General features: G+C 68.9%; 62 protein-coding genes (2 of these 62 running past the window's edge). 12 read left to right on the plus strand and 50 right to left on the minus strand.

Annotated features, from left to right (window positions below):
- The 18 genes from rpsE to G6N30_RS15530 form a co-directional block, all read right to left on the minus strand.
- Window positions 1–200, minus strand: partial view of a 30S ribosomal protein S5 gene (gene rpsE, locus G6N30_RS15445; protein WP_134054227.1) — the 5' portion only. 472 nt of this gene lie to the left of the window's left edge; only the first 200 of its 672 coding nucleotides appear in the window; it begins with the start codon at window positions 198–200; its stop codon lies off the left edge, out of view.
- Between the two features lie 31 nt (window positions 201–231).
- The gene (rplR, locus tag G6N30_RS15450; protein WP_134054229.1) at window positions 232–645 is read right to left on the minus strand and encodes a 50S ribosomal protein L18; all 414 of its coding nucleotides are present in this window, start codon (window positions 643–645) and stop codon (window positions 232–234) included.
- 2 nt (window positions 646–647) lie between these two features.
- The gene (rplF, locus tag G6N30_RS15455) at window positions 648–1,187 is read right to left on the minus strand and encodes a 50S ribosomal protein L6 (RefSeq protein WP_134054231.1); all 540 of its coding nucleotides are present in this window, start codon (window positions 1,185–1,187) and stop codon (window positions 648–650) included.
- A gap of 13 nt (window positions 1,188–1,200) precedes the next feature.
- The gene (rpsH, locus tag G6N30_RS15460; RefSeq protein WP_011558445.1) at window positions 1,201–1,599 is read right to left on the minus strand and encodes a 30S ribosomal protein S8; all 399 of its coding nucleotides are present in this window, start codon (window positions 1,597–1,599) and stop codon (window positions 1,201–1,203) included.
- A gap of 92 nt (window positions 1,600–1,691) precedes the next feature.
- Window positions 1,692–1,877 (minus strand): type Z 30S ribosomal protein S14, encoded by a 186-nt coding sequence (locus tag G6N30_RS15465; RefSeq protein ID WP_066836739.1) that lies wholly within the window; start codon window positions 1,875–1,877, stop codon window positions 1,692–1,694.
- A 4-nt stretch (window positions 1,878–1,881) separates the two neighbouring features.
- On the minus strand, window positions 1,882–2,445 hold the full coding sequence (rplE, locus tag G6N30_RS15470) for a 50S ribosomal protein L5 (RefSeq protein WP_134054233.1): 564 nt from the start codon (window positions 2,443–2,445) through the stop codon (window positions 1,882–1,884).
- A gap of 1 nt (window position 2,446) precedes the next feature.
- Window positions 2,447–2,764: a 50S ribosomal protein L24 gene (gene rplX / locus G6N30_RS15475; protein WP_134054234.1), complete on the minus strand. Its 318-nt coding sequence runs from the start codon at window positions 2,762–2,764 to the stop codon at window positions 2,447–2,449.
- Window positions 2,765–3,133, minus strand: coding sequence for a 50S ribosomal protein L14 (gene rplN / locus G6N30_RS15480; RefSeq protein ID WP_011558441.1), 369 nt, complete (start codon window positions 3,131–3,133; stop codon window positions 2,765–2,767). It abuts the gene before it with no gap.
- Between the two features lie 201 nt (window positions 3,134–3,334).
- Window positions 3,335–4,717 (minus strand): amidase, encoded by a 1,383-nt coding sequence (locus G6N30_RS15485; protein ID WP_134054236.1) that lies wholly within the window; start codon window positions 4,715–4,717, stop codon window positions 3,335–3,337.
- A complete protein-coding gene (locus G6N30_RS15490; RefSeq protein ID WP_134054238.1) occupies window positions 4,714–6,195 on the minus strand; it encodes a permease in 1,482 nt (493 codons plus the stop codon). Before G6N30_RS15490 ends, G6N30_RS15485 begins: the two co-directional genes overlap by 4 nt.
- A gap of 179 nt (window positions 6,196–6,374) precedes the next feature.
- Window positions 6,375–6,803: a RidA family protein gene (locus G6N30_RS15495; protein WP_134054240.1), complete on the minus strand. Its 429-nt coding sequence runs from the start codon at window positions 6,801–6,803 to the stop codon at window positions 6,375–6,377.
- Window positions 6,793–8,349 carry a gamma-glutamyltransferase family protein gene (locus G6N30_RS15500; protein ID WP_179965639.1) on the minus strand — a complete coding sequence of 519 codons (1,557 nt, stop codon included), beginning with the start codon at window positions 8,347–8,349 and terminating at the stop codon, window positions 6,793–6,795. Before G6N30_RS15500 ends, G6N30_RS15495 begins: the two co-directional genes overlap by 11 nt.
- Window positions 8,350–8,390: 41 nt before the next feature.
- Entirely contained in the window at window positions 8,391–8,747 is a 357-nt protein-coding gene (locus G6N30_RS15505) for a Rieske (2Fe-2S) protein (RefSeq protein WP_134054244.1), read from the minus strand.
- 28 nt (window positions 8,748–8,775) lie between these two features.
- The gene (locus tag G6N30_RS15510) at window positions 8,776–10,215 is read right to left on the minus strand and encodes an aldehyde dehydrogenase family protein (protein WP_166674588.1); all 1,440 of its coding nucleotides are present in this window, start codon (window positions 10,213–10,215) and stop codon (window positions 8,776–8,778) included.
- Window positions 10,215–11,444: an NAD(P)/FAD-dependent oxidoreductase gene (locus tag G6N30_RS15515; RefSeq protein WP_134054246.1), complete on the minus strand. Its 1,230-nt coding sequence runs from the start codon at window positions 11,442–11,444 to the stop codon at window positions 10,215–10,217. Before G6N30_RS15515 ends, G6N30_RS15510 begins: the two co-directional genes overlap by 1 nt.
- A complete protein-coding gene (locus tag G6N30_RS15520; RefSeq protein WP_134054248.1) occupies window positions 11,441–11,779 on the minus strand; it encodes a Rieske (2Fe-2S) protein in 339 nt (112 codons plus the stop codon). The genes G6N30_RS15515 and G6N30_RS15520 overlap by 4 nt, the downstream gene beginning before the upstream one ends.
- 66 nt (window positions 11,780–11,845) lie before the next feature.
- A complete protein-coding gene (locus tag G6N30_RS15525) occupies window positions 11,846–12,565 on the minus strand; it encodes an iron-containing redox enzyme family protein (RefSeq protein ID WP_134054250.1) in 720 nt (239 codons plus the stop codon).
- A gap of 241 nt (window positions 12,566–12,806) precedes the next feature.
- A complete protein-coding gene (locus G6N30_RS15530) occupies window positions 12,807–13,256 on the minus strand; it encodes a GlcG/HbpS family heme-binding protein (RefSeq protein ID WP_134054252.1) in 450 nt (149 codons plus the stop codon).
- Between the two features lie 184 nt (window positions 13,257–13,440).
- On the opposite strand from G6N30_RS15530, the gene G6N30_RS15535 reads away from it, so the two are divergent.
- Window positions 13,441–15,126: a PucR family transcriptional regulator gene (locus tag G6N30_RS15535; protein WP_134054254.1), complete on the plus strand. Its 1,686-nt coding sequence runs from the start codon at window positions 13,441–13,443 to the stop codon at window positions 15,124–15,126.
- 2 nt (window positions 15,127–15,128) lie between these two features.
- On the opposite strand, the gene G6N30_RS15540 is transcribed toward G6N30_RS15535, so the two are convergent.
- A complete protein-coding gene (locus tag G6N30_RS15540; protein WP_134054256.1) occupies window positions 15,129–16,538 on the minus strand; it encodes an MFS transporter in 1,410 nt (469 codons plus the stop codon).
- Window positions 16,539–16,825: 287 nt separating this feature from the next.
- Between G6N30_RS15540 and G6N30_RS15545 the strand changes: the two genes are divergently transcribed.
- Together G6N30_RS15545 and G6N30_RS15550 are read left to right on the plus strand one after the other, a co-directional pair.
- Window positions 16,826–18,406, plus strand: a complete 1,581-nt coding sequence (locus tag G6N30_RS15545; protein WP_134054258.1) for a hypothetical protein — start codon at window positions 16,826–16,828, stop codon at window positions 18,404–18,406.
- A gap of 5 nt (window positions 18,407–18,411) precedes the next feature.
- On the plus strand, window positions 18,412–19,128 hold the full coding sequence (locus G6N30_RS15550) for a YoaK family protein (protein WP_134054260.1): 717 nt from the start codon (window positions 18,412–18,414) through the stop codon (window positions 19,126–19,128).
- On the opposite strand, the gene G6N30_RS15555 is transcribed toward G6N30_RS15550, so the two are convergent.
- Genes G6N30_RS15555 through G6N30_RS15565 form a run of 3 tightly spaced genes read right to left on the minus strand, consistent with a single transcriptional unit; the run spans window position 19,078 to window position 23,006 of the window.
- On the minus strand, window positions 19,078–19,953 hold the full coding sequence (locus G6N30_RS15555) for a formylglycine-generating enzyme family protein (protein WP_134054262.1): 876 nt from the start codon (window positions 19,951–19,953) through the stop codon (window positions 19,078–19,080). The genes G6N30_RS15550 and G6N30_RS15555 overlap by 51 nt on opposite strands.
- Before the next feature lie 19 nt (window positions 19,954–19,972).
- A complete protein-coding gene (locus tag G6N30_RS15560; RefSeq protein WP_134054264.1) occupies window positions 19,973–22,327 on the minus strand; it encodes an arylsulfatase in 2,355 nt (784 codons plus the stop codon).
- A gap of 10 nt (window positions 22,328–22,337) precedes the next feature.
- Window positions 22,338–23,006, minus strand: a complete 669-nt coding sequence (locus G6N30_RS15565; protein WP_134054266.1) for a DUF2306 domain-containing protein — start codon at window positions 23,004–23,006, stop codon at window positions 22,338–22,340.
- A gap of 56 nt (window positions 23,007–23,062) precedes the next feature.
- Here G6N30_RS15565 and G6N30_RS15570 point away from each other — a divergent pair, with 56 nt between their 5' ends.
- The gene (locus tag G6N30_RS15570) at window positions 23,063–23,785 is read left to right on the plus strand and encodes a TetR/AcrR family transcriptional regulator (protein WP_134054268.1); all 723 of its coding nucleotides are present in this window, start codon (window positions 23,063–23,065) and stop codon (window positions 23,783–23,785) included.
- 47 nt (window positions 23,786–23,832) lie between these two features.
- Here the strand turns inward: G6N30_RS15570 and rpsQ are convergent, their stop codons facing one another.
- The 12 genes from rpsQ to G6N30_RS15630 form a co-directional block, all read right to left on the minus strand.
- Window positions 23,833–24,150, minus strand: coding sequence for a 30S ribosomal protein S17 (rpsQ, locus tag G6N30_RS15575; RefSeq protein ID WP_134054270.1), 318 nt, complete (start codon window positions 24,148–24,150; stop codon window positions 23,833–23,835).
- A complete protein-coding gene (rpmC, locus tag G6N30_RS15580; RefSeq protein ID WP_134054272.1) occupies window positions 24,150–24,383 on the minus strand; it encodes a 50S ribosomal protein L29 in 234 nt (77 codons plus the stop codon). The genes rpsQ and rpmC overlap by 1 nt, the downstream gene beginning before the upstream one ends.
- Entirely contained in the window at window positions 24,383–24,799 is a 417-nt protein-coding gene (gene rplP / locus G6N30_RS15585) for a 50S ribosomal protein L16 (protein ID WP_134054274.1), read from the minus strand. Before rplP ends, rpmC begins: the two co-directional genes overlap by 1 nt.
- 2 nt (window positions 24,800–24,801) lie before the next feature.
- Window positions 24,802–25,668 carry a 30S ribosomal protein S3 gene (rpsC, locus tag G6N30_RS15590; protein ID WP_134054276.1) on the minus strand — a complete coding sequence of 289 codons (867 nt, stop codon included), beginning with the start codon at window positions 25,666–25,668 and terminating at the stop codon, window positions 24,802–24,804.
- Window positions 25,668–26,168 (minus strand): 50S ribosomal protein L22, encoded by a 501-nt coding sequence (gene rplV, locus G6N30_RS15595; protein WP_134054278.1) that lies wholly within the window; start codon window positions 26,166–26,168, stop codon window positions 25,668–25,670. Before rplV ends, rpsC begins: the two co-directional genes overlap by 1 nt.
- Window positions 26,165–26,446: a 30S ribosomal protein S19 gene (gene rpsS, locus G6N30_RS15600; RefSeq protein ID WP_003892827.1), complete on the minus strand. Its 282-nt coding sequence runs from the start codon at window positions 26,444–26,446 to the stop codon at window positions 26,165–26,167. The genes rplV and rpsS overlap by 4 nt, the downstream gene beginning before the upstream one ends.
- Window positions 26,447–26,467: 21 nt before the next feature.
- Window positions 26,468–27,304: a 50S ribosomal protein L2 gene (gene rplB, locus G6N30_RS15605; protein WP_134054280.1), complete on the minus strand. Its 837-nt coding sequence runs from the start codon at window positions 27,302–27,304 to the stop codon at window positions 26,468–26,470.
- A gap of 32 nt (window positions 27,305–27,336) precedes the next feature.
- A complete protein-coding gene (gene rplW / locus G6N30_RS15610; protein WP_059089884.1) occupies window positions 27,337–27,639 on the minus strand; it encodes a 50S ribosomal protein L23 in 303 nt (100 codons plus the stop codon).
- Window positions 27,639–28,313, minus strand: coding sequence for a 50S ribosomal protein L4 (gene rplD, locus G6N30_RS15615; RefSeq protein ID WP_134054282.1), 675 nt, complete (start codon window positions 28,311–28,313; stop codon window positions 27,639–27,641). The genes rplW and rplD overlap by 1 nt, the downstream gene beginning before the upstream one ends.
- Window positions 28,314–28,967 (minus strand): 50S ribosomal protein L3, encoded by a 654-nt coding sequence (gene rplC / locus G6N30_RS15620; protein ID WP_134054284.1) that lies wholly within the window; start codon window positions 28,965–28,967, stop codon window positions 28,314–28,316.
- 12 nt (window positions 28,968–28,979) lie between these two features.
- On the minus strand, window positions 28,980–29,285 hold the full coding sequence (gene rpsJ, locus G6N30_RS15625; protein WP_003883485.1) for a 30S ribosomal protein S10: 306 nt from the start codon (window positions 29,283–29,285) through the stop codon (window positions 28,980–28,982).
- Between the two features lie 317 nt (window positions 29,286–29,602).
- The gene (locus G6N30_RS15630; RefSeq protein ID WP_134055324.1) at window positions 29,603–31,174 is read right to left on the minus strand and encodes a carboxylesterase/lipase family protein; all 1,572 of its coding nucleotides are present in this window, start codon (window positions 31,172–31,174) and stop codon (window positions 29,603–29,605) included.
- A gap of 160 nt (window positions 31,175–31,334) precedes the next feature.
- Here G6N30_RS15630 and G6N30_RS15635 point away from each other — a divergent pair, with 160 nt between their 5' ends.
- Window positions 31,335–32,585 (plus strand): cytochrome P450, encoded by a 1,251-nt coding sequence (locus G6N30_RS15635; protein WP_134054286.1) that lies wholly within the window; start codon window positions 31,335–31,337, stop codon window positions 32,583–32,585.
- Here the strand turns inward: G6N30_RS15635 and G6N30_RS15640 are convergent.
- Window positions 32,551–33,207 carry a TetR/AcrR family transcriptional regulator gene (locus G6N30_RS15640; RefSeq protein WP_134054288.1) on the minus strand — a complete coding sequence of 219 codons (657 nt, stop codon included), beginning with the start codon at window positions 33,205–33,207 and terminating at the stop codon, window positions 32,551–32,553. The genes G6N30_RS15635 and G6N30_RS15640 overlap by 35 nt on opposite strands.
- Before the next feature lie 90 nt (window positions 33,208–33,297).
- Between G6N30_RS15640 and G6N30_RS15645 the strand changes: the two genes are divergently transcribed.
- The gene (locus tag G6N30_RS15645) at window positions 33,298–34,872 is read left to right on the plus strand and encodes an MFS transporter (RefSeq protein ID WP_134054290.1); all 1,575 of its coding nucleotides are present in this window, start codon (window positions 33,298–33,300) and stop codon (window positions 34,870–34,872) included.
- Here G6N30_RS15645 and mftG read toward each other — a convergent pair.
- The 7 genes from mftG to mftA form a co-directional block, all read right to left on the minus strand.
- Window positions 34,859–36,289 carry a mycofactocin dehydrogenase MftG gene (gene mftG, locus G6N30_RS15650; protein ID WP_134055326.1) on the minus strand — a complete coding sequence of 477 codons (1,431 nt, stop codon included), beginning with the start codon at window positions 36,287–36,289 and terminating at the stop codon, window positions 34,859–34,861. The genes G6N30_RS15645 and mftG overlap by 14 nt on opposite strands.
- Before the next feature lie 20 nt (window positions 36,290–36,309).
- The gene (mftF, locus tag G6N30_RS15655; protein ID WP_134054292.1) at window positions 36,310–37,722 is read right to left on the minus strand and encodes a mycofactocin biosynthesis glycosyltransferase MftF; all 1,413 of its coding nucleotides are present in this window, start codon (window positions 37,720–37,722) and stop codon (window positions 36,310–36,312) included.
- Window positions 37,719–38,450: a mycofactocin biosynthesis peptidyl-dipeptidase MftE gene (gene mftE / locus G6N30_RS15660; protein ID WP_179965462.1), complete on the minus strand. Its 732-nt coding sequence runs from the start codon at window positions 38,448–38,450 to the stop codon at window positions 37,719–37,721. The genes mftF and mftE overlap by 4 nt, the downstream gene beginning before the upstream one ends.
- Window positions 38,451–38,571: 121 nt before the next feature.
- A complete protein-coding gene (mftD, locus tag G6N30_RS15665) occupies window positions 38,572–39,759 on the minus strand; it encodes a pre-mycofactocin synthase MftD (RefSeq protein WP_134054296.1) in 1,188 nt (395 codons plus the stop codon).
- Between the two features lie 2 nt (window positions 39,760–39,761).
- On the minus strand, window positions 39,762–40,967 hold the full coding sequence (gene mftC / locus G6N30_RS15670; RefSeq protein WP_134054298.1) for a mycofactocin radical SAM maturase: 1,206 nt from the start codon (window positions 40,965–40,967) through the stop codon (window positions 39,762–39,764).
- Window positions 40,964–41,257: a mycofactocin biosynthesis chaperone MftB gene (gene mftB / locus G6N30_RS15675; protein ID WP_134054300.1), complete on the minus strand. Its 294-nt coding sequence runs from the start codon at window positions 41,255–41,257 to the stop codon at window positions 40,964–40,966. The genes mftC and mftB overlap by 4 nt, the downstream gene beginning before the upstream one ends.
- 2 nt (window positions 41,258–41,259) lie before the next feature.
- Window positions 41,260–41,355, minus strand: coding sequence for a mycofactocin precursor MftA (gene mftA / locus G6N30_RS15680; RefSeq protein ID WP_082703128.1), 96 nt, complete (start codon window positions 41,353–41,355; stop codon window positions 41,260–41,262).
- Window positions 41,356–41,448: 93 nt separating this feature from the next.
- Between mftA and mftR the strand changes: the two genes are divergently transcribed.
- From mftR to G6N30_RS15695, 3 genes are read left to right on the plus strand one after another with little or no spacing between them, the layout of a single operon-like run.
- On the plus strand, window positions 41,449–42,048 hold the full coding sequence (mftR, locus tag G6N30_RS15685; protein WP_134054302.1) for a mycofactocin system transcriptional regulator MftR: 600 nt from the start codon (window positions 41,449–41,451) through the stop codon (window positions 42,046–42,048).
- 45 nt (window positions 42,049–42,093) lie between these two features.
- Entirely contained in the window at window positions 42,094–42,612 is a 519-nt protein-coding gene (locus G6N30_RS15690; protein ID WP_179965463.1) for an RNA polymerase sigma factor, read from the plus strand.
- Entirely contained in the window at window positions 42,609–43,862 is a 1,254-nt protein-coding gene (locus tag G6N30_RS15695; RefSeq protein ID WP_134054307.1) for a VOC family protein, read from the plus strand. The genes G6N30_RS15690 and G6N30_RS15695 overlap by 4 nt, the downstream gene beginning before the upstream one ends.
- 12 nt (window positions 43,863–43,874) lie before the next feature.
- On the opposite strand, the gene G6N30_RS15700 is transcribed toward G6N30_RS15695, so the two are convergent.
- The gene (locus G6N30_RS15700; RefSeq protein WP_234880147.1) at window positions 43,875–45,050 is read right to left on the minus strand and encodes an NAD(P)/FAD-dependent oxidoreductase; all 1,176 of its coding nucleotides are present in this window, start codon (window positions 45,048–45,050) and stop codon (window positions 43,875–43,877) included.
- A gap of 58 nt (window positions 45,051–45,108) precedes the next feature.
- A complete protein-coding gene (locus G6N30_RS15705) occupies window positions 45,109–45,555 on the minus strand; it encodes an Rv2324 family transcriptional regulator (protein WP_134054312.1) in 447 nt (148 codons plus the stop codon).
- 112 nt (window positions 45,556–45,667) lie between these two features.
- Here G6N30_RS15705 and ddaH point away from each other — a divergent pair, with 112 nt between their 5' ends.
- Window positions 45,668–46,486: a dimethylargininase gene (ddaH, locus tag G6N30_RS15710; protein WP_134054314.1), complete on the plus strand. Its 819-nt coding sequence runs from the start codon at window positions 45,668–45,670 to the stop codon at window positions 46,484–46,486.
- Window positions 46,483–47,709 carry an ornithine--oxo-acid transaminase gene (rocD, locus tag G6N30_RS15715; RefSeq protein WP_134054316.1) on the plus strand — a complete coding sequence of 409 codons (1,227 nt, stop codon included), beginning with the start codon at window positions 46,483–46,485 and terminating at the stop codon, window positions 47,707–47,709. Before ddaH ends, rocD begins: the two co-directional genes overlap by 4 nt.
- 1 nt (window position 47,710) lies before the next feature.
- Here the strand turns inward: rocD and G6N30_RS15720 are convergent, their stop codons facing one another.
- Window positions 47,711–48,565: a mycofactocin-coupled SDR family oxidoreductase gene (locus G6N30_RS15720; RefSeq protein ID WP_134054318.1), complete on the minus strand. Its 855-nt coding sequence runs from the start codon at window positions 48,563–48,565 to the stop codon at window positions 47,711–47,713.
- A 123-nt stretch (window positions 48,566–48,688) separates the two neighbouring features.
- Between G6N30_RS15720 and G6N30_RS15725 the strand changes: the two genes are divergently transcribed.
- Window positions 48,689–49,522: a universal stress protein gene (locus G6N30_RS15725; RefSeq protein ID WP_134054320.1), complete on the plus strand. Its 834-nt coding sequence runs from the start codon at window positions 48,689–48,691 to the stop codon at window positions 49,520–49,522.
- Here the strand turns inward: G6N30_RS15725 and G6N30_RS15730 are convergent, their stop codons facing one another.
- The 5 genes from G6N30_RS15730 to rpsG all read right to left on the minus strand — a co-directional run.
- Window positions 49,523–50,347, minus strand: a complete 825-nt coding sequence (locus G6N30_RS15730; protein WP_134054322.1) for an SHOCT domain-containing protein — start codon at window positions 50,345–50,347, stop codon at window positions 49,523–49,525. It lies immediately after the preceding gene.
- A gap of 80 nt (window positions 50,348–50,427) precedes the next feature.
- Complete coding sequence (locus G6N30_RS15735; RefSeq protein WP_134055328.1) at window positions 50,428–51,282, minus strand: cutinase family protein; 855 nt, start codon at window positions 51,280–51,282, stop codon at window positions 50,428–50,430.
- 79 nt (window positions 51,283–51,361) lie between these two features.
- Window positions 51,362–52,552: an elongation factor Tu gene (tuf, locus tag G6N30_RS15740; protein ID WP_134054324.1), complete on the minus strand. Its 1,191-nt coding sequence runs from the start codon at window positions 52,550–52,552 to the stop codon at window positions 51,362–51,364.
- 81 nt (window positions 52,553–52,633) lie between these two features.
- Window positions 52,634–54,739, minus strand: a complete 2,106-nt coding sequence (fusA, locus tag G6N30_RS15745) for an elongation factor G (protein ID WP_134054326.1) — start codon at window positions 54,737–54,739, stop codon at window positions 52,634–52,636.
- An 86-nt stretch (window positions 54,740–54,825) separates the two neighbouring features.
- Window positions 54,826–55,192, minus strand: partial view of a 30S ribosomal protein S7 gene (gene rpsG, locus G6N30_RS15750; RefSeq protein WP_014209180.1) — the 3' portion only. 104 nt of this gene lie beyond the right edge of the window; only the last 367 of its 471 coding nucleotides appear in the window; the start codon falls outside the window, past its right edge; its stop codon occupies window positions 54,826–54,828.

The following is a 55,192-nucleotide window of genomic DNA, read 5'->3' on the forward strand; positions in this document are numbered from 1 at the left end:
AAGCTGAAACGCCGACCACCCTTGACCACCTTGGAGACGCGGTTGATCGAGACGACGCGCTCCAGGTAGTTGCTCTTGTCGCCACCGTCGCGGCCACGGCCGCCCCGGTCGTCGCGGCGGCCGCGACCATCACGGTCACCCCGTCCGCCCCGGCCGTCGGATGTCGCCGGCCCGGCACCAGTTGCCTGCTCGGCCATCATGCAGTCCTTCCAGTCTTGTACACGTCAGTCATCAGAACTTCAGCCCGCCTTCACGCGCGGCGTCGGCCAGCGCAGCGATCCGACCGCCGTAGGTGTAGCCACCACGGTCGAACACCACCTCTTCGATACCCGCCGCCTTCGCGCGCTCAGCGATCAGCTGACCGACACGCACGCTGTGCGCCTTCTTGTCACCGTCGACCGCCCGCACGTCACCCTCGATCGAGGATGCGGCGGCCAGCGTCGTGCCGGTGAGGTCGTCCACCAACTGTACGTGGATGTGCCGCGAGGAGCGGTTGACGACCAGGCGCGGCCGGTCTGCGGTGCCCGAAACCTTCTTGCGCAGCCGCGCGTGGCGACGGATGCGGTCGCGCCGGCGCGTCTGGGAGATGTTCGCCCCGACCGGCTTGTGCTGCTTGGTTGCATCAGCTTGTTGAGCAGTAGCCATGTCTACTTACCTGTCTTTCCGACCTTGCGGCGGATCTGCTCACCCTCGTAGCGCACACCCTTGCCCTTGTACGGGTCGGGGCGGCGCAGGCGACGGATGATCGCCGAGATCTGGCCGACCTTCTGCTTGTCGATACCCGAGATCGAGAACTTGGTGGGCGTCTCGACCGTGAAGGTGATGCCCTCCGGCGGCTCGATGACCACGGGGTGGCTGTACCCGAGCGCGAACTCGAGGTTGGCACCCTTGAGCGCGACGCGGTAGCCGACGCCGTAGATCTCCATCTTGGTGGTGTAGCCCTGGGTGACGCCCTCGACGAGGTTGGCCACGAGGGTCCGCGACAGCCCGTGCAGCGAGCGGTTGCGCCGCTCGTCGTTCGGCCGGGTCACCACGATGGCGCCCTCGTCGTCACGCGCCACGGCGATCGGCTCGGCGACATCCAGGGTCAAGGTGCCCTTGGGGCCCTTCACCGACACGTTCTGACCATCGATGGTCACGTCGACTCCGGCGGGAACCGGAACCGGCTGCTTTCCAATACGCGACATGTTTCCTACCCCCTCACCACACGTAGGCGAGGACTTCGCCGCCCACGCCGGATCGTGCTGCCTGACGGTCGGTGAGCAGGCCCGAGGACGTGGAGATGATCGCCACACCCAGGCCGCCGAGGACGCGGGGCAGATTGGTCGACTTCGCGTAGACCCGCAGACCGGGCTTGGACACCCGGCGCAGGCCGGCGATGCTGCGCTCACGGCTGGGGCCGTACTTGAGCTGAACCACCAGGGACTTGCCCACGCGGGCGTCCTCGGTGCGGTAATCGGAGATGTAGCCCTCGGACTTGAGGATCTCGGCGATGTTCGCCTTGATCTTCGAGTGCGGCAGAGTCACCTCATCGTGGTACGCCGAATTGGCGTTGCGCAGACGTGTCAAGAAGTCTGCGATCGGATCCGTCATGGTCATGACAGCCGGTTCACCTTTCTCGCGGCGGTTCCCAGTCCCGAGACTCGGGTTCCAGGGCCTTCCGCAACTGCTCTGTTAGTGGTTGGGCTGGCTTACCAGCTGGACTTCTGCACACCGGGCAGTTCGCCGGCGTGGGCCATCTCGCGCAGGCAGATCCGGCACAGACCGAACTTGCGGAAGACGGCGTGCGGGCGACCGCAGCGCTGGCAGCGGGTGTAGGCCCGCACTGCGAACTTCGGCTTCTTGTTGGCCTTGTTGACCAGTGCTTTCTTTGCCATTAGCTCAGTTCTCCTTGAAGGGGAAGCCCAGCGCCCGCAACAGCGCTCGTCCTTCGTCGTCGTTCGTCGCCGAGGTGACGACGGTGATGTCCATGCCGCGCGGGCGGTCGATGCTGTCCACGTCGATCTCGTGGAACATCGACTGCTCGGTGAGGCCGAAGGTGTAGTTGCCGGTGCCGTCGAACTGCTTGGGGTTCAGGCCGCGGAAGTCGCGGATACGCGGCAGCGCGATCGCGACGAGGCGGTCCAGGAACTCCCACATGCGGTCGCCGCGCAGCGTGACGCGGGCGCCGATGGGCATGCCCTCGCGCAGCTTGAACTGGGCGATGGACTTGCGGGCGCGCCGGATCTCCGGCTTCTGGCCGGTGATCAGCGCGAGATCGTTGACGGCGCCGTTGATCAGCTTCGCGTCGCGGGCGGCGTCACCGACACCCATGTTGACGACGACCTTCACGACGCCCGGGATCTGCATCACGTTGGCGTAGCCGAACTGCTGCTGCAGCGACTCGCGGATCTCCTCGCGGTAGCGCTGCTTCAGGCGCGGGAGGGTCTTCTCTGCGGTAGTCATCTCAGATGTCCTTGCCGTTGCGCTTGGAGACGCGCACCTTCTTGCCGGTCTCTTCGTCGACGCGGTAGCCGATGCGGGTGGGGTTGCCGTCCGAGTCGACGACCATCACGTTCGAGACGCTGATCGGCGCCTCCTGCGTGACGATGCCGCCCGACGACGCGCCGCGCTCGTTGCTCGAGACCGCGGTGTGCTTCTTGATGCGGTTGACGCCTTCGACCAGGACCTTGTTGCGGGTGGGGTAGGCCTGGATGACCTTGCCCTTGGCGCCCTTGTCCTTACCGGAGATCACCAGCACGGTGTCGCCCTTGTGGACCTTCATCTACAACACCTCCGGGGCGAGCGAGACGATCTTCATGAAGCGCTTCTCACGCAGCTCGCGGCCGACCGGACCGAAGATGCGGGTGCCGCGCGGGTCGTTGTCGTTCTTGATGATGACGGCGGCGTTCTCGTCGAACTTGATGTAGCTGCCGTCGGCGCGGCGGCGCTCCTTGACGGTGCGCACCACCACGGCCTTGACGACGTCGCCGCGCTTGACGTTGGCGCCGGGGATGGCTTCCTTGACGGTGGCCACGATGACATCACCGATGCCGGCGTAGCGTCGCGATGAGCCACCGAGAACGCGGATGCACAAGATCTCCTTGGCGCCCGTGTTGTCGGCGACCTTCAACCGCGATTCCTGCTGAATCACTCGATCTCCTGACCTGGTTATGTCTGCACGCCAGATACCGACCTGACGTACGCGGTCCTTGCTGTCACCGAAGAGCACGCAGGGCTGATCTGCGATGAGCGCTTGCGCGAAGAGCGTCAAGCATCGTCGATCGGCCGAGGTCTGCCCAAGGCAACCGTTTGATTCTAGGCGAGCACGCGCAATGCACCAAATCGGCGCTGATCAGCGGATGATCTCCTCGACCACGGCGGCTGCGGTCAGCACCAGCGCGTCGCTGTGGCGGTGTCCGACGATCTGCAGACCGACCGGCACGCCGGCCACGGTACCCGCGGGCACCGAGATCGCCGGTTGACCCGTGAGGTTGAAGGGAAAGGTGACCGCCAGCGCGCCCCAGTGGTCCACGGGCGTTCCCGCGATCTCGGTCGGCATCGGCCCCTCCGCGGGAAACGCGGGCACTTGGGTCGCCGGCAGGAGCAGCAGGGAGAAGCGTTCGAACGCCTCGGCGACGGTGGCGACCAGGCCGGCCCGCATCGCATGGGCGTCGGCGAGCGCATCGGCGTCCACGGCGGTCGCCGCCTCCAGGTATCCGCGCAGCGTCGGGTGGATGTCGGATCCCGCCGGGACGTCGCGCAGCTGGGAGTAGACGTCGGGCGCCGACAGCGTTCGGTACGCGGCGCCGCACCGCGGGTCGACGGTCAATCGTGCGGGCACCGCCTCGGCGCCGGTGGCCGCCAGGAATTTCTCCGCGGCGGTCCGCACCACCTCGGCGACCGCCGGATCGCACGGCGCGTTGCCCAGGTTCTCGGCGAAGGCGACGCGCAGTCGGCCCGGATCGGCGCCCAACCTGTCCTCGAAGCGCGGCGGGGCCGGCAGTGAGGCTCGATCGAACGGGTCCGTTCCGCATACGCAGTCGAGGAACCGGGCGGTGTCGCGGACCGTCCGGGTCAGTGCGCCGTAGTGGTCGTTGTCGGCGGCGCCGGCGTGCCGCGGTCCGCGGGGCACCAATCCGTATGTGGGTTTGAAACCCACCAGACCGCAGTAGGACGCGGGGATGCGCAGTGAGCCCGCGCCGTCGGTCCCCGTGGCGATGGGCACCATGCCCGCGGCCACGGCGGCCGCCGACCCGCCGCTGGAACCACCGGGGGTCAGCGCCGGGTTCCAGGGGTTGCGCGTGACCCCGTGCAGCGTGGACGCAGTGAACGAGGCGCGACCGAATTCCGGTGAGGCGGTCACCCCGATGGGGACGGCCCCGGCGCGGACGGCTCGGGTCACCAGCGTGCACGTGTGATCGGCGGTGCGGCCCGCGTAGAGCGTGCTGCCCATGGCGAACGGCCAGCCTGCCACCGGGTGAAGTTCCTTGACGCCCAACGGGACTCCGGCCATCGGCCCGGGATCGCCGCCGTCGGCGACGAGCCGGTCGACCGCGCTCGCCCGAGCGAGGGCACCCTCGGCGTCGACGTGGACGAAGGCGCCGAGCATGCGATCGCAGCGCTCGATCCGGTCGAGCGCTTCGGTGACCATACCGACCGCGGTCAGCTCACCGGACCGCACGAGCGCGGCCGTCTCGACGACCGTGCGACCTTGCGTCGCCAGGACCTCGGTCACAGCAGCACCACCGTCGCGATACCGGTGGCCACCACCAGTCCGGTGACCACCGGAATGAACAGGCGGCGCGCCAGATCCACGACCGGCACCCCGGTCAGGCCGGCGACCACGATCAGCGACGACCAGATCACCAGCGTGCCGCCGCCGGTCCAACTGGCTCCGTTCTGCGCGATCGCCGCCAGGGTGGCGACCTGGTCGGCGCCGTCTCCCAGCGAGGCCGCCAGCGATCCGGTGAACGGCAGACCCGGCCAGCCGTTGCCGTCCAGGCCGAGCAGCATTCCGACGATCAACATCGCGAACGCGGCGAACACCGGCGTATGCGGGATGTGGCCCTGCACGGCGGCGACGGCATCGAACAGGAACGCGGGCGCGTCGGCGTCGTCGGGCAGGCCGAGGATGCCCGCGGAGTAGTCGCCCAGCCCGATGTAGACGAAACCGGCCACCGGGATCACCATTCCCATGGTGCGGAAGGAGAACGCGATGCCCTCGGTGAAGTGGTTGCCCACGTCCTCGAGCCACCCTCTCCGGTTGGCGATCACCGAGATCGCGACCAGTGCGAGGGCAGCCGTCCCGCCCACCAGTGGCGCGCCCAGCCCTTCGTCGACATCGGGTACGAGCGTGGTGAACCGGCCGAGCAGCATGAACGCGAGCAGGCCGGCGAACAGCACGGGGATCGCGATCGCGACCAGCAGGGCTTTCGACTTCGGCTGCGGCACAGTATTTTCGGTCACTGGCGGGCTCAGCGTCGCCACGGCGGCTTCGGACACCTCCCCCGCCGGGGCGGGCGACCCGAAAGGCCGACGGGGGCCGGTGGCGGCGGCGCCCACCTCCGCGGCCGCATTCGGGTCGGTCGTCTTGGTGCGCACGTCGCGGAAGTAGGCGATCGCCAGCGCCACCGCGCCTGCGATCAACGCGATGAGCGTCGCCCGGTCGGCGATCATCCGCGCTGGCACATCGGCGCCTTCGGCGGAGAGCGCCGGAGCCACGCCCATGATGTAGTCCGAACTGAGGGCCATCCCCTGACCGGCGATGGCGATCGCCAGCGCGGCGCCCAACACCGGCAGACCGGCCCGCACCGCGGCGGGAAGCAGGATCGCGGCGATCAGGGGTAGCACCGGCGTCGGCCAAAAGGCCAGCGACAACAGGAAAGTGACCACCGCGAGCACCAGGTAGGAGATATGGCCGTTGCGGAACAGGCCGCTCAACGGACGGATCATGACGGCGTCGGCGCCGAGTCCGCGCATGGCTCCGAGCATCGCGGTGACCAGCGCGATGATGATGAAGATCGGGAGAAGCTCACGGGTTCCGCTGATGGCGGCGTTGAAGACCGCGCCGAGACCGGTGGTGACACTCCCCTGGTACACCAGACCGGTGACAAAGGTGGCGATGATGGCCGGCGCGATGACGTTCTTCTTGGCCACCACGGTGCCGATCAGAATGACCAGGCCGAGCAGGTAGACCCAATGAGCTGCGGACAAAGGGGTTCACATCCAATCGGACTAGGGCTGTCGCTTATCTGTAGCCCATGTAACCCTATGGCAGTCAGGAGTTTTCGCAATTCGAACCGATTGCTCCGACATCGGTCACCTCAACCTGCACACCATCCGGAGATGCGGTTCGTGCACTGTGTCTGTTGCCTTTTCGACGTGTCACACGCTCACCGCACAGCGGCGATGAGATCGACCTCGAGCGGCGCACCCGACGGCAGCGACTGCACACCGATCGCGGCCCGCGCCGGGAGCCCGCAATCGCCCAGCGCTGCACGCAGGGCTGCCGAGGCGCCGTCGGCAACGGCCGAGAGCTCGTGAAAGGTTGCCGCGCAGGCGATGTACACCGTCATCCGCAGGCAGCGGATGGCTGCCGCACCCGGCGCTACCGACCGCACCGCCGCCAGCGCGTTCTCCGCGGCGATCCCCGCCGCGGTGTAGGCCTCCTGTGCCGACACCGACGCACCGACGACGCCGCGCAGCACCAGTTCGCCGCCGCGACGCGGGGTCATCCCCGCGGTGTAGACGATGCCCTCGTGCAGGACCGCAGGCCGGTACTCGCCCTGCGGGACGGGTTCTGCGACAGGGTCAGTCGACACCGATCGCCACCCCCTCCTGACGGGGATCGGCCGCGCCGCTCAGCACGCCACGGCTGTCGCGACGGATCACCTGTGCGCTGCCGCCGGCGCCGAACTCCGGCTGGACGACGACGCGATGCCCCATCTCCTGCAGCCGCGCTCGGGTCGCGTCGGGGATCGTCGCCTCGACGCGCAGCTCGTCGGGTTGGCCGATGACGTCGGCATCGGATCCGGGGAACACGGTGAACCGCGGCGCCGACACCGACTCGGCCGGGTCGAGCCCGTGGTCGAACAGATGCGAGATGAGCTGCATGTTCCACTGCACCTGGCCGTCGCCTCCGGGAATGCTGCCCAGGGCGAGCAGTTCGCCGCCGGCTCCGGTGGCGATCCAGGCGTTGAGGGTGTGTAACGGCTTGCGGCGCGGGGCGACCTCGTTGGGATGCCCCGGCACGAGGTACGCACCGCGCCCGAGCCGGTTGTTGAGCACCACCCCGGTGCCCGGCACCACGACCTTCGCCCCGAACGTGAAGCCGAGCGAATGGATGAAGCTGACCGCGCGGCCGTCGGCGTCGACGGCGACGGTGCAGGTGGTGTCACCGTCGCGCACGGCGAACGACAGCCGCTCCTCGGCGCGGGCCGTCAAGGCCCTGCGTTGTTGTTCGATCCTGTTGTGCTCGAGCACATTCCGCGCACCGGACCCATCGCTTGCGCAGAGCGCGAAGCGGTCCTGGAATGCCAGCCGGGCAGCCCGCGCCATCCGGTCGATCGCCTCGGCACTCAGCCACGACTCCGCGCCGACCGCACCCTCGCACAGCGCGGCCTGGTGCAGCACCATCCAGCCTGGGGTCGGCAACGGTGTCTGGTGGACGATGGTGCCGGCGTAGCCGCCGGTGATCGCGGGCTCGGGTGTGGCGACGGCCGCGGCAGCCCATTCGTCGCCGCTGAACGGCGCGCCCGCCGCACGCAGCATCGCCACGGCACGTTCTGCGAATTCGCCGGTGTAGAAGTCGGCCGGGTCGTCGGCCAGCCGCCGGATGGTGCGCGCCAGCGCGGGCTGAGGCAGCCTCTCGCCGACGTGCGGCGGGCGGCCACCGGGGGTGTACACCGCGGCCAGCTCGGCGTCGGCGCGGACGGCATCGAACGCTTCGCGTACGTCGGCCGCGGTCTTGGCCGAACACGGCAGGCCGCGTTCGGCGGTGCGCGCGGCGGGTTCCCACAATTCGGGCAGCGGTCGCGTCGCCCCGCCGGCGTGCAGGGCGGCCAGCGCCGCGGGTGCGCCGGGGACCGTGACCCCCAGTGCCCCGTTCAGGGGGATCGTCGAAAGGCCACGGTCACGGTAGAACTCGGCAGTGCCACCGTCGGGGCCGAAACCGGATCCGCCGACGGTCCAGACGCGGCCGTCGGGCTCGTAGACGATGGCGAACGCGTCACCGCCGATGCCGCACTGTCCGGGCAACGTCAGCCAGGTGACCGCCGCCATCGCCAGGGTCGCGTCGATGGCGTTACCGCCGTCGGCGAGCACCCGGGCTCCGGCGAAGCTCGCGGCGGGGTGACTGGAGCTGACCATCGCACCCGCCGACAGCGCGGGCGGCCGCGGCGGGGCGGTCACTACGCGCCCCGGCGGGCCCGGCGCCGCGGCCCCTCGGGGACGTCGTCGGCGGTGACGCCCACGAAGATCTCGCCGTCGCGCTCCTGCACCGGATAGGTCTTGATGGGTTCGGTGGCCGGCGGGCAGATCGGCTCACCGGTCTCGAGGTCGAACGCGCTGCCGTGGCAGGAGCAGCCGATGCCGTCGTCGACGAGCTTGCCCGACGACAGCAGGCAGTCCAGGTGCGTGCAGTAGTTCGACGTCGCGTAGGCCTTGCCGTTCAGGCGGGCCACCGCGAATTCGTGGTCGTCGGCGAAGAACCGCCGCACGATCCCCTCCGGCACCTGGCCGGACCGGGCGACTCGCTTGAATTCCATTTCTGCTCCGTAGTTTCCGGCCGCGTCGCTAGATCGCGGGGTTGAGGTAGACGGTCTTCTCTGCGGTGTAGAACTCCATCAGCGAGGCGCCGGCCTGTTCTTTGAACGTCGTGGTGCTCGACGCCTTGTAGCCGCCGAACGGCGCGTTCATCGCCATTCCGGTGGTCGGCTGGTTGATCTTGACCAGGCCGCTGCGGGAGCGGTGCGCGAACGCGGTGGCCGCGGCGAGGTCGGCGGTGACGATCGCGGCGGCCAGACCGTACTCGGTGTCGTTGGCGAGGTCGATCGCCTCGTCGAGTGACGCTGCCCGCTGGAATCCGATCAGAGGCCCGAACACCTCTTCACGCACGATCCGCATGCCGGGATGGGTGTCGGTGAACACCGCGGGGCGGACGAAGAACCCGTCGCCCTGGGCGCGAACGCCGCCGCAGCGCAGCGTGGCGCCCTCGTCGAGCCCGATCCTCACGTACGCGAGGAACTTCTCGAGCTGGGCGGCGCTGGCGAGCGCGCCCATGTCGACGCCGGGTTCGGCTCCAGGTCCCACCCGCAGGGCCTCCGCGCGCGCCACCACCCGGTCGAGCAGATCGTCGTGGATGCCGTCGAGCGCGATCACCCGGCTGGTTCCGGTGCACGCCTGGCCGCTGAGGCCGAACGCGCCCTTGACGATCAGTGCCGCGGCCCGGTCGAGGTCGGTGTCACCGGCGACGATGACGGGGTTCTTGCCGCCCATCTCCAGCTGCACCCGCCGCTCCGGACCGACCTGCGTGTGGATGCGCCGGCCGACTTCGGTGGACCCGGTGAACGTGACCGCGGCGACGCGAGGGTCGGCGGTCACCGCGGCGCCGGCGACTCCGTCGCCCTGCACGAGCGCGATCGCGCTGGGTGGCAGCCCACCGTCCAGCAGCGCCTCGACCAGGCGCTGGCCCATCAGCGGGGTGAGCTCCGACGGTTTGAACAGCACGGGGTCGCCCGCGGCCAGCGCCGGCCCGATCTTGCGCGACGGGATGTTGAGCGGGAAGTTCCACGGTGTGATGGCGCCGACGATGCCGATCGGCTCACGGAGGGTGAAGACCAGATTGGGCCCGGCCGCGGCCAGTGTCTCGCCCGCGATGCGGGTGGCGGCGCCCGAGTAGAACCGCAGGTTCATCGGCGTCCGACTGACCTCGGTGGCGGCCTCCGCGGCGGTCTTGCCTTCCTCGCGCACGAGCTCGTCGATCAGCTGGGCCGACCGCGACTCCAGTTGTGCGGCAGCGGACTCCAGGATGGCCGCGCGCCGCTCCGGCGACACCGCGGCCCATTCCGGCGCCGCCTTGTCGAGCGCGTCGACGGCCGCGCGTACGTCCTCGGGACCCGATGCCGGGAAGGTGCCGACGAGATCCTCCGGGTCGGCGGGGTTGCGGCGCTCGAACGTGGCGCCCGACGCCGCGGGCACCCACGCGCCGTCGATGAAGTTCGCTCCCTCGACCATCAGTGCACCGCCTCTTCGCTGTCGACGACGTGATCCCACAGATCGGTGTCCTCGTCGGCCAGGACGTCGGCATCGACGGTGCGGCCGAGCAGTTCGCGTGCGACCATCACGTCCTCGCCCCGCTCAGCGGCGAACGCCCCGCAGATCGCGCCGCCGTCGAGGAAGAACGCGGTGAAGTCGAGCGCGTCGAGATCGCCGCGGATCACCAAGTGCGGCGATGCCGCACCGAGGAATTGGAAGTTTCGATCGTACTGGTCCGACCAGCACCAGTTCGCCTCGTCGGACACCGCGTCGCGGCCCAACATGGCGTTGGCCACCGCGATGCCCTGCTTGTTGGCGTTGTCGAAGTGCTCGACACGCACGTGCCGGCCGGCGCGTGGCGAGTACCGGCGCGCGACATCGCCTGCGGCATAGACGTTGCCGACCGGTGTTCGGCCCTGGGCGTCTACGACGACGCCGCCGTCGACCGGCAGTCCGGAGGCGGCCGCCACGTCGTCGTTGGGCAGCAGGCCGATACCCACGACGGCGAGGTCACCGTTGACCACCGCTCCGCTCGCCAACTCCACGACCACCCCGGTGTCGGTGGTGCGCAACGAAGCCACCGCCACACCGGTGCGGACGTCCACACCGTTGTCGCGGTGCAGCAGGGTGAACAACTCACCGAGGCGGGCACCGATCAGCGCGGTCAGCGGCTGTGCCGCACCCTCCACGATGGTCACCTCGACGCCCAACCGACGGGCGGTGGCCGCGATCTCGAGGCCGATGAAGCCGGCGCCGATCAGGATCAGTCGCCGGCCCGGCCGCAGCGCCGTCTGCAGCCGGCGGGCGTCGTCGAGGTGGCGCAGGTAGTGCACCAGGTCCGGACGCGGCCCCGCGGTGGCCATCCGACGCGGGCGGCCACCCGTGGCCAGCAGCACCGCGTCGGCGGCCAGCGTGGTTCCGTCGGCGAATTGCACTGCGCGCGTCGCGGTGTCGATGCGCGTCACATCGACGCCGGACATGATCTCCACGTCGTTGCGGGCCAGCCAGTCCGCGGGCAGGAGCTGAAGCGACTCGGCGGTGTCGTGGCCGGCGAGGAACTCCTTGGACAGCGGCGGACGCTGGTATGGCGCATGCGATTCGTCACCGATCAGCACGATGCGCCCGTCGAACCCGCGCCGGCGCAGCGTACGGGCCGCCACCGCGGCGGTCTGCCCGGCGCCCACCGTCACGAACGTGCGGCGGGTCATGACTGGGCCTCGGTGGTCGCCGGAAGGCGGGCCGGGTCGACGTAGACGGTGTCGCCTTCAACCCGAACGGGATAGGTGGGCTGGCACATGTCCTGCGATTCCTCGTATCCGGTGTCCAGGTCGAACTGCCATTGATGACCGGGGCAGATCACCTTGCCGTGCAGCAGCACGCCCTTGGCGAGCGAACGCTGTTGATGCACACACTCATCGGCCATCGCGTACACCCGCTCACCGGCCGAGAACAGGGCGATGGCCACCCCGCCCACCTCGACCCGCAGTTTGCGGCGCCGGGCGAGGTCCTTGGTGGTGGCCACCGCGATCCACTGCGCGGTCATGACGGATCCTTTCGGGTGTGCACCGCCGCACCGCGGGCGGGTGGCCCGCGGTACGGCGTGGCGGGTCTAGACGGAGGCGGTCGCCAGGTCCGGCGCGACGTAGTAGTCGTAGAGACCCTTGGTGTAGGAGAAGCGCATCTCGGCGCCCCACCGCACCAGCTGCAGGCAGCGCTGCTGCAGCTGCGGGGTGTCCGCGTGGTCGAGCACGATCTGGTAGCCGCGCTCGCCGTGCACCACGTCGGAGGTGATGTGCAGGTCGAAGAACTCGATCTCGTCCTCGGTGAACCCGTAGACCTCGCGCAGCGGCACGATCTGCTTGGTGTAGATGCTCGGCACCTGCGATTCGAGGCCGACCACCAGCGCCGCCGTGGCGACCACGAAGTGCTCGCGCTGTGAGACCGCGTAGCACCAGGCCTGCAGTCCCCGCGTGATCGGGTTCATGTTGTCGGGGTTCTCGATGCGCTCCTTGGTGGTGCCGCACGCCTCACCGAACTTGATGAGCAGGTCGGTGTGGCGGATGTCGGCGAGCTCCTCCTCGTACATGTTCTGCAGCGTGAAGTCCTTGGCGCCGGTGAACTCGTCGGGGGTGTTGGAGTAGATGTTGGCCAGGTAGTCGGCGAAGGGACCCACGTAGTGGTAATGGTTCTCGGCCCACCGCGCGAAGTGGTGCTTCTGCAGCTTGCCCTCGGCCCACGCCTTGGAGAACGACGCGTTCTTGGCCTCACGTCCCTTGATGGCATTCTCGAGTTCGGCGCGGAATTCGTCGCGCCCGAGCAGCTCGGTCATCGCTGTTGACCCCTTCCTAGGATGTCTTCGCTTGGTTGTGTGCACGCGATCGGCGTCGATGGTGAAACCGGCTCGTGCGACGGTGATTCCGCGACAGATTTCGCAACACCGCGGTGATCTGTGGAGCGGTGCGCTACCAGAATCGGTGCGCAACAACAAATTTAGCTAGCTCGAAGCCTGCAGGCCATGGACAGAATCACCGGCGATCGGGTGGCGGTCCGGGCAACCTGCACACCGCGGTTCACCGGGCGACCGACGCGGTGAGCGCGTCGAATTCGGCCAGGATTGCCGCGCCGACAGCCTTGTCCTGTTCGCCGTTGCCGCCGCTGATCCCCACGCCCCCGACGATCTGGCCGTCGAACACCAGTGGGAAACCGCCGACGAAGATCGCGAACTTGCCGGGCAGCATGTGGCTGATCCCGAATGCTTCGTTGCCGGGCAGCGCGGGCCCGCCGGGCGGCTCGTTGAACAGATGGGTGGCCCGCTCGTGCCCGGCCGCGGTGAACGCCTTGGCGATCGCGATGTCGACGCCGGTCAGTCGCGCCCCCGGAAGACGGTGCAGCGCAATGACGTTACCGCCGTCATCGCAGATGCACAGGGTCTGCTTGACGCCGATCTCCTCGGCTTTCGCCCGGCCCGCCGCCAGCAGCGGCAGCGCGTCGTCCAGGTTGATCCGGTGAATCCGGTGCATGTCGCCTCCACTCGTGTGGTCTCGAAACGTTCGCTGCCGGTATGTCTACCAACGCCGACGAGACCGAGGAACGGTCAAGTTGACCTCGATTCCCCGCGCGCTCGGGTCAAGTTGCACATAGTGTGAGTGCACCGAGGTGCGGTAGAGAACGTTCATCGGAATTTCAGCGAGCCCAGGTTGCGACATGACATCAACACCCAGCGACTCCGATCGGTTGACGGTACGCGGATTGCTCGACGAGACACTGCTGGCCGGTGCCTGCGTCATCGCCGGCACCGACCGGCTCGACGCGGCGCTCAACTGGGTGCTGCCGCTCGGTGAGGTCCTCTCCCAACCGGACCCGCTCAACGGGGTGGCGGTCTACCTGCGCCCCGAAGCGCTGATCGGCACCGGGGCAACCCTGTCGGTGCTCGGTGCGCGCGGTGCCGCCGCACTGCTGATCGACGGCACCGTTCCGCCCGATTACGTCCGGAGTGCGCTGCCCCCGGGCCTGGCCGTCGTCGAGCTCGGGATCCCCGTGGGGTTCGCGGCGCTCAACCGGTTGCTCGCGGAACGCACGCTGAGCCAGGAAGTGCACGTCATGAGGTATTCCACCCACGTGCACGCCTCGCTGGCCGGCCTGTTCCACCGTGGTGCCGGCCTCCAGATCCTCATCCGCGAGGTGAGCAACCTGGCGAGCAACCCCGCGCTGGCGCTCGACGCGCGCGGCAACGTGGTGGCCCAGCACGGCCTGTTGCCCGAGACGCTCGGCCCGCTGGCCGAGGCGGTGTGCCAGATGGTCTCGGCCGACATGCCGGCCGCCCAGAGACGGACCGGACACGACACCCGGGTGCACGCGGTGACCGGGCCACAGCACAGCACGTGGACATGCGTCGCCAGCCCGATCCGGCTCGGCAAGTCTTTCGAGGGCTGGGTCGTCGTGCTCGTCGACCACACCGGCGCGCCCACCGGTCCGAATGCGCACGAGCTGGCGCGCCACGCTGTCGTCACCGAACAGGCGACGGCCATCATCGGATCGGAGATGCTGCGCCAGCGCAGCGTCGACGAGGCAGAGGAGCGGGCCCGCGGCGACTTCGTGCAGGCGCTGGTGCACGGCAGTTTCGCCAGTGAACACGACATGCGTGCCCGCGCTGAACACCACGACATCGAACTGGATTCGCGCTTCGGCGTTTTCGTCGCGCCGGGGCTCGTACGTCCCGGGGCGGCGGACAACCCGGCTGCCAGCATGGTGCGGTTGGCTCGGTATGCCGCGAGCGTGGCGCCGCACCCGTCGGTGCGGGCGTACGTCACGGTGATCGGCGACGTGCTGGTGGTGGTGCGCACGCTGCGCGCCGGACAGGCGACCGACATGGACACGGAGATGGCCGAGTATGCGCGTGCCATGTCACTGGAACTCGAGCAGCGCCGCGGCGTCACCACGGTGGTGGCCTACGGCCGTCCGGCCCGTGGTGCGGCCGAGGTGCGCGAGAGCTACCGGGAGGCGCGTGTCGCGCTCGCCATCGCGCGCCGGCTGCGGCGGACGGGCGCGGTGTCGTACGGGGAACTGCGCAGCTTCACGGTGCTGGCGGACGTCGCCGACACCGACAACGGGCACAGACTGGTGCGGGAGGTCCTGGGACCTCTGGGTTCCGGGCCGGACCTGCGGAACACGCTGATCGCCTACCTCGCCGAAGGCGGCAACGTCAACGCGACGGCCCGCACGCTCAATGTGCACCGCAACACCATGCTGGCCAAGCTGGACCGGATCTCCCGCATGCTCGGCATGGATATCAAGGTGCCGGAGAACCAGTTCACCGCCTGGCTGGCGATACGTCTCGATCTGCTCGACGAGGTCCATGGCGCCCTCGACCGGGAAGCCAGCTTCCGCTGAGGTCAGCGCGGCGCGGGCACCTGCGGGTCAGGGCCGACGAACGACCCCGCGAGGCCGAGGGCGATCACCACCGTCGAGGCCGCGAACACTGCTGGGAAACCGGCGATTCCGAGCCCGACGGCCACCCAGGCGGCGCCCAGTGCCGAACCCCCGAAGCGCATGAGGTTGTACACGCCGAGACCGGCGCCGCCCTCACCCGCAGGCGACCGGGTGGCGCCTGTCGCCGCCGGTGTCTGCACCAGCGCGATGCCGATCCCGGTGACCGCCAGGCCCACCGCCAGGACGGTCGGCGCCGTGCCTTCGCGAGCGACCAGCGCCGTCAGCGCGCCCTGGGCGACGAGCAGCACGATCAGGCCGGTGCGAAGCACCCGGCGGGGCCGCAGCCGATCCATCCACCGGCCGACCAGCGGACCGAGCAGCACCATGGCGGCCGGGACCGCGAACACCACCAGCCCGGCGACCGACGACGAGAACCCGCGCCCGGTCAGGTAGAGCGGGACGGCCAGCAATGTCGCGCCCAGGCAGAACATCTGGGCGAACCCGGCCACGCTGCTGCGCGCGAACCGCGATTCGACGAGCAACCCGACCACCACGAACGGGTGGGCGGCGCGCGCGCAGTGCCGCGCGAACCAGATCAGCGCAGCGAGGCCGGTCGCGAACGCGGCGAGCACCGCCCAGACCGGCACGCCGGGCTGCGGGATCACCGCCAGAGCGAGCACCAGCAGACCGGAGCCCACCGTCAGGGCGAAGGCGCCCGCGACGTCGAACGGCATCCGCTGGCCCGGGTATGCGGGGATGTGGCGCAGTGTGGCGGCGAAGCCTGCGAGCGCGACCGGGATCAACGGGACGAACACCCAGCGCCAGCCCCACATGTCGGCGACCACGCCGCCCATGGTCGGACCGATGGCCTGCCCGAGCCCGTTCACCGACGCCCATGCGCCCACCGCGCGGCCGCGTCGCCGTCCGCTGTACATCCAGCTGATCAGACCCATCACCGCAGGAGCGAACGCCGCCGCGGCGACCCCGCCCAGCGACCGCCACGCGATCAGCAGCGGAAGAGACGGCGCGGTGGCGGCGCCGACCGCGCACACCGCGGTGCCCAGCAACGCCGCGCAGTAGATCCTTCGGCGCCCGAAACGGTCACCGATCCAGCCGGCGAGCGGCATGGTGGCGGTGAAGGTCAACAGGAAACCGACCACCACGAAAACGCCGCTGCTCAGCGGTGCGTCGAAGTCGTCGAGGATCGCCGCGAGCGGTACGTTGACCACGTTGTTGCCCACGGTGCCGACCAGCGTCCCGGCCAGCAGCGCGGCGAGCGCCAGCGGGGTTCCGCCACCGTCCTCGTCGGCGTCGTGCGCGGCGCGCGGACCATCTGCGGTGGCATCGTCGAAATTCCTTGCAGGCGTACGCATCACATCAACTGTCCCACGCATGTCGACCGGAGTGCAGCGTCCCTTTGGGTCATCGTGCACAGCGAAGGCAGCCACGGTTGACCGATGTGCACAGAGCGCGACACCACACACCCCGCCCGTGGTTACTGCGCCGAAACACCGGGACATACAGCCGTCATCCGCCGAGCACACTGCACAGCAGAATGCCATGACGGCTGTGCACAGTTGGCGTTGACCAGGGCGACGAGCACGCGGACCATTCGAGGACCGACTGCACAGCCCCCGGGCAGTTTACGAAGGGTCCCCTCATGGACGTTCACCTCACCGCGGCGCACTGGATATACCTCGCCGGAATCGTCGTCATCCTCATCACGATGGCGCTGAAGAAGAACATCGTGGTGCCCGCGGTCACCGCGACGCTGCTGACCGCATGGGCGTTCTCGAGCAGCGTCGTCACCGGACTGTCCTCGATCTTCAACGCCAGCCTGGTCGCCGCCAAGGAGCTGTTCAACATCTTCCTGATCATCGCCCTGGTGACCGCGATGCTGGGGGCCTTGCGTCAGATGGGCGCCGACCGGATGATGGTCGCGCCGTTCCGCAAAGTAATGCGCACCGGCACAAGCAGTTTCATCGTGCTCGCAATCGTCACCTACATCATCTCGCTGTTCTTCTGGCCCACTCCGGCCGTCCCGCTGGTGGGCGCCGTGCTCATCCCCGTGGCCATCCGGGCCGGGCTCAGCCCGCTGTCGGTCGGCATGGTGGTGGCGATCGCCGGGCAGGGCATGGCGCTGTCGTCGGACTACATCATCAAGGTCGCGCCCGGCATCTCCGCCAAAGCGGCGGGCGTCGACGCAGACGCCGTCGCCGACAAAGCGCTCGTGCTCTCCCTCATCGTCGGCCTGACGGCGCTGGCGATCACATTCGTCACCCAGCACCGCACCTGGCGCAAGCCGTCACCCGAGTTGCTCGTCGAATGGGAGGACGAGGCGGACCGTCTGGGCGTCGAGCGCCCCGAGGAGGCACCGAAGCCAACCCCGGCGCCCGCCGCCGCCGAAGCCGACCGCGGAATCCCCGTCGCTGCAGCCGTCGGCGGTCCGCGGCTGGCCGATTCCCCTGCCGGGCTGGCGGTGGCGACCGTCGTGGCCTCCGAGCGCGGAAGCGACACTGCCGCTCCCCCGCGGATGCTGTCGGCGAAGACGTTCGCCGTCGTGGTTCCGCTGGTCTATCTCGTCTTCATCGTCTACCTCCTGCTGGGTAAGTTCACCACCGCCGTCCCCCCGCTCAAGGGTGGCGACGCCGCGGCGATCGTCGGCGGTCTGGCCGCGCTGCTGCTGTTCGCCGCCTCGGCCACCAACGACAAGCGCAACTTCCTCGAGACGTCGTCGCGGCACGTGGTCGACGGCCTGGTCTTCGCCTTCAAGGCGATGGGCGTGGTGTTGCCGATCGCGGGGTTCTTCTTCATCGGCAACGGCGACTTCTCCGCGCAGATCCTCGGCCTCGGTGAGGACGTCAAGGGCCCGGCTTTCCTGTTCGATCTCATCACCGCCGCTCAGTCGCACCTCTCGCCCAACCCGTTCGTCACGTCGTTCGCCGTCCTGCTCGTGGGACTGATCGCCGGCCTGGAGGGCTCCGGCTTCAGCGGTCTGCCGTTGACCGGATCGCTCTCCGGCGCGCTGGGCCCCGCCGTCGGGATGGACCCGACGACACTGGCGGCGATCGGCCAGATGGGCAACATCTGGTCGGGTGGCGGCACGCTGGTCGCATGGTCGTCGCTGATCGCGGTGGCAGGTTTCGCCCGCATCCCGGTGATCACGTTGGCGCGCAAGTGCTTCCTGCCCGTGATGACCGGCCTGGTGCTGTGCACGCTGTTCGCGATCTTCGTGTTCTGACCCCCATGTCGACACCCTCCGAGCCACGGTTGCTGCTGGCTGCCACCATGGCGTTGACGTTCGTGACCGGCGTCGTCGACGCCGTGGGCTACCTCGGGCTGGACCGCGTGTTCACCGGCAACATGACCGGCAACATCGTCATCCTGGGCATGGGCGTCGCCGGGGCCGACGAACTGCCCGTCCTCGGGCCGGCGGTCGCGCTCGCCGCGTTCACCGCCGGCGCGTTCGGCGCCGGGATCGCACTGCGGTTCGCGACGGCGAGCGGCAGGCAGGGCGGGGTCGTCATGCTGCTCCTGCTGGGCGGCGCCGGGGCCCTGGTCGCACTGACGGTCGGCGCCGTGGCCGTCGGTGACGATCCCGCCGCGCTCACCCAGGTGGTGATGGCCGCCGCAACGGCCGCGGTCATGGGCCAGCAGGCCATGGTGGCCCGCGCGCTCGCCGTCAAGGACATGACGACCGTCGTCGTCACCTCGACACTGGCGAGTCTGGCCGGCGAGACGTGGGCGACCGCAGCACCCGGCCGGCTGGTCAACCGGCGGGCCGGGGCGATCCTCGTGATCTTCGCGGGCGCGGTGGCCGGTGCGCTGCTGCTGCGGGTGCACCTGGCCGTACCGTTCGGTCTGGCCGCCGTCCTCACAGTCGCCGTCGTGGTGGGGATCCGATGTGCGCAGTCACCCAGCGACGCAGCGGAATCCGATGTGCGTGGTCGCGCTGTCCTGTGACTGCGGTGACCGGGCGGCAGGCCGGTACCGGTGGCAGTACTCGGGTGCGCACAGGTGCGAACCGCCCTTCAGTGTCTGATTGACGGCGGGGTCGGGTGCGGTTGGGCCGCAGCACGACTCGACGGCGCCGTCGGGTCGGTGATGGGCCGAGAACCGTGTGGTCGTCCACTCCCACACGTTGCCGATCATGTCGACGAGCCCGAAGTCGTTAGGGGGAAACGTCCCCACCGGTGAGGTGCCGATCCACCCCAGCGCACCGTCGTTGCGGTACGGGAACCGGCCCTGCCAGGTGTTGGCCATCAGGCGTCCGCCGGGGTGTGGGTCGTCTCCCCATGGATAGGTGGCGGCCACCCCTGCGCGCGCGGCGTACTCCCACTGAGCCTCGCTGGGCAGCGCCCGCCCGGCCCACGCGGCGTAGGCCGCGGCGTCCGGATAGGCGACCTGGACGACGGGGTGGTCGGGCCGGTCCCGCCAGCTCGATCCGGGCCCGAGGGGGTGCCGCCAGCACGCGCCCGGAGACCACGTCCACCACTGCCGCCAGTCCCGCAGGTCGACGGGCCCGGTGGTCGGCCGGAACACCAACGCCCCGGGGACCAGGTCAGCGGGCGGCACATCCGGGTACATCGCGGGGTCGAGCACCTGTTCGGCGATCGTGACGTAGCCGGTGGCGTCGGCGAACGCCGCGAACTGCGCGTTGGTGACCGGGTGGCGTTCGATCGCGAACGGCGCCACGGTCACCGTGTGCACCGGGACTTCCTCCGGGTAGAACTGCGTGGAGCCCATCCTGAAGGCGCCGCCGGGAAGTTCGGCCAGCTCGGTCAGCATCACTCGAGCGTAGGCGCCCTCAGTCCCTGGCGAAGGCGCGGGCGAACTCGCGCTCCAGGTCGAGGTACGGCGTGCCGGAGACGTCGCAGGAGATCTGGGCGATGGTCCCGCCGGTGAAGTCGAACGGTGGCCGGTAGTCCCGCGACACCGGCGATCCGTTGTTGCGGCCGACGCTCAGCGTCGCACCCGCCAGCCCGAACGTGCCGGGATGCGTCATCATGTCCGGGTACGACGCGGCCTCCCCGTCGTCGATGTAGAGGACCGCGTCACCGACCGGTGTGTGGCTGCCCTCGACCGTGCCGGTCCTGGTGTAGGCGATGCCGAAGGTGTGCCGGCCCAGCGTGATCGGCTGCGACGACGTCAGCTTCTGCTCGGTTTCGCCGAGGAAGTTGTACACGTAGTTCAGCCGCCCGTCCTGGACGAACATCACGTGGCCGCCGTGGGCGCCGCCGTGTTTGAACACCACGCCTCGAGCGCCGTCGTCGTCGACGGTCACCTCGGCCAGGACGACGAACGACCGGCCCTGCAGTTCCACGACCGCGCCCATCCCGACATCGGCGGTTCCCGGGTAGTACACGTAGGCGTCGCGGGCCCTGGCGAGGCTGGGCCGGAACCGTCCGATGGTGTCGAAGATGTTGAGGTCGGCCAGCGGCAGCCCGTTGTACTTGGCCGCCTCGCTGAACCACAGCGCCTTGAGTTCCTCGAGTTTCTCGGGCTGCTCACCGGCCAGATCACGCACCTGGGCGCGGTCGGCCTCGATGTGGAACAGCTCCCACCGGTCGTCGTCGAAGTGTGACCATCCGGCGGGCGACGCCGCGTGCACGGTGTTGGCGAACCAGCCCCTGTGCCAGATCCCGCGGGTGCCCAGCATCGAGTAGAACTGGGTGTCCTTACCGGTCGGCGCGCTCGGATTATCCAGTGCCACAGCGAAACTCACGCCGTCGAGAGGCTTCTGCGGAACCCCGCGGACGGTCGCGGGCGCGGTGATGCCCAGCAGGTCGTAGACCGTGGGGGTGATGTCGCAGACGTTGACGTAGTTGTCGCGGACCTCGCCGTGCGCGGCGATCCCGTCGGGCCACGAGATGATCGCGGTGTCGGCGATACCGCCCTCGTGCGAGGCGTACCGCTTGAACAGCTTGTACGGCGTGTTGAACGCCATCGCCCAGCCGGTCGGATAGTGGTTGTAGGTGTGCGGGCCGCCGAGGTCGTCGATGGCCTTGAGTCCCTCTTCGGCGGTGTCGATGTACCCGTTGAAGAACTTGACCTCGTTGACCGAACCGTCGGGTCCGCCCTCACCGCTGGCGCCGTTGTCGGAGATCACCACGATGACGGTGTTGTCGAGTTGGCCCGATTCCTCGAGGTAGTCGAGGATCCGGCCGATCTGCGCGTCGGTGTAGGACAGGAAGCCGGCGAACACCTCCGCCATCCGGCTGAACAGTCGTTTCTCGTTGTCGGACAGCGAATCCCAGGGCCGCACGGTGTCCTGGACGGGCCACGGCTCACCGTTGGGTCCCGTCACGTCGGCGTACGGGTTCATCGGTGACAGTTCGGTGTCCGGCGGCACGACGCCGAGCCGTTTCTGGTTCTGCAGCACGATGTCCCGGTACTGCTCGTAGCCCATGTCGAACCGGCCCGCGTACCGGTCGGCCCACTCCTTGAACACGTGGTGCGGTGCGTGCCCGGCCCCGGGGCAGAGGTAGGAGAACCATGGCTTGTCCGGCGCGATCACCTTGGCGTCGCGGATGAACTCGATGGTCTTGTCGGCGAGGTCCTTCGACAGGTGATAGCCGTCCTCGGGAGTTCCGGGCGGGGCGACCGGATGGTTGTCGTAGACCAGGTCGGGATACCACTGGTCGGTCTCGCCGCCCATGAACCCGTAGAACCGTTCGAAGCCGCGTGACAGCGGCCAGTGCCGTTTGGTCGATGCGAGGTTCGACTCCTCGAGCGGTGTGAGATGCCATTTGCCGACGCAGTAGGTGTTGTAGCCGTTCTCGGCGAGGACCTCCGAGATCAGTGCGGTGTCGAAGGGGATGCGGCCGTTGCAGTTCGGGAATCCGTCGGTGAACTCCTCGATGGTGGCCATCCCGACGGTCGTCGCGTTACGCCCGGTCAACAGCGAGGCGCGGGTCGGCGAGCACAGCGCCGTGGTGTGGAACTGCGAGAGGCGCACACCGCGTTCGGCGATCCGGCTCATCGCCGGCATGTCCACCAGACCACCGAAGCAGTCCCACGTCGCGATCCCGGTGTCGTCCCAGACGAGGTAGAGCACGTTCGGGGCGCCCTCAGGAGCGGTCGGTGCGGCGTACGGGCCCCAGTCCGGCTCCGAATCGCGGATGTCCAATTCGATGGTGCCGTTGAATTCCGTGGTGGCCACGGCCCGGAGGCTACACCGGCCGAGTCCCCTGTTCGAAGGGTTTGGGTGACGGTGTGGTTACGCGCCTGCGGCGCAACCACCACTGGGCGGCCGCCAGCGGTATCAGCCAGCCGAGCCAACCGCCGAGGCCGGCGGTGAGGTACAGGTAGGCCTGCTCGTCTCCCCCGAAAATGTTCTCTCGCAACGGGTCGAGCGCGAGAACGAGCACGGGTGTCCATATCCGGTTGGTGATCACCGACAGCGCGAGGGCGGCGCTACGGACCATGTCGGCGCGATGCGCCCGCCACCGCCCACGGCGGGCGTGCCGGAATCCGTTGAGGGTGAACCACAGCCACAACACCGCCAACACCACATTGCTCACCGCGAGCATCGGGCCGAACGGTGTGAGAGCGCCGATCACCAGCGCCGAGGCCGCCGCCGGTACCGCCGTGACGACGTAGGTACGCCCGATCGAGCGGTGGAACCGTCGGCTCCACAACTGCGCGACGACCGCGACCATCGCCACGCTGGCCAGCAGAACGTGAGCCACCAGCAGGGGGTAGTGCCACGCGAACGTAGGAGGGACGCGCGAACCGCCGCTCGCATACGGCGGTACGGAGTACAGCAGGAACGCCGTGACGACGACGGCCAGGAGCACGCTCGCGCGGCGACGCGTTCGCGATACGGTTGCGTATGCCATACGCGCAGAGCGTACGTGATACGCAGTCGGCGCGCACTCCGATATCCTCGGCAACGATGCCGAACCAAGCGGATGACCAACCGGCACTGCCCCGTGCGCTGAGACTGCTGTGGCAGGAGCAGAGGCCGCAGCCTGCCCGTTCGGGCGGTCTCAGCCGGGAGCGCATCGTGGCCGCGGCGATCGATCTCGCCGATGCCGAGGGTCTCGGCGCGCTGTCGATGGCACGGCTGGCGGAGCGGCTGAACTGCGGGACGATGTCGCTCTACCGGCACGTCGCCAACAAGGACGAGTTGTTGACCTTCATGCTCTCGGCCGCACCCGGTCCGCCGCCCAGGCATGGGAATGCGGATTGGCGGACCGCCGTCGAGAACTGGGCGACCGGACTCTGGACCGTCTACCGCCGGCATCCGTGGATCCTGCGAACCGCGTCGGCAGGCCCCCCGCTGGACCCCGGCCAGTTGGCGTGGCTCGACGCCGGCTTGGCGGCCCTGGACGGCACCGGCCTGGCCGAACGCGACAAACTGGCCGCCGTCATGGCGGTGTTACACCTCGTGCGAGGTGCCGCCGCACTCGCCGTGGAGGCGGGCGGCCACCAGGACGACTACGCCGCCATCCTGCGCCAGGTGGTCGATCCGGACCGCTTGCCCGCGTTGGCCGCGGCCCTCGATGCCGGCGTCTTCGACGAGGCGGCCACACCTGCCGGCGCCGCACCTGGCGCCGAATTCCGTTCGGGTCTGGCCCAACTGCTCGACGGCATCGCAGCGGGCAGGCTTGAATGAACGAAGGCCCCGACACGCAGTGCGTGTCGGGGCCTGTCGCGATATGCCTACTTGGCCTTTTCGAGGATCTCCACGAGCCGCCAGCGCTTGGTCGCAGACAGCGGACGGGTCTCCATCAGCGAGACGCGGTCGCCGACACCGGCGTCGCCGTTCTCGTCGTGCGCCTTGACCTTCGTGGTGGTCCGGATGATCTTGCCGTAGAGCGGGTGGCTCTTACGGGACTCCAGCTCGACCACGATGGTCTTCTGCATCTTGTCGCTGACCACGTAGCCGATCGCCGTCTTGCGGCGGCCGCGCGGCTTCTCGGTGCGCGGGGTGCGCTTGGGGCCAGCCCCAGTGCTCTTGTCAGTTGTGTTCTCTGCCATCACGATTCCTCACCGGCGGGTCCGGAGGCCAGACCCAGTTCACGTTCGCGCAGCACGGTGTACACGCGCGCAATCTCCTGTCGCACCGTGCGGAGCCGACGGTTGTTCGACAGCTGACCGGTGGCCATCTGGAAGCGCAGGTTGAACAGCTCTTCCTTCGACTCGCGCAGCCGCTCGGTCAACTCGTCGTCGCTCAGCTCGCGCAGTTCGCCAGGCGTAACGCCGACTGCCATCAGAACTGCTCCTCTCGGGTGACGATGCGTGCCTTGATCGGCAACTTGTGGATCGCGCGGGTCAGTGCGGCCCGTGCGGTCTCCTCGTTGGGGTAACTCAGCTCGAACAGCACGCGGCCGGGCTTGACGTTGGCCACCCACCACTCCGGCGAACCCTTACCGGAACCCATACGGGTCTCGGCGGGCTTCTTGGTCAGCGGACGGTCCGGGAAGATGTTGATCCACACCTTGCCGCCACGCTTGATGTGCCGGTTGATGGCGATACGAGCGGACTCGATCTGCCGGTTGGTGATGTAGGCGTGTTCGAGCGCCTGGATGCCGTAGTCACCGAAGCTCACCGACGTGCCACCGCTGGCGATGCCGCGCTGCCGTGGGTGATGCTGCTTGCGGTGCTTGACCTTGCGAGGGATCAACATGCTTAGCTCCCTGAATTCTCAGTAGTCGATTCGGCGGCCACCGAATCAGCCGCCGCCGGGGCGGTCGCGTTCGCCGCGACGCTGCCCCCGGGCGCCGTACCGCTGGTGGCGGCCCGGCCGGCGTCGGTGCTGGTGGCCGTGGTACCCGACGCACCGCTGCGACGCGGGCGGCTGCCCGACGGACGCTCACGGCGCGGGCGGTCGGCACCCGCGGGCGCGGCGGCGGTCAGCTCACGCTTGCCACCGACGATGTCGCCCTTGTAGATCCACACCTTCACGCCGATGCGGCCGAAGGTGGTCTTGGCCTCGTACAGGCCGTAGTCGATGTCGGCGCGCAGCGTGTGCAGCGGCACCCGGCCTTCGCGGTAGAACTCCGAGCGGCTCATCTCGGCACCGCCGAGGCGGCCGGAGCACTGCACGCGGATGCCCTTGACGTTCGGCTGACGCATGGCCGACTGGATCGCCTTGCGCATCGCGCGGCGGAACGCCACACGATTGGAGAGCTGCTCGGCGACACCCTGGGCGACGAGCTGAGCCTGCGACTCAGGGTTCTTCACCTCGAGGATGTTCAGCTGCACCTGCTTCTTGGTGAGCTTCTCCAGGTCGGCGCGGATGCGGTCGGCCTCGGTGCCGCGACGGCCGATCACGATGCCCGGACGCGCGGTGTGGATGTCGACGCGGACCCGGTCGCGGGTGCGCTCGATCTCCACGTCGGCGATGCCGGCGCGCTCGAGACCGGTGGCGAGCAGCCGGCGGATCGCGACGTCTTCCTTGACGTAGTCCTTGTACTGCTTGTCTGCGTACCACCGCGACTTCCAGTCGGTGGTGATGCCGAGGCGGAAGCCGTGCGGGTTGATCTTCTGGCCCACTACTGCGAGCCTCCCTTCGCTTCTTCGGAAGCTTCAGTGGTCTTGGCGGGGGCCTTCTTGGCGGCGGCGGCCTTGCTGCCCTGGGCGCGACGCGCGCGTGCGCCTCCCGCGGCCTCGCCTGCGGCGCCGCGGCGACCCTCACGGGTCGGGCGGCTCTCCACGATCACGGTGATGTGGCTGGTGCGCTTGCGGATCCGGAACGCACGCCCCTGGGCGCGCGGACGGATGCGCTTGGCGGTCGGGCCCTCATCGGCGTGGATGGTCGCGACCACCAGCGTCGCCGGGTCGAGGCCGTCGTTGTTCTGCGCGTTGGCGGCAGCGCTGGCGATCACCTTGGCGACCGGCTCAGAAGCCTGCTGAGGCGCCCACCGCAGGATGTCGAGGGCTTCCTCGACGCTCTTGCCCCGGACCAGGTCGATGACCCGGCGGGCCTTGCTCGCCGAGATGCCCACGTAGCGGGCGACTGCCGTCGCTGACGGATATTCGATGGTGGTACTCATCGCCTCTTGCTCTTCCGGTCATCCTTGATGTGACCCTTGAAGGTGCGGGTGGGGGCGAACTCGCCCAGCTTGTGCCCGACCATCGCCTCGGTGACGAACACCGGCACGTGCTTGCGGCCGTCGTGGACCGCAAAGGTGTGCCCGATGAAGTCGGGGATGATGGTCGACCGACGCGACCAGGTCTTGATGACCTGCTTCGTGTTCTTCTCGTTCTGGACGTCCACCTTCTTCAGCAGATGGTCGTCGACGAACGGGCCTTTCTTCAGGCTGCGTGGCATCGCTTGAGTTCCTTCCCCGGCCTAGCGCTTCTTGCCGGTGCGCCGGCGTCGGACGATGAGCTTGTCGCTCGGCTTGTTCGGCTTGCGGGTGCGGCCTTCGGGCTTACCCCACGGGCTGACCGGGTGGCGGCCGCCGGAGGTCTTACCCTCACCACCACCGTGCGGGTGGTCCACCGGGTTCATCACGACACCACGGACGGTGGGGCGCTTGCCCTTCCAGCGCATACGGCCGGCTTTACCCCAGTTGATGTTGGCCTGTTCGGCGTTGCCGACCTCGCCGACGGTGGCGCGGCAGCGCACGTCGACGCGACGGATCTCACCGGACGGCATACGCAGGGAGGCGTAGGTGCCTTCCTTGCCCAGCAGCTGGATGCTGACGCCGGCCGAGCGGGCCAGCTTCGCGCCGCCACCGGGCCGCAACTCGACGGCGTGGATCACGGTGCCGGCGGGGATGTTGCGCAGCGGCAGGTTGTTGCCGGGCTTGATGTCGGCGTTGGCGCCGGACTCCACGATCGCGCCCTGCTTGAGACCCTGCGGCGCGATGATGTAGCGCTTCTCGCCGTCCAGGTAGTGCAGCAGTGCGATGTTCGCGGTGCGGTTCGGGTCGTACTCGATGTGTGCGACCTTGGCGTCGACGCCGTCCTTGTCGTGGCGACGGAAGTCGATCACGCGGTAGGCGCGCTTGTGGCCACCACCCTTGTGCCGGGTGGTGATCCGGCCGTGCGCGTTGCGTCCGCCCTTACCGTGCAGCGGACGGACCAGCGACTTCTCCGGGGTCGAGCGAGTGATCTCGGCGAAATCGGAGACGCTGGCACCGCGGCGACCCGGGGTCGTCGGCTTGTACTTGCGAATTGCCATTTCTCTTAAGTCTCTCTAGCTTCTCGCCCGGCTCAGGCCGGTGCTCCGAACAGGTCGATCGGCTTGCTTCCCGCGGCCAGGGTGACGATGGCGCGCTTGGTGCTCTTGCGCTGGCCGTACCCGGTGCGGGTGCGCTTGCGCTTGCCCTGCCGGTTGGCCGTGTTCACCGAATCGACCTTGACCTTGAAGATCTTCTCGATAGCGATCTTGATCTGGGTCTTGTTCGAGTCCGGGTGCACGATGAACGTGTAGACGTTGTCCTCGATCAGTCCGTAGGACTTCTCGGAGATGACCGGCGCCAGGATGATGTCGCGGGGATCAGTCACGGTTGCCATCAGGCCGTTGCACCTTCCTTTTCAGTGCGTGCGGTCTGCGCGCTGATGTAGGCGTTCAGAGCCTCGACGCTGAACACCACGTCGTCGGCCTTGAGCACGTCGTAGGTGTTGAGCTGATCCGGCGTGATCACGTGCACGCCGGGCAGGTTGCGCACGCTGCGCACGCCGGTCTCATCGGTGCGACCGATGACGATCAGCACCTTGCTGTTCTCGGCCGTGCGCTCGGACAGAAGCGTCGACAGGAACGCCTTGGCGCTCTTGGTCGACGGGGTCTGCCCCTCCACCAGCTCGGTGACCGCGTGGATACGGCCGTTGCGCGCCCGGTCCGAGAGCGCCCCGCGCAGGGCGGCGGCGATCATCTTCTTCGGGGTGCGCTGGCTGTAGTCGCGCGGCTTCGGGCCGTGGACGGTGCCACCACCGGTGAACTGCGGTGCGCGGGTCGAACCCTGGCGGGCCCGGCCGGTGCCCTTCTGCCGGTACGGCTTCTTGCCGCCGCCGGAGACCTCACCGCGGGTCTTGGTCGAGTGCGTGCCCTGCCGCGCCGCGGCCAGCTGCGCGGTGACGACCTGGTGCATCAGCGCGATGTTGGCCTCGACGTCGAACAGCTCGGCGGGCAGCTCGACGTTTCCGTCGGTGGTGCCGGCCGGCGTCTTGACCTCAATTGTGGTTGCCATTTACTTCTCGCCTCGCTTGATTGCGCTGCGGACCATCACCAGTCCACCGTTGCGGCCGGGGATGGCGCCCTTGATCAGCAGCACGCCGTTCGCGGCATCGACCTTGTGTACGAGCAGGTTCTGCGTCGTCACCCGGTCGCTACCCATGCGGCCCGACATGCGGGTGCCCTTGAAGACGCGGCCCGGGGTGGCGCAGCCACCGATCGAACCGGGGCGGCGGTGCACGGCCTGGGCGCCGTGCGCGGCGCCCTGGCCACGGAAGCCGTGCCGCTTCATCGTGCCCGCGAAGCCCTTGCCCTTGCTGGTGCCGGTGACGTCGACGTAGGCGCCCTCGGCGAAGACCTCCGCCGTGAGCTCCTGGCCGACCTCGTAGTCGGCGGTGGCCGACTCGTCGTCGAGCCGGAGCTCGGCGAGGTGGCGGCGCGGGTTGACGCCGGCAGCGGCGAACTGACCGGTCACCGGCTTGGTGACCTTGCGCGGGCTGATCTCGCCGTAGGCGATCTGCACCGCGCTGTAGCCGTCGCGCTCGGGGGTACGGATTCGGGTCACGACGTTCGGGCCGGCTTTGACGACCGTCACCGGGACGACCTTGTTGTTCTCGTCGAACACCTGCGTCATGCCCAGCTTGGTGCCCAGAATGCCTTTACGTGCCATTTCTCGGGTCTCCTACTGGATGTTCACGTCGACGCTGGCCGGGAGGTCGATGCGCATGAGCGCGTCGACGGTCTTCGGCGTCGGGTCGAGGATGTCGATCAACCGCTTGTGCGTACGCATCTCGAAGTGCTCCCGCGAGTCCTTGTACTTGTGCGGTGAGCGGATGACGCAGTACACGTTCTTCTCGGTCGGCAACGGCACGGGGCCCACCACGCTGGCACCGGTACGGGTGACCGTCTCCACGATCTTGCGCGCCGAGGCGTCGATGGCCTCGTGGTCGTAGGCCTTGAGCCTGATGCGGATCTTTTGTCCCGCCACGCTTTTCCTACCTCACTCCTGCTTGTGGCCCGCGCTGGGAATTCCCAGCACGTCCTGGTGTCGGCTGTTGCCGCCGCTGTTTACCTGTCTGTGGTCCACCGGTCCCCGCGGTCGGGTGTGTCGCCCTGCGCGCGCTCGCTTGCGGCGGAAATCCGTCACACTCGAGAAGTGGGACCGATGCGCCCGTAAGGGCGCCGGTCGGATGCCTCCGCGAGGCGGTCCGAACAGGCACCGTCCCGGCTCAAGGCAACCCGAACAGTATGCCCTAGATCCGGGCCTCATCCAAATCCCTGGTGAAGCCGGTAGAGGCACCACCGTCAGTGTCGCAGACCCGACCAGAAGGCGCACTCGTGCTCCTCGGCGAAGCCCGTCGTCACCCTGCTGCCGTCGGGCTGCAGCGACAGATAGGACCCGTCGCCGAACTGCGGCCAGTCCGGAGCGTCACCGGCCGACGGGACGCCTTCGGTGACGAACGCGCTCCAGTAGTCGATCATCGCCTCGGACAGCGTCTGCTGTTCCGGGGACAGCGGCGGCGCTCCGCCGACGTCGAAGAGGTAGCGCAGTTCCAGCGAGTGGCTGGCGCCGACGGGGAACGGGAGGGTGCGCAGCGGTTCGGGGGTCGGCGCCTGCCGGTCGTTGAACTCGTAGGCGTAGACGGGGGTGTCGCGGGCGAGGTCGGCGGCCATGCGGTCGGCGACACAGGCGAACTCGCCGTCGGTCACGGCCGCCGAGTACGCGAGCGCCACGCTGCCGTATCGGTCGATCGGGTAGCGCGCGGCCACCTGGGCGGCGTCCGGGCCGAAGGTGTCGGCCAGCAGGCCCGGGTACTGGTCGGGGGTGTAGCGGTCCCCCTGCTGCAGATAGCGCAGCGCGACGAAGAGGGTGAACTCGTCGCGGTTGGTCCCGATCATCACCGGTACCCGCGCCGCCTTTCCGTCGGCGATCGCGCGCACGGGGTCGACCGGCAGGGCGGCCGTTCCGGTCACCGGGCCGGTCAGGTCGTCGGCGCCGATGCCGACGAACCACACGGGTTTGCGCAGCTTGTCGGCGGGCAGCGCACGCAGGCACGCGGCCGCGGTCGCCGGGTCCGGGCACCCGACGCCGGCGGCGTAGTCGAGGCTGCGCTGCTCGGCGACGGGCAGCGGGGCCTGCGCCTGGCACGGGGCGCTCTGGATGATCGCGGCCTGGAACAGGCCCGCGGATCCGGGGGCGACGAGGTGGTCGCACACCGACATCCCGCCTGCCGACTCGCCGGCGACAGTGACGCGGTGGGGGTCGCCCCCGAAGTCGGCGATGTGGTCACGCACCCAGCGCAGCGCGGCCTGCTGGTCGGCCAGCCCGTAATTGCCGACGTCGCCGGGCGCGCCGAGCGCCGGATGGGCGAGGAAGCCGACCGTGCCGAGCCGGTAGTTGATGGAGACGACGACGATGTCACCGCGCGCGGCCAGCCAGCGGGCGTCGTAGATGGCGCCGCTGCCGTTGACGAACGCGCCGCCGTGGATCCACACCATCACCGGGCGCTTCTCGTCCGACACCGGCGGTGTCCAGATGTCGAGGGTCAGACAGTCCTCGTCGGTCTGTCGCCCGAATTCGGGATCGCTGCCCGGGTCCTGCAGGCAGCGCGGGCCTGACCGGGTGGCCTGCCGCTCCCCCTGCCACGCCGGGGCGGCCTCGGGCGGCCGGAAGCGCAGGGGTCCCACCGGCGGTGCGGCGTACGGGATGCCGGCGAACAGGCGGTGGTCGGCGGCGACGGTGCCCCGCAGCGCACCTGAGGCGGTGTGGACCACCGCGGGGTCGGCGGGTGGTGCACCGGAGGGTGCGGTGGGCCCCTCTCCGCGAACGCAGGCGGACAACAGCACCGCGACGGTCAGCCAGGTCAGCGCCCGCATCCAGTGCACAGCCGCGAGCCTAGGCCAGGGGGCGCCCGGACCAGGTGGGATGACTCTCGGTTGACGACCGCGCGGCGGTTTGACCCAATCGCCGACGACAGTGTCGCGGCTCACATAAAGTGACTTATAGACACCCGTCAAGTTGCCGCGAAGGAGAACGATGAGCACGCCGACGATGGACGACGCCGCCAAAGTGCTGGCCGATCCGACGGCTTACGCCGACGACCAGCGACTGCATGCGGCGTTGCGTCATCTGCGGGCGCACAACCCGGTCGCCCTGGTCGACAACCCGCCGTACCGGCCGTTCTGGGCGATCACCAAGCACGAAGACATCATGGCGATCGAACGGGCCAACGACCTGTTCCTGTCGGAGCCGCGGCCGCTGCTGTCCACCGCGCAGGCCGACGATCTGGCCAAGGCGCAACTCGAGGCGGGGATGGGTCTGCGCACGCTCATCCACATGGACGACCCGCACCACCGCAAGGTGCGGGCGATCGGCGCCGACTGGTTCCGGCCGAAGGCCATGCGCGATCTGAAGGTGCGCGTCGACGAACTCGCCAAGCGCTACGTCGACCGGATGCGCGACATCGGCCCGGAGTGTGACTTCGTCACCGAGATCGCGGTCAACTTCCCGCTGTACGTGATCATGTCGCTGCTCGGACTGCCCGAAGAGGACTTCGGCCGGATGCACTCGTTGACCCAGGAGATGTTCGGCGGGGACGACGACGAGTACAAGCGGGGCACCACCCCGGAGGAGCAGATGGCGGTGCTGCTCGACTTCTTCTCCTACTTCTCCGCGCTGACCGCGTCGCGGCGGGCGAACCCCACCGACGACCTGGCGTCCGCGATCGCCAACGGCACCGTCGATGGCGAACCCCTGTCCGACGTCGACACCGCCTCCTACTACGTCATCGTCGCGAGCGCGGGCCACGACACCACCAAGGACGCGATCTCGGGCGGGCTACTCGCACTCATCGAGAACCCCGGTGAGATGCAGCGCCTCAAGGACGACCCGGGCCTCATGGGCACCGCGGTCGAGGAGATGATCCGCTGGTCGACTCCGGTCAAGGAGTTCATGCGCACCGCCGCCGAGGACACCACCGTGCGCGGGGTGCCGATCGCGAAGGGCGAATCCGTCTATCTCGCATACGTTTCGGCGAACCGGGACGAGGACATCTTCGACGAGCCGTTCCGCTTCGACGTCGGCCGTGACCCGAACAAGCACCTGTCGTTCGGATACGGCGTGCACTTCTGCCTCGGTGCCGCACTGGCCCGGATGGAGATGAACAGCCTGTTCACCGAACTCCTGCCCCGGCTGGAGTCGATCGAGCTGGCGGGACCGCCCGAGTTGTCGGCGACGACGTTCGTCGGCGGGCTCAAGCACCTGCCGATTCGGTACCAGCTGCGCTGATCCCGCGCCGCCGGCCGTGGGTGGCCAGGAAACCGTCCACGGCCGCCTCGGCGCACGCGTGGTAGTCGAAGTCGGCCAGCGTGCTCAGCCGGCCCAGGATCAGCGGCCCGATGAGCAGCGCGATCGCCTGGATCCGGTCGACGTCGGCGAGATCGAGTTCGGCGCCCTGGGGGCTGTCGAAGATCGCATCGAACGGCGCCGCGTACACCTGCAGGATCCGCTCGCGCAGCGACCCGACCGCGCCCCCGGTCTCCGCCTCGCGCACCTCTGCCCACGGGCCCAGATCCGGACCCGACGCGAGCCACGTCATCGCCGCCAGCGTGGTGGGCACCTCCGAGATCGGATCCGCCCAGCCGACCACGACGGCGACCAACTGCTCGCGCAGACTGCCCTCGGCCGGCGGCATCGGCGCCGGTTGCAGCAGGCCCTGGAAGGCCGCCGCGAGCAGATCGTTGGCGCTGGCGAAGTGGCGGTAGAGCGTCGCGCGGGCGACGTTCGCGGTGCGGGTGACCGCGTCGATCGTCACCGCGTTGGGACCCCCGGACCGCAGCAGCGCCGTCGCGGCTTCGAGCAGGCGGGCACGCGAACGCGCGGGACGCGGGTCACCACTGGCGTCGGTCATCGTTTACATCATCTCCCAGGCGGGTAACAAGACCATTCGTCTAGCTGCGAGACTGATGGTCTCAAAACTCCGCACAGCCAGGAGAGGCGCATGGTCGATACTCTCGCGCAGCCCGAACATCTATCCGGATCCAGCGTGGCCGCACTGAGCAAGGGGCGTCGCATCTGGCTGTTGGTCGTCGCCTGCATGGGTGTCGCGCTCGTCATTTCCTCGATGATCGCGCTCAACACCGCGCTCAGCGATATCGCGGTCGCGACCTCCGCCACACAGACACAGCTGACGTGGGTGGTCGACGGGTACACGCTGGTGCTCGCCTGCCTTCTGCTGCCTGCCGGCGCCATCGGCGATCGTTACGGACGACGCGGCGCACTGCTGATCGGCCTGGTGATCTTCTCCCTGGCGTCGGTGGCTCCGCTGATGTTCGACAGCCCGACACAGATCATCGTGGCCCGCGCGGTCGCCGGCGCGGGCGCTGCCTTCGTGATGCCGGCCACGCTGTCCCTCTTGACGGCGGCCTACCCGAAGTCGGAGCGCAACAAGGCGGTGGGAATCTGGGCGGCCGTCGCCGGATCCGCCACCGTGATCGGATTCCTCGGCTCGGGACTCCTGCTGCACTACTGGTCGTGGCAATCGATCTTCTGGGCCTTCGCGATCGCCGGCGCGGCGATGATCGCGCTCACCTGCACCGTGCCGTCGTCACGCGAGTCGGACGCTGCGCCCTTGGACTGGTGGGGCGCCGGCCTCATCGGCGCCGCAGTCGCGGTGTTCGTCTTCGGTGTCATCGAGGCGCCCGCCCGGGGTTGGACTGATCCCGGCGTGCTCACATGCATATCCGCGGGGCTGGTCCTCGCGGTGGTCTTCGCGTTCGTCGAACTACGCCGCCGATTCCCGCTGCTCGATGTGCGGTTGTTCGGCAGGCCCGACTTCGCCACCGGCGCCGTGGGCGTCACACTGCTGTTCTTCGCGAATTTCGGCTTCTTCTTCGTGGTCATCCAATACATCCAGTTGGTGATGGGTTACACGCCACTGCGAACCGCCTTCGCCATTGCGCCGCTCGCCGTCCCGCTACTCGTCTTCGGTGTGCTCACGCCCTGGTACTTGCCACGGATGGGGTTGCGGCTGACCGTGTTCAGCGGCCTGCTCATCCTCTCTGCTGGTCTGCTGTGCATGCAGCTACTCGAGGTCGGCTCCACCTACTGGGATCTGACCTGGCCGCTGCTCGTCATGAGTACAGGTATCGGGTTGTGTACCGCCCCCACTACTTCGGCGATCATGGGAGCGGTTCCCGACGAGAAGCAGGGTGTCGCATCGGCCGTCAACGACGCCACTCGCGAGATCGGGGCCGCGCTCGGCATCGCCGTGGCGGGTTCGATCTTCGCCGCGCAGTACGCCGATGCGCTGACATCGCGGTTGAGCGCTTTCCCGCCGGAGGTTCGCGGCCCTGCGGCGGATTCGCCGGCGGAGGCCCTGGCCATTGCCGAGGAGCTCGGGCCCCAGGGTGCTCAACTGGCCGATCTGACTGCGTCCGCCTTTCTGCAGGCAATGGATTCCTCGTTGTTCGCGATCGCCGCCGTGGTCGCGGTGGCCGCCGTCTTCGTCGCTATCTGGGCGCCCGGCCGGAATGGACGACAGTTGCGCGTCGTGCGTCGGCTCAGCCGGCGATGAACTGCGCGGCCCGGTGGCCGATCATCGCGATCGTCGCATGCGGGCCGCGACTGGTGGGGGCGGGCATCACCGAACCGTCGACCACCCACAACCCCTCGACGCCGCGCACGCGGCACTGCGCGTCGAGCACCGCACGCGGATCGTCGTCGTCTCCCATCGGCGCCGTACCGGCCAGATGCTGTGACGTCGACCAGGACGGCTCGTCGGATTCCGCTATCCCGCCGGCCAATTCGTATGCGAGCTCGGCCCCTGCGGCGAGGTCGGCCACATCGGCGGGTTCACTGTCGTAGCGGTGTTCGATGACCGGCGGCACCAGTGGATCGGCCGACGCGAGCATGACCCTGCCCCTGGCGCGCGGCTGCATCAGCGCGACCCCGATGTGCGGACGGTCGGCGGGATCGTGGCCCGGCCCGTGCACCATTGCGGCGAAACCCGATGTGTAGGGCCGTATCTCGAGGTGCGAGTCCGTGGTCAGCACCGCCTCCAACGGCGGCAGGTCGTGCGTCGGCGTCCATCCCACCGGGATCACCCATTCGGGATGGTCGAACATCGCGACGCCGACAGGCAGGTCCTGAAAAACCTCGATTGCCAAGTCGCGCAGCGCTTCCGCCGGTCCTATCCCCGAGACCATGAGCAACTGCGCGCTGCCGATTGCGCCCGCGCACACCACGACACGGTCGGCGGTCACGGTGCTCCTGCCCGCCGGGCCGGCGCACTCCACCGCGGTGGCGCGGCCCCGCTCGATCCGGATCCGCACGACACGAGTGTCGGGCAGTAGGTCGACGTTGGTCCGGAGCAGCGCGGGCTGCAGGAACGCGCCGCCCGGCCCGACGCGGGTGCCGCTGTCCACGTTCAGCGGCACCGCACCCACGCCCGCCGCGGACGCATCCGCGTCGAGGCCGCTGAGGTCGTCGATCCACGCGAAGCCCGCCTCCCGGGCGGCGGCGACGAAGAATGCGGTGCATCCGTCGAAATCGGTCATCCGTCGGACGTTGATGGGCCCGTCGTCGCCGTGCAGTGGTCCACCGAAATCCAGATCCGTCTCGATCGCCCGGAAGTGGTCGAGCACGTCGCGCCAAGCCCAGCCGGGGATCTGCCACCGGTCGAAGTCGGCGGGGAGGCCGCGGCAGAAGTAGCCACCGTTGACCGCTCCGGAGCCCCCGACCACCGCACCCCGGGTGATCTGGACGCGACGGGGCGGCGCGTCGGTGAGCGTGGTCGTATAGTGCCGCACCACCGAACTCGCGGTGCCGATCGGCAGCCGCAGCCCGTCGTTGATCTGCTGGGCGACCCGCGGATCGGACGGGGCCGGCCCGGCCTCCACCACCGTCACCCGACACCGCGGATCGGAGGAAAGCCGTTCGGCCAGCACGGATCCTGCGCTTCCGGCACCGACGATCACCACGTCGCTGTGCACAGCCTCGGTCAAGGGCGCGCTTACGTCCGGATCTGCGGTTTGAGCGCGCCGAGGTGCCGTTCCCGCACCACCCCGGTCCACAGGCCCAGTCCGTAGGCGATGTCGTCGAGCCGGCGCAGCAGCATGTAGGTGATCAGCCCGACCTGTTTGGTGTCGTCGTCGGTGTTGCCGCGCCGGGCCGTCCAATCGACCACGCCGTCGAGCACCGCGGCGATCAGCACCGCCTGCCTGCAGCGACGCGACACCACCGCGGCCAGCAGGGCGATGGGCCAGTAGTGCCGGCAGATCGCCGACGCCAATTGCAGCGCCGCCGACCACAATCCGTGCGCGGCGATGGCCACGACCTGCCGGGGCTGGGTCTCGACGGTGCGCAGCGCGTTGGCCACGCGCCGCGCGGTGTAACCCGCGGCCAGCATCGACGCCAGGTAGCCGAGGCAGCTGCCCATCGCCATCAGCACCCAGACCACCAGCGTCCAGCCCGAGATCACCAGCGGGGCGGTCTTGCCCGGGTGACGTACCGACAGCGGCGCAGCGGACTCCCCGTAGAACGCCTTGCGCAGGAACCACTCCCCCAGATCGGTGCGGTGGTCGTGCGCGACGAGCGCGATGGGCTCGTAGCGCAACCGGGCACCGGACTCCACGAGACGCCAGCACAGGTCGACGTCCTCGCCGGACCGCATCGTCTCGTCGAATCCGCCGACGTCCTCCAGCGCGCGGCGCCGGCAGATGATCGCCGCACTCGGCACGTAGGAGACCGGGCTGCAGGGGATCACCGGCGCCTCCCGCTGCCCGAGGTCGAGCGACGAGCGCACAGCCTCGTAGCGGGCCACCGGATTGTCCGCCGTGCGCATGCCGACGATGCGGGGCGCCACCAGCGCGACGGCCGGGTCGCAGAAGTGGCCCAGCAACGCCTCGAGCCAGCCGCGGCGCGGGACCACGTCGGAGTCGAGGAACGCCACGAAGTCGGTGGAACTCGCCGCGGCGCCGGTGTTGCGGGCGGCCGCCGGACCCCTGCTGCGCTCGTGGCGGACGATCTGCACGTCGCAGTGCACGCCGGCCAGGTCGCTCGGCTCGATGGGCACCGCTGACCCGTCGTCCACGACGACGACCCGGAGACCGCGCAGCGATCCGACGAGGCGCTGCAGCCCGAACAGGTTGTCCCGCACCGGGATCACCACGGTGACGTCGCGGTGCGACGGCCCGCCCGCGGGTCGCGGATGGGCCACGGTGGCGTCGAGCAGGGTGCGCGCCAGCTGCGCACTCTGGGCGTCGTGCACCTCGAGGCGGCCACCGGTGAGCATGGTCTGCGCGGCTGGGGCCAGCCGCAGCAGCCGGGTGGGCGAACCCCCGAGCAGAGCGGCGCCCTCACCGAGCACCTTGACCCGCCGGTCGACCTGGACGGCAAAGCCGTTGGGCAGTCGGGGTCCGGTCATCGCAGCATTCCGTTGCGGTCCGGCGCCCAGCGCGCGATCCGGTCGGCGCACTGTTGCACCATCTCGCCGAACAGGCGTGCACCGTCGGCGTCGGTCGCCGTGGTCGGGTCGCCGAGCACGCCCACCTCGCTGACCGCCGCCACACCGCCCTGACGCAGCTGTGGCATCAGCTCGCGAAGCGGTGCGGTGTTACCACGCTGCCAGTGGTCGGTGTGTACGTCGTCCGGCGAGATGTGGAGCAGTACGGACGTTTCGGTGTGGCCGGCGTGCGCATCGGACTCTTTGGTGATGCACGGACACCAGGCCACGTCACGGTCCTCGTAACGCAGCAGCGCGGTCGCGCCGGCAAGCGCCTCGGTGTTCCCGCCGTGGCCGTTGAGGAACAGCACGCGCGACGCCCAGTTGGTGGCTGATCTGCCGAATTCGACCAGCATCAGACGCAACGCCGCGGTGCCGATGGAGATGGTGCCGGGAAAGCTCTCGTGCTCACCGCTGGCGCCGTAGCCGACGGCCGGGGCCAGCGACCACGCCGTCGGTAGCGCGCGTGCGACTTCGCGGGCCACCGCGGTGGCGATGCGGGTGTCGGTGTCCAGCGGCAGGTGGGGTCCATGTTGTTCGGTGGAACCAAGGGGAACGATCAACGCCGCAGGTGTGGTGCGCAGCTGCCTCGACGTCGAGTTCCCAAGCTCGCTGGGAAAAGCCACCCGCCGATGGTAAGCCGTATTCACCTGCTGTGCGCCGCTTGTTCGCGCATGGGCTTCGATTGATTTTCCGAATGAACTCGGCGACTGCGCCCCCCGCTACCCGCCAGCACCGCCTGCCCCCTGCGTCACATCGAGGTTCAGCCGGTCAACCCTCGTCGCCGACACCGAGCGCCCGGGTGAACCCTGCCGGTACCAGAATGTCGTCGGGCACCAGATCGTGGATCGAGGCGCGGCCGAGCCCCATGAGGGCCGAGTCGATCCCACCGCGAAGGATGTCCAGGACGTTCTCGACGCCGGCCTGACCGTTCGCCGCGAGGCCCCACAGGTAGGCCCGCCCGATCATCACCGCGCGAGCGCCCAGCGCCAGCGCCTTGACGACGTCGCTGCCACGGCGTATACCGCCGTCGAGCAGCACCTCGACCTGATCGCCGACCGCATCGGCGATCGCCGGGAGGCAACGGATCGCGGCCGGGGTGCCGTCGAGGTTGTTGCCCCCGTGGTTGGACACCGAGATCGCCGAAACGCCCGCATCGACAGCGCGTTTGGCGTCGTCCACCCGAACGATGCCCTTGAGCATGAACGGACCGTCCCACCGCTCGCGCAGCCACGCGATGTCCTCCCAGGTGGGCGGCGGTGTACCCATCCATTCGCCGTAGGCCTGGAAGAACGGCGGACCGGGTTCGCCGCGGCGGGCCTGGTTCGGCACCCGCAGATCGGGCGGGCTCATCGTCTTGCCGAAGTCCCACAGCCAGCGCGGTTTGGTGAGCACCTCGGGCGACATCCTCAACATCGTCTTGAGGTTCATCTGCTCGGGGATCTTCGGGCTGCCCCAGTCGCGCCCGTGGGAGAAGCTCCAGTCGGTCGTGGCGATCAGCCCGACGGCACCGGCCTCCTTGGCGCGCTGCGCCCGCTCCAGGATCGCCTCGCGGCCGCCCAACCAGTAGATCTGGAAGAACAGTTTGGGATTCGCGGCGATGACCTCTTCGATGGGCTTGCTGGCGAAGGACGACAGTCCCATCGCCGTACCGCGGGCGGCGGCCGCGCGGGCGACCGCGACCTCGCCGTCCGGGTCGACGGCCTGCACGCCGGTCGGCGAGATCATGACCGGCATCGAGATCTCCTGCCCCATCACCGTTGTCGACAGGTCACGCTTCTGCGCGGCACCGACGACGTGCGGGGCGAAGCCGAGCTCGGAGAAGGACTCGACGTTGTCGGAGACCGTGACTCCCTTCTCACTGGCCGAGATCAGCGAGGAGTACACCGACTTGGGCAACCGCTTCTTCGCCCGCTGCTGGGCGATGGCGACGGTTTCGAACCAGGTATCGCGGGCCACGACTACACCGGGCTTTCGTTACACAGCCGAGCGGGCGGCTTGGTCAGCAGTTTCAAGGGGATCGGGCCCTGTTGCTTGGTCCCCCGGGAGTGGTCGCCGCTGGGCTTGGGCTTGACCCGGTCGACGGCCAGGGCCGGCGCACCGTATCCCTGGACGCACTCCGGATCCGGCCCGTCGAGCGGCAGGCCGGTGAAGAACTTCGCGGCCATGCATCCGCCACGGCACGCGTCGTAGTGGTTGCAGCTACCGCACGCCCCCGCCGACTGCGGCTCACGCAGCTCGCGGAACAGCGGCGCGTTCTGCCACACATTCTGGAATCCGTTGTCGGAGAGAATGTTCCCCGCGAGGAAGCGGTCGTGGATGGCGAACGGGCAGGCGTAGACGTCACCCACCGGATCGATCAGGCACACCACCCGGCCCGCACCGCACAGGTTGAGCCCGGCCAGCGCGCCCGGTTCGCCCAGCCCCGAGAGGTGGAAGAACGAATCACCGGTGAGCACCCGCTCACCCTTGGCGACCAGCCAGTTGTACAGCTGCACCTGCTGTTCGGCGGTCGGGTGCAGATCGTCCCACACGTCGGCGCCGCGGCCGGACGGGCGCAACCGGGTGATCCGCAGCGTCGCACCGTAACGACTTGCCAGCGCGGCGAAGTCGTCGAGTTGGCCGACGTTGTGCCGGGTCACGACGACCGAGATCTTGGCGTCCTTGAAACCCGCGGCGGCGAGGTTCTCGAGGGCACGCTCGGCCATGGCGAACGATCCGGGGCCGCGCACCGCGTCGTTGATCTCGGCGGTCGCACCGTCGAGCGAGATCTGCACGTCGACGTAGTCGCTGGCGGCGAGTTTGGCCGCGACCTCCGGGGTGATGCGCACACCGTTGGTGGAGAACTTCACTCCGACGTGATGGGCGGTCGCGTAGTCGACCAGCTCCCAGAAGTCCGACCGCACAGTCGGTTCCCCGCCACCGATGTTGACGTAGAAAACCTGCATGCGTTCGAGTTCGTCGATGATGTCCTTGCACTGCTGCGTGGACAGCTCACGCGGATCGCGTTTGCCCGACGAGGACAGGCAGTGCACACACGCCAGGTTGCAGGCGTAGGTGAGTTCCCACGTGAGACAGATCGGCGCGTCCAGGCCGTGCTCGAACTGCTCGACCAAGCGCGGTACGGGCGCTCCGCTCGGCGCGGGTGCCGGAACGACAGAAGTCATGATGCGGGTTCCCCTTCGCAGACGAGCATCTTGGATTGGACGAGCACGCCGAGGGCGTGCAGGTACGGCGCCTGTTGCGCGTCGTCGATTCCCGCTGCGCGGCAAGCAGATCGGGCGTCGCGGTGGTCAGCGAGCGAGTTCACCACGTCGACGATCGTGCGGTTCTTCAGGAAAGACAGCTTGCGGGTTCCGAAGTGGTACAGCAGCGCCCCGAACGGTTCGGGCCGCACCGCCACCTGGTGGTGCAGCCGCCACCGCAGATCGGGGTCGAACGCAACAGGCGCCGTCACGGTCAGTAGACCCCGCACATCCCGTCGATCGAGACCTCTTCGACAAGCGTCTCGGTGACCAGTTCGGTGTCGGCTTCAACGTGCTGATTGGGCTCCATGAGCACTGCCTTTCGTCGAGTAGGGTCGCACTGGAGTGTGACCTAGGTCGCTCAGGATATGGCATCGAGTGCCAGAACGGAAGGGGTGGGTTCGTGCGACAGGAATCCGCGCCTCGCGTCGGCAGGCGCCGCTCCACCACCCAGGACCAGATCACCGATGTCGCGCTCGAACTGTTCGCCGCCCGCGGGTTCGACGAGGTCAGCGTCGACGACGTCGCCGCGGCCGCGGGCATCGCCCGGCGCACGCTGTTCCGCTACTACTCGTCGAAGAACGCGATCCCGTGGGGCGACTTCGACGCCCACCTGGAGCACATGCGCCACCTGTTCGACGAGCTCGACCCGGACGTCCCGACCGACGAGGCGCTGCGCACCGCTCTGCTGGCGTTCAACGAGTTCGATGCCGCCGAAACCGCCCGGCACCGGCAGCGCATGCGGGTGATCCTGCAAACCGATGCGCTGCAGGCGTATTCGATGACGATGTACGCCGGCTGGCGGGCGGTGATCGCCGGATTCGTGGCGCGCCGACTCGGCGTGGCGGCGCAGGATCTGGTGCCGCAGACCGTGGCGTGGACGATGCTCGGGGTGGCGCTGTCCGCCTACGAGCGGTGGCTGGCCGATGACGCGGTGTCGCTCGCGCAGCTGCTCGGCGACGCCTTCGACACCGCGCGCGACGGCCTGCGCGCGTTGCATTAGCGAATTGGGCGTCGGAGTTCGGTCCCGAACGGCGACGATGAGGGTGTGAGCGGCGAACCTGACGGTGCGGACGCTCCGCGGGCCCTGCTGGCGCTCTACGACGATGCACTGCCGACGGTGTACGGCTACTTCGTCAGACGCTGTCCGGACCGCGGAACCGCCGAGGACCTGACGTCGGAGACCTTTCTGGCGGCGATGGACGCCGCCAGGCGGGACACCTCGGCGCCGATCAGCGTGCCGTGGCTGATCGGGGTGGCCCGGCACAAGCTGGCCGACCATTACCGCCGTCGTCACGACCGGCACAGCATCCCGGTCGCCGAGGTGCCCGAGCCCGGCGAACCCGTCGACGACTGGGACGCCGAACTCGACCGCATCGTCGCCGAGAGCGTGCTGGCACAGCTGACCGAACAGCACCGCGCGGTGCTGTCGCTGCGCTACCTCGACGGGCGTTCGGTGCCCGAATGCGCCGAGCTGATCGGCCGGACCGTGCACGCGACCGAGGCGCTGCTGGTGCGGGCCCGCCGGGCATTCCGCTCGCACTACCCGGAAGGAGGAACACCGTGAACGACAGCAGAGACCCGCTGTGGGTGCTGCACGGTGGCGAGCTTCCGGTGCAACCCGACCCGGCGTTCGCGGCGCGGTTGCGTGCGCGCCTGGAGTCGGCGCTGAGATTGCCCAACCGAACCGAAGGAGTGGACATGAGTGGCACCGACGCGGCGCTGGCCGCGGTTCCGCGACCGGCCGCACTGCCGTACCTGGCCGTCGCCGACGCCAGGGCGGCGATCGATTGGTATGCCGCCGCACTCGGCGCGACACTGGCCGGCGAGCCGATCGTGATGGACGACGGCCGTATCGGCCACGCCGAGCTGGCCCTGGCCGGCGGTGTGCTCTACCTGGCCGACGAGTTCCCCGAGCTCGGGCTCAAAGCCCCTGAGCCCGAACAGGTCTCGGTCAGCCTGATGGTGGAGGTGAATGACACCGACACCGCGTTGCGGCGGGCGCGCGAGCATGGCGCGCGCGTGCAGCGCGAACCGTACGAGGCCCACGGCGCTCGTAGCGCGGCGATCATCGACCCGTTCGGGCACCGCTGGATGCTGTCCGGCCCGGTGACGGGCGGGGCGACGCCGATCCGACACGGCGACGTCGGCTACGTCTCGCTGTGGACCGCCGATGCCGAGCGCGCCGCGGCGTTCTACGGCCGGGTGCTGGGCTGGAACTACGATCCGGCCACTCGGCAGGTCACCAACACCGACCTGCCCACCGGGATCTTCGCCGGCGACGGACCCGCAACGCTGTTCTGCTGCTACGCGGTCGACGATCTGGCCGCCGCACGGCAGTCGATCACCGAAGCGGGCGGAACCGTCGGCGCGACAGTCGAACACGACTTCGGCACCACGCTGGACGCCACCGATCCGCTGGGCCACCCGTTCGCCGTGTTCACCCCGGCACGGCCGACGCGCAGGCCCGCGCTCAACGGCACCGGCCCCGGCGAACTGTCCTACATCACCTACGAGGTGCCCGACTCGGGGCGGTTCCGGGAGTTCTACGGCCGCGTGCTGTCGTGGACCTTCGAATCGGGGCGCGTCCAGGACGGCTGGCAGGTCCAGGACAGCCAGCCGATGGCGGGTATGGCCGGAGGCGCTGCGCGCGCGGTGACCGTGCCGATGTGGACGGTCGCCGACATCGACGATGCGGTGCAGCGGGTGCGGGAGGCGGGCGGGTCGGTGCTGCAGACGCCGGCACGCCAGCCCTACGGCCTGATGGCCGAATGCGTCGACGACCAGGGCGCCCGCTTCTACCTCGGCCAGTTCTGATCCGCGAAGGCGCTAGCCGAGCACCTCGGAGATCGGCGCGCCGTTGGCGATCTTGTTGCGGGTCTTCATGACCTTGCCCGGCATCCCGCCGCCGACCACACCGGCCACCACGCCGTCGCGTTCGTAGTACGCCAGGAACTTGCGCCCGTCGTCCTCGACGATGTGCACGGTGTCGTCGGCCTCCGGTTCCCCGAGGCACTGGATCTTGACGTCGTACTGGTCGCTCCAGAAGTACGGCACCGAGACGACGCCCGGGATCTCCTGGCCGAGCATCGCCGGCACCAGCACCCGCGCCTGGTCGGCGACGTTGCTCCAGTGTTCAACGCGCACTTGGTTTCCCACGGTGTCGAGCCACGACGCGACGTCGCCGATCGCCCACACGTGCGGCGCGCTCGAGCGTCCCTCGGCGTCGCACACCACGCCGTTGTCGAGCGCGATACCGCTGCCCTCGAGCCAGTCGGTGGCCGGACGCGATCCGATGCCGACGACCACGATGTCGGCCTCGACCTCGGTGCCGTCGGACAGCACGACCGCCTGCACCCTGCCCTCGCCGCGGACCTCGGCCACGCCGACACCGCAGCGCACGTCGACGCCTTCGGCGCGGTGCAGCCGGGCCACCAGTTCGCCGATCTGCTTGCCGAGGACCGACGCCAGCGGTGCCGGTTGCGGTTCGACGAGCACCACCTCGACCCCGAGCTTGCGCAGGCTGGCGGCGACCTCGCAGCCGATGAACCCGGCGCCGATCACCACCGCGCGGCGTGCCGACCCGGCCTCCTCACGCAGCTTGAGGCTTTCGGTGATCGACCGCAGGACGTGGATGCCTGCGAGGTCGGGGAACGTCGGAATCCGCTTGGGCACCAGCCCGGTCGCGATCACCAGTTCGTCGTAGCCGATCTCGCGGCCGTCGGTCAGGGTGAGCGTGCGCGCCTCGGTGTCCAGGGTGGCCGCACCGGCGCCGAGCAGCACGGTGATGTCGTTCTCCTGGTAGAACTCCGCAGGCTTGAGCGTCACGTCGTCGGTCTCGCTGCGCAGCACTTCCTTGGACAGCGGCGGCCGGTCGTAGGGCAGATGGTCCTCGTCGCTGACGATCGTGACCTGGCCCGGGTAGTTCGAACGCCGCAACTGTTCGGCGGTACGGGCAGCTGCGAGACCGCCGCCCACGATGAGGATGCCACCTGAAGTGCTCACGAAGCGGTTGTACACGATGGGCCGCCCCGTCGGTACGCCACCCTGTGATTCGGGTAACTCAGGGCCGCGCACGCTCGATGAGGTTCGACAGCACGACGATGCTCTCGCTGCGCTCGATGTCCGCGCTGGAACGGATGCGTTCCAACGCCTCTTCCAGATGGCGCATATCCCGGGCGAGCACGTGCAGGATCGCGTCGGCGGTACCGGTCACCGTCGCCGCGCTCACCACTTCGGGGATGTCCACCCACGCCGCCCGAAGTCGTTCTGGCGCAATGGTCCCGTGGCAGAACACCAGCACGAACGCCTCGGTGTTCCAGCCGACCGCGTTGCGGTCCACCACTGTGGTGAACCTGCGGATCACACCGTCGTCGAGCATGCGGTCAACCCGGCGCTTGACCGCGGGCGCCGACAGGTTCACCCGCTGCCCGATCTCGGCGAAGGTCGCCCGCGCGTGCTCGGACAGTTCGGCCAGGATGCGCTCGTCGGTGTCGTCCAACCGGTCCATGATCCTCCCGCACAACAAATCACCGCCAACGTCGCCTAAGCACAACAGATCGCACTCCTATAAGCAATGTTCGGCGATTGTTTGCACAGACGGCCACCCATATCGTCGGTTCATGCCGCTCCGGGTTTCTCGCACACCCACCATCCGCCACTACGTCATGACCGCTCCGACGTTCTTCAGCGTCGAGTACGCCATCAACCCGTGGATGGACCCCACGACGCCGGTCGACACCCACCGCGCACTCGACCAGTGGGACGCCCTGCGCCGCACCTACAAGGAACTCGGGCACACCGTGGAGCTGGTGGAACCGGTCGCCGGTCTCCCCGACATGGTCTACGCCGCCAACGGCGGAGTCCTGGTGAACGGGAAGGCGGTGGTGGCCCGGTTCGCCCATCCGCAGCGCGCCGCCGAGTCCGACGCCTACGCCGAGTGGATGAGTCGGCACGGCTACCCGCCGGTCCGTACCGAACACGTCAACGAAGGCCAGGGCGACTTCCTCGCGGCGGGACGAATCCTATTGGGTGGGCACGGCTTCCGCACCGACATCCGCGCGCACCGGGAGATCGCCCGCGCCGTCGGCATGCCCGTGGTGAGCCTGCGGCTGGTGGATCCGCGCTTCTACCATCTCGACACCGCGCTCACCGTGCTCGACGACAGCACCGTCGCGTACTACCCGCCGGCCTTCGACGCCCCGTCGTGTCACCGCCTGCGCGAAGTGTTCCCCGACGCCCTCGAGGTCGCCGACGCCGATGCGCACGTGCTCGGCCTGAACGCCGTGTCCGACGGCTACCACGTCGTGTTGCCGGCCGCGGCAACCGGTTTCGCCGCTCAACTGCGCGCGGCGGGTTTCCGGCCCGTCGGCGTCGACCTGTCCGAACTGCTCAAAGGGGGCGGCTCGGTCAAATGCTGCACGCTGGAGGTGCATTCATGACCGTCACCGATCACCCGGCCGCCACCGAGGCGGTGATCGCGGCCGACGGCCGCCACGTCGCGCACAACTACTCCCCGCTGCCCGTGGTGGCCGCGGCCGCGGAGGGCGCCTGGATCACCGACGTGGAGGGGCGCCGTTACCTCGACTGCCTGGCGGCGTACTCGGCCGTGAACTTCGGCCACCGCCACCCGCGGATCGTCGCGGCCGCACACGCCCAACTCGACGCGGTCACCCTGGTCAGCCGGGCGTTCCACTCCGACCGCCTGGCGCCGTTCTGCGAGGCCCTGGCCGGGTTGTGCGGCAAAGACATGGTGCTGCCGATGAACACCGGCGCCGAGGCCGTCGAGAGCGGCATCAAGGTCGCCCGCAAATGGGGCACCGACGTCAAGGGCGTGCCCGCCGGCCGCGGCACGATCATCGTGGCGCGCAACAACTTCCACGGCCGCACCACCACGATCATCAGCTTCTCCGACGACGACACCGCACGGCGGGGCTTCGGTCCGTACACGCCCGGGTTCCGGGCCGTTCCGTTCGGGGATGCCGATGCTCTGGCCGCCGCCGTCGACGTTGACACGGTGGCGGTGCTGCTGGAACCGATCCAGGGCGAGGCCGGCATCATCGTTCCGCCCGACGATTACCTGCCCCGCGTGCGCCGCATCTGTACCGACCGCGGTGTCCTGCTGATCGCCGACGAGATCCAGTCGGGGCTGGCGCGCACGGGACGTACCTTCGCCTGCGATCACTGGGGCGTCGTCCCCGACCTCTATCTGCTCGGCAAGGCGCTCGGCGGCGGCGTCGTACCGGTCTCGGCGGTGGTGGGCGACGGCGACGTGCTCGGGGTGCTGCACCCCGGTGAGCACGGGTCGACCTTCGGCGGCAACCCGCTGGCCGCGGCGGTCGGCTCCACGGTGGTCGACCTGCTCCGCACCGGTGAGTTCCAGCGCAGCGCAACCGAACTCGGGAAGCGTCTGCACGAGCGGCTGGCGGACCTGCGCGGCCGCGGTGTGCTGGCGGTGCGGGGCAAGGGGCTGTGGGCGGGTGTCGACGTGGACCCCGCCCTGGGCACGGGCAAGCTGATCAGCCATGCGCTGGCCGAACGCGGTGTGCTGGTCAAGGACACCCACGGCTCGACGCTGCGGTTCGCTCCGCCGCTGGTGATCACCGCCGACGAAATCGACTGGGCGGTCGACCGGTTCGCCGCGGTGCTGGCCGAACGACGTTAGCTCAGTACTTCATCACGCCGCGGTCGACGGCGATCTGGCTGCCGGACAGCGTCGCCGAACCGTCGCCGGCCAGCCACGCCACCACGTCGGCCACTTCTTCGGGCGTCATGAACTCCTGCAGGCCCTTCTTGCCGTCTTTGTCCACACGATGCAGGGGCATGGGCGCGAAGCTGTGCAGGAAGCTCGGGTGCTTGGCGAAGATCTCCATCATCGCGTCGCGTTCGATCATGGGGGTGTCGATGGAGTAGGGGTGGATGGAGTTCACCCTGATTCCGTACTCCCCCGCCTCCAGCGCCAGCCCGTTGGTCAACGCGGTCAGACCGTGTTTGGACGCGGCGTAGTGCCCGTTGCCCGGGGTGGCCTTGAGCCCGGCCGACGAGCTGACGATGATGATCGACCCGCCATTACCCGCCTCGATCATCGCGGGCACCACCGCGCGGATCGTCTTCCACGTGCCGTTGAGGTTGACGTCGATGACCGCGCTCCACTGCTCCTCCGACATCTCCCACAGCCGGCCCCAGCTCAGCACACCGGCGTTGGCCACCAGGATGTCGAGCCGGCCGAACTGTTCGACACCGTCGGCGACCAACTGCTGCAGCGCGCCGAGGTCGCGGACGTCGACCTCGCGGGCGAGCACCTTGCGGCCGGTGGCTTCGACGGCACGGACCGTCTCGGCGAGGTCCTCCGCGGTGGCCGGCGGGTAGGTGATGGTGTCGTGCACCGGCGCGCAGATGTCGATCGCGATGATGTCGGCGCCCTCGTTCGCGAGGCGGACGGCGTGTGCGCGACCCTGGCCGCGGGCGGCCCCGGTGATCAATGCGACCCGGCCGGCCAGCGGGCCCTCAACTGCGGTCACCGACGCTCCTTTCGATCAGACTGCCGACAGGCTAACAGCAGAACTGAAACGTGTTCTAGCAACGCTGCGTGACCGCCCGGCTTCGGGCGCATACCATCGGTCGAAATCAAGGGAGGTTCAGCCATGCCCATTGGCGTGCTCATCGGATTCGACGGCTCACCGGCCGCGACCGCCGCAATCGAGGTGGCCGGGCGGCTGCTCCCGCAAGCCCACGCCTGGGTGGCGCACCTGTGGACACCTCCCTTCGCCAGCGAGCCGTTGCGCAGGCGCCTGCGCGCGAGTGTGGGCAGCGCAAGCGAACTGGTCGAGCGGACCGAACTCGAAGGTGAACGGGAGGCCCAGCGCCTCGCGAGCACCGGGACCACCCTGGCCCGGGCCGCCGGCCTCGACGCCGAGCCGCTCGTGAAGCAGACCTTCGGCGGCGAGGGTCTGGTGCTGGCCCAACTCGCCGAGCAGGTGGCCGCCGATCTGGTGTTGGTCGGCTCCCGCGGGCTCGGCGGCGCGCAGGCCATCATGGGCAGCGTCTCGGACACCGCCGTGCACTACGCGTCCCGCCCGACGCTGGTGGCTCCCGCGCCGATGCTGGCCGACGAGTACGACGCGCTGGCCGAGGGTCCCGTCGTCGTCGGCTGGGACGGTTCGGGCGGGGCGAGGACCGCGCTGGCCGCCGCGCAACACCTCTTCCCCGCTCGTCAGATCGTCGCGGCGTCGATCGGGCAGGGTGTCGCCGAGACCCCGCCGGACGGCGTGACCATCGAACACCTCGACGCCCCTTCGGGTGCCAAGGAGGGCGCGGTCGCCGATGCGCTGACCGCGTTCGCCGCGCACCGCAGAGCCGCGGTCGTCGCGGTGGGTTCCCGCGGACAGTCCGCGGTGCGCCAGGTGCTGCTTGGCAGCGTCGCGCGCGCGACGCTGCGTTCGGCGCACCGTCCCGTACTCGTGGTGCCCGGCCCCTAGCTACAGCGCTTCGATGATCTGCTGACGCTTGGCGGTGTATTCGGCGTCGGTGATCGCACCGGTCGCGCGCAGCGTCTCGAGTTCCTGCAGGCGCTGCGCGGTCGAGGGACCCGTCGGCGCGCTCATCGGTGCGCTCGGCGCCATCGCGGCCGGCGCGGGCATCTGCCTGGCGGCCTGGCGCACGACCGCCTGAACATGTTGTCGGGCAGTCGGATTCGCGCGCAGGTCGATCATGTTGTCCATGCCGATGCCGTGCGTCTTGAGGATCTGCAGGATCTCGAGCAGCGGGCCGGCCTGGCCGGTGAGGTCGTAGGTCTGGTTGTCCTCGGACACCGTGAACGTCGCAGGCATCAGTCCGCCGACCAGTGCGCTTCTGTCCCAGTCGATCTGGTACTCGTTCGTGGCGGGGTCCACGATGACGACGAGCTTGCGGTTGGTGATCAGGGGCAGCCGGGAGACCGTCGCCACCACGCGATCCTGCGCGGTGAACGGTGTCAGGCCGGGTCCGCTGATCTGCAGGTCCAGTTTGACCAGCGGCTGTTCGTTGATCCGGGTGTTGGTGTCGTGGACGGCGGTGATCTGGGCCAGCCCCAGCACGCCGCGCGCCTCGAGTTCCGCGGTCTTCGCCGCGGAGTGGGCGCCGAACGCGGTGATGCCCAACGCGATCAGCACATCGGCCGCGGTGATCAGCAGCCCGGTCCAGAACATCCACTCCATCATCGGATCGGGTCCGGCCAGGAAGTAGATGGCGAGGAAGATCGGGCCGACGATGCCGCACAGCAGGACGAACAGCTGAATGCGGATGTAGCGCCAGAAAGTCGACATGGCCAGGCTCCTGTGGTTCGCGCGGGCGAACACAGACTAGCCGCAACCTGGGACGCGAGGCCCGGGAAAAGTGGGAAACCTCAGCCGGCGGCGACGGCGATCGTGTCGGCGGTGGGCGCCGGGCCGAGCAACTGGTACAGCGGCGCGGTCCAGGTGTATCCGCCGCCGGCGGCCCGGGCGTAGCTGGTGTGCACGGCCACCCCGGTCGCCGTCACTTCCTCGGCGTCGGGGTCGTAGTCGCAGACCGCGTCGCCGAGATCGCACACGCTGATCGTGCGGGCCCCCACGTGCGGGGGCAGCGGGGCCGGCGCGTGCGCGAGGATCGGCCAGTCCTGGGCGACGCCCTTGCCTGCGCCGGGCACCGTGGTGACCGAGCCGAGGTTGAGCGTCGGGTCGGTGGGCAGCCGGTCGCCGTCGGCGATCAGCAGCGCGCCGGCCAGGTTCGGGCTGGCGCCGAGGGCGTGCAGATTGCGGTGGACGACCATCGCGCCCTGCGAGTAGCCGGCGAGCACCACCTTGGTGGTCGGGCACTGCTGCACGAATGTCGCGTACTGGGTGGCCAGGGCCGAGGTGCCGGCGTCGACGCTGCTGATGAAACCGGCCCAGTCCATGATCCCGCCGTCCTCGGGGACCTCGGTCGCGGGGTACACCACCGCCTCGGACGTCATGGTGCGACCGTCGCGGGCGAGCAGCTGCTCGAGGTCGGCGCGCGAGCGGGCGACCACGCGGCCCATCCCGTCGTTCATCGAGACCTCGGCGCCCCGCTCACCGGAGCCGGCGGCCCCGATCCAGTGAACGTCGGGGCACTGCGGCTGGGCCTGCGCGGTGCCGGCCAACCCGACAAGAGCGACCCCACCGACGGCGACTGCACCGGCCAATGCGCGAAGACGACGAAACACGAACCCCAACCCTTCCTCGACCACTGCGGTGAACATCGGCCCGGCGGGCGCGGGTGTTACAGGCAAGCAAAACGGCGCCCACCCCGAGGGGTGGGCGCCGCTTCGGCGTATCGACTTACTTGTGGATCTTCGTCACGCGGCCGGCGCCGACGGTACGGCCACCCTCACGGATGGCGAACCGCAGGCCCTCGTCCATGGCGACGGGCTGGATCAGCTTGACGGAGATGTCGGTGTTGTCACCGGGCATCACCATCTCGGTGCCCTCGGGGAGGGTCACGACGCCGGTCACGTCCGTGGTGCGGAAGTAGAACTGCGGACGGTAGTTGTTGAAGAACGGCGTGTGGCGGCCACCCTCGTCCTTGGACAGGATGTAGACCTGGCCGTCGAACTCGGTGTGCGGGGTGGTGGTGCCGGGCTTCACGACGACCTGGCCGCGCTCGACGTCCTCACGCTTGATACCGCGCAGCAGCAGACCGACGTTGTCGCCGGCCTGGCCCTGGTCGAGCAGCTTGCGGAACATCTCGACACCGGTGACCGTGGTCTTGGTGGTGCCGGGGCGGATGCCGACGATCTCGACTTCCTCGTTCACGTTGACCACGCCGCGCTCCACACGACCGGTGACCACGGTGCCGCGGCCGGTGATCGTGAAGACGTCCTCGACGGGCATCAGGAACGGACGGTCGGTGTCGCGGACCGGGTCCGGGATCGACTCGTCGACCGCGTCCATGAGCTCCTCGACGGACTTGACCCACTTCTCGTCACCCTCGAGCGCCTTGAGCGCCGAGACGCGCACGACCGGGGCGTCCTCGTCGAAGTCCTGGGCGGCCAGCAGTTCGCGGACCTCCATCTCGACGAGCTCGATGAGCTCCTCGTCGTCGACCGCGTCCGACTTGTTCAGCGCGACCAGGATGTAGGGCACGCCGACCTGGCGGGCCAGCAGCACGTGCTCGCGGGTCTGCGGCATCGGGCCGTCGGTCGCGGCGACCACCAGGATCGCGCCGTCCATCTGGGCGGCACCGGTGATCATGTTCTTGATGTAGTCGGCGTGACCGGGGGCGTCGACGTGCGCGTAGTGACGCTTCTCGGTCTGGTACTCCACGTGGGAGATGTTGATCGTGATGCCGCGCTGACGCTCCTCAGGCGCATTGTCGATCTGGTCGAATGCGCGCGACTCGTTCAACTCGGGGTATTTGTCGTGCAGAACCTTGGTGATAGCCGCGGTCAGCGTGGTCTTGCCGTGGTCAACGTGACCGATGGTCCCGATGTTGACGTGCGGCTTCGTCCGCTCGAACTTCGCCTTCGCCACTTGTGTGTCCTCCTGGACTTGTTGGTGCTTGTTACAGCAGGGGTGAGTTTCTTCAGTTGTGTGGCCCGAGGGCCACCGGCCTTACTGGCCGGTCGCCTTCGCGATGATCTCCTTCGACACGTTCGCCGGAACCTCGGCGTACGAGTCGAACACCATGGAGTAGTTCGCCCGGCCCTGGGTCTTCGACCGAAGGTCGCCGACGTAGCCGAACATCTCCGACAGCGGCACTTGCGCCTTGACGACGCGCGCACCGGCCCGCTCCTCCATGGCCTGGATCTGACCACGGCGGGAGTTCAAGTCGCCGATGACGTCACCCATGTAGTCCTCGGGTGTGGTCACCTCGACAGCCATGATGGGTTCGAGGATCACCGGCTGAGCCGCCTGGGCGGCCTTCTTCAGTGCCTGCGAACCGGCGACCTTGAACGCCATTTCCGAGGAGTCGACCTCGTGGTAGGCGCCGTCGAGCAGGGTCACCTTGATGTTCACCAGCGGGTAGCCGGCGAGCACGCCGTACTGCATGGCGTCCTGCGCACCGGCATCCACCGACGGAATGTACTCGCGCGGGATGCGGCCACCGGTGACCTTGTTCTCGAACTCGTAGGTCGCACCGTCCTCGCCGTGGAACGGCTCGAGGTTGATGATGACCTTCGCGAACTGGCCGGAGCCACCCGTCTGCTTCTTGTGGGTGAACTCGACCTTTTCCACCGGACGGCGGATGGTCTCGCGGTAGGCGACCTGCGGCTTGCCGACGTTGGCCTCGACCTTGAACTCGCGGCGCATGCGGTCGACCAGGATGTCGAGGTGGAGCTCGCCCATACCGCCGATGACGGTCTGGCCGGTCTCGTCGTCCTGGTGGACCTTGAACGTCGGATCCTCTTCGGCCAGCTTCTGGATCGCTGTGCCGAGCTTCTCCTGGTCGCTCTTGGTCTTGGGCTCGATGGCCACCTCGATCACCGGATCGGGGAAGGTCATCGACTCGAGCACGATCTGCTGGTTCGGATCGCTCAGGGTGTCACCGGTGGTGGTGTCCTTCAGCCCGATCACGGCGTAGATGTGGCCGGCCGAGGCCCGCTCCACCGGGTTCTCCTTGTTGGAGTGCATCTGGAACAGCTTGCCCAGCCGTTCCTTCTTGCCCTTGGTGGCGTTGATGACCTGGCTGCCGGATTCCACGGTGCCCGAGTAGACGCGCACGTAGGTCAGCTTGCCGAAGAACGGGTGCGTGGCGACCTTGAAGGCCAGCGCCGAGAACGGCTCGTCGACCGACGGGTTGCGCGTGATCAGCTCGTCTTCCTTGCCGGGCACGTGGCCTTCGGCGGGCGGGACGTCCAGCGGCGACGGCAGGTAGTCGATGACGGCGTCCAGCATGGGCTGCACGCCCTTGTTCTTGAACGCGCTGCCGCACAGCACCAGGTAGGCCTCGGAGCTGATGGTCAGCTTGCGCAGCGCACCCTTGATCTCGTCGATCGAGAGCTCTTCGCCGCCGAGGTACTTCTCGAGCAGCGCCTCGTCGGTCTCGGCGGCCGCCTCGATCAGCTTGAGGCGGTACTCCTCGGCACGCTCGGCCAGATCGGCCGGGATGTCGATGACGTCGTACTTCTCACCGAGCTTGGCCTCGGCGCTCCATACCTTGGCCTTCATCTCGACCAGGTCGACAACGCCGGCGAAGTCGCCCTCGGCGCCGATCGGCAGCTGGATCGGGATGACGTTGGCGCCGAGGCGCTCCTCCATGGTGCGCACGGAGAAGTAGAAGTCCGCGCCGAGCTTGTCCATCTTGTTGACGAAGCAGATGCGCGGGACGTTGTACTTGTCCGCCTGCCGCCAGACCTGCTCGGACTGCGGCTCGACACCTTCTTTGCCGTCGAAGACGGCGACGGCACCGTCGAGCACGCGCAGGCTGCGCTCCACCTCGACGGTGAAGTCGACGTGCCCGGGGGTGTCGATCAGGTTGATCTGGTTGTCGTTCCAGAAGCACGTCGTCGCGGCGGAGGTGATGGTGATCCCCCGCTCCTGCTCCTGCTCCATCCAGTCCATGGTGGCCGCGCCATCGTGAACCTCACCGATCTTGTAGCTGATACCGGTGTAGTAGAGGATGCGCTCGGTCGTCGTCGTCTTACCGGCGTCGATGTGCGCCATGATTCCGATGTTGCGGACCTTGTTCAGGTCGGTCAACACGTCCTTCTGTGCCACAGAAGTCTTCCCACTCTCGCTTGCTCGATTGCTGTTGTCAGCCGTTGCCGCACACGCCGGCGGCTACCCTGCAGCCGGCGCGGTGATCACCAGCGGTAGTGCGCGAAGGCGCGGTTGGCCTCGGCCATCTTGTGGGTGTCCTCACGCCGTTTGACGGCGGCACCCAGGCCATTGCTGGCGTCGAGGATCTCGTTGGCCAGACGCTCGATCATGGTCTTCTCCCGACGCGCCTTCGAGAAGCTCACCAGCCACCGCAGGGCCAGCGTCACGGAACGATCGGGACGAACCTCGACCGGCACCTGATAGGTGGCGCCACCGACGCGGCGGCTGCGCACCTCGAGGGCGGGCTTGACGTTGTCGAGAGCGCGCTTCAGGGTGACCACCGGATCGGTGCCCGTCTTGTCACGGGCCTGTTCGAGCGCACCATAAACAATGCGTTCGGCCAGCGATTTC

Source organism: Mycolicibacterium litorale (assembly GCF_010731695.1).
Classification (GTDB): Bacteria; Actinomycetota; Actinomycetes; order Mycobacteriales; family Mycobacteriaceae; genus Mycobacterium; species Mycobacterium litorale.

Excerpts from the sequence above, each read along its gene's own strand:
- mftC (WP_134054298.1), bottom strand. The coding sequence starts at position 40,967 with ATGACTTCTGTCGTTCCGGCACCCGCGCCGAGCGGAGCGCCCGTACCG.
- G6N30_RS15645 (WP_134054290.1), top strand. The coding sequence starts at position 33,298 with ATGGTCGATACTCTCGCGCAGCCCGAACATCTATCCGGATCCAGCGTG.
- G6N30_RS15555 (WP_134054262.1), bottom strand. The coding sequence starts at position 19,953 with ATGCTGACCGAGCTGGCCGAACTTCCCGGCGGCGCCTTCAGGATGGGC.
- rplV (WP_134054278.1), bottom strand. The coding sequence starts at position 26,168 with ATGAGTACCACCATCGAATATCCGTCAGCGACGGCAGTCGCCCGCTAC.
- G6N30_RS15515 (WP_134054246.1), bottom strand. The coding sequence starts at position 11,444 with ATGACCCGCCGCACGTTCGTGACGGTGGGCGCCGGGCAGACCGCCGCG.
- mftA (WP_082703128.1), bottom strand. The coding sequence starts at position 41,355 with ATGGAGCCCAATCAGCACGTTGAAGCCGACACCGAACTGGTCACCGAG.
- rplE (WP_134054233.1), bottom strand. The coding sequence starts at position 2,445 with ATGACTACCGCAGAGAAGACCCTCCCGCGCCTGAAGCAGCGCTACCGC.
- G6N30_RS15525 (WP_134054250.1), bottom strand. The coding sequence starts at position 12,565 with ATGACCGAGCTGCTCGGGCGCGACGAATTCCGCGCCGAACTCGAGAAT.
- rplC (WP_134054284.1), bottom strand. The coding sequence starts at position 28,967 with ATGGCACGTAAAGGCATTCTGGGCACCAAGCTGGGCATGACGCAGGTG.
- rplW (WP_059089884.1), bottom strand. The coding sequence starts at position 27,639 with ATGGCAACCGTGACTGATCCCCGCGACATCATCCTGGCGCCGGTCATC.
- G6N30_RS15570 (WP_134054268.1), top strand. The coding sequence starts at position 23,063 with ATGCCGAACCAAGCGGATGACCAACCGGCACTGCCCCGTGCGCTGAGA.
- rplP (WP_134054274.1), bottom strand. The coding sequence starts at position 24,799 with ATGTTGATCCCTCGCAAGGTCAAGCACCGCAAGCAGCATCACCCACGG.
- rpsQ (WP_134054270.1), bottom strand. The coding sequence starts at position 24,150 with ATGGCAGAGAACACAACTGACAAGAGCACTGGGGCTGGCCCCAAGCGC.
- G6N30_RS15500 (WP_179965639.1), bottom strand. The coding sequence starts at position 8,349 with ATGGTCAGCTCCAGTCACCCCGCCGCGAGCTTCGCCGGAGCCCGGGTG.
- G6N30_RS15545 (WP_134054258.1), top strand. The coding sequence starts at position 16,826 with ATGGACGTTCACCTCACCGCGGCGCACTGGATATACCTCGCCGGAATC.
- rplX (WP_134054234.1), bottom strand. The coding sequence starts at position 2,764 with ATGAAGGTCCACAAGGGCGACACCGTGCTGGTGATCTCCGGTAAGGAC.
- rpsH (WP_011558445.1), bottom strand. The coding sequence starts at position 1,599 with ATGACCATGACGGATCCGATCGCAGACTTCTTGACACGTCTGCGCAAC.
- G6N30_RS15540 (WP_134054256.1), bottom strand. The coding sequence starts at position 16,538 with ATGCGTACGCCTGCAAGGAATTTCGACGATGCCACCGCAGATGGTCCG.
- G6N30_RS15725 (WP_134054320.1), top strand. The coding sequence starts at position 48,689 with ATGCCCATTGGCGTGCTCATCGGATTCGACGGCTCACCGGCCGCGACC.
- G6N30_RS15520 (WP_134054248.1), bottom strand. The coding sequence starts at position 11,779 with ATGACCGCGCAGTGGATCGCGGTGGCCACCACCAAGGACCTCGCCCGG.
- G6N30_RS15465 (WP_066836739.1), bottom strand. The coding sequence starts at position 1,877 with ATGGCAAAGAAAGCACTGGTCAACAAGGCCAACAAGAAGCCGAAGTTC.
- G6N30_RS15530 (WP_134054252.1), bottom strand. The coding sequence starts at position 13,256 with ATGCACCGGATTCACCGGATCAACCTGGACGACGCGCTGCCGCTGCTG.
- rpmC (WP_134054272.1), bottom strand. The coding sequence starts at position 24,383 with ATGGCAGTCGGCGTTACGCCTGGCGAACTGCGCGAGCTGAGCGACGAC.
- G6N30_RS15535 (WP_134054254.1), top strand. The coding sequence starts at position 13,441 with ATGACATCAACACCCAGCGACTCCGATCGGTTGACGGTACGCGGATTG.
- G6N30_RS15735 (WP_134055328.1), bottom strand. The coding sequence starts at position 51,282 with ATGTTCACCGCAGTGGTCGAGGAAGGGTTGGGGTTCGTGTTTCGTCGT.
- rocD (WP_134054316.1), top strand. The coding sequence starts at position 46,483 with ATGACCGTCACCGATCACCCGGCCGCCACCGAGGCGGTGATCGCGGCC.
- G6N30_RS15635 (WP_134054286.1), top strand. The coding sequence starts at position 31,335 with ATGAGCACGCCGACGATGGACGACGCCGCCAAAGTGCTGGCCGATCCG.
- ddaH (WP_134054314.1), top strand. The coding sequence starts at position 45,668 with ATGCCGCTCCGGGTTTCTCGCACACCCACCATCCGCCACTACGTCATG.
- rplF (WP_134054231.1), bottom strand. The coding sequence starts at position 1,187 with ATGTCGCGTATTGGAAAGCAGCCGGTTCCGGTTCCCGCCGGAGTCGAC.
- G6N30_RS15730 (WP_134054322.1), bottom strand. The coding sequence starts at position 50,347 with ATGTCGACTTTCTGGCGCTACATCCGCATTCAGCTGTTCGTCCTGCTG.
- G6N30_RS15640 (WP_134054288.1), bottom strand. The coding sequence starts at position 33,207 with ATGACCGACGCCAGTGGTGACCCGCGTCCCGCGCGTTCGCGTGCCCGC.
- G6N30_RS15630 (WP_134055324.1), bottom strand. The coding sequence starts at position 31,174 with ATGCGGGCGCTGACCTGGCTGACCGTCGCGGTGCTGTTGTCCGCCTGC.
- G6N30_RS15550 (WP_134054260.1), top strand. The coding sequence starts at position 18,412 with ATGTCGACACCCTCCGAGCCACGGTTGCTGCTGGCTGCCACCATGGCG.
- G6N30_RS15510 (WP_166674588.1), bottom strand. The coding sequence starts at position 10,215 with ATGGTCGAGGGAGCGAACTTCATCGACGGCGCGTGGGTGCCCGCGGCG.
- rplR (WP_134054229.1), bottom strand. The coding sequence starts at position 645 with ATGGCTACTGCTCAACAAGCTGATGCAACCAAGCAGCACAAGCCGGTC.
- G6N30_RS15505 (WP_134054244.1), bottom strand. The coding sequence starts at position 8,747 with ATGGAATTCAAGCGAGTCGCCCGGTCCGGCCAGGTGCCGGAGGGGATC.
- G6N30_RS15705 (WP_134054312.1), bottom strand. The coding sequence starts at position 45,555 with ATGGACCGGTTGGACGACACCGACGAGCGCATCCTGGCCGAACTGTCC.
- rplD (WP_134054282.1), bottom strand. The coding sequence starts at position 28,313 with ATGGCAACCACAATTGAGGTCAAGACGCCGGCCGGCACCACCGACGGA.
- rplB (WP_134054280.1), bottom strand. The coding sequence starts at position 27,304 with ATGGCAATTCGCAAGTACAAGCCGACGACCCCGGGTCGCCGCGGTGCC.
- rpsS (WP_003892827.1), bottom strand. The coding sequence starts at position 26,446 with ATGCCACGCAGCCTGAAGAAAGGCCCGTTCGTCGACGACCATCTGCTG.
- mftF (WP_134054292.1), bottom strand. The coding sequence starts at position 37,722 with ATGACCGGACCCCGACTGCCCAACGGCTTTGCCGTCCAGGTCGACCGG.
- G6N30_RS15565 (WP_134054266.1), bottom strand. The coding sequence starts at position 23,006 with ATGGCATACGCAACCGTATCGCGAACGCGTCGCCGCGCGAGCGTGCTC.